The sequence below is a fragment of the Fructobacillus pseudoficulneus genome (genome assembly GCF_900108455.1).
GTDB classification, from domain to species: domain Bacteria; phylum Bacillota; class Bacilli; order Lactobacillales; family Lactobacillaceae; genus Fructobacillus; species Fructobacillus pseudoficulneus.
In genome coordinates, this window is the sequence record NZ_FNWS01000008.1 from 1 (window position 1) to 55,874 (window position 55,874).

44 protein-coding genes are annotated in these 55,874 nt (G+C 43.4%); 36 read left to right on the forward strand and 8 right to left on the reverse strand.

Annotated features, from left to right (window positions below; all coding sequences use genetic code 11):
* On the forward strand, window positions 1–266 hold a 266-nt coding region (locus BLW39_RS07030), incomplete at its 5' end, for a hypothetical protein (protein ID WP_159428265.1).
* A 170-nt stretch (window positions 267–436) separates the two neighbouring features.
* Here BLW39_RS07030 and BLW39_RS06310 read toward each other — a convergent pair.
* Window positions 437–1,396 (reverse strand): GMP reductase, encoded by a 960-nt coding sequence (locus tag BLW39_RS06310; protein WP_114666326.1) that lies wholly within the window; start codon window positions 1,394–1,396, stop codon window positions 437–439.
* A 127-nt stretch (window positions 1,397–1,523) separates the two neighbouring features.
* Entirely contained in the window at window positions 1,524–2,813 is a 1,290-nt protein-coding gene (locus BLW39_RS06315; RefSeq protein WP_059379122.1) for an adenylosuccinate synthase, read from the reverse strand.
* Between the two features lie 210 nt (window positions 2,814–3,023).
* Here BLW39_RS06315 and purB point away from each other — a divergent pair, with 210 nt between their 5' ends.
* From purB to alsS, 9 genes are all read left to right on the forward strand, one after another.
* Entirely contained in the window at window positions 3,024–4,322 is a 1,299-nt protein-coding gene (purB, locus tag BLW39_RS06320; protein WP_059379126.1) for an adenylosuccinate lyase, read from the forward strand.
* A 264-nt stretch (window positions 4,323–4,586) separates the two neighbouring features.
* Entirely contained in the window at window positions 4,587–6,341 is a 1,755-nt protein-coding gene (locus tag BLW39_RS06325; protein ID WP_059379128.1) for a KxYKxGKxW signal peptide domain-containing protein, read from the forward strand.
* 45 nt (window positions 6,342–6,386) lie between these two features.
* A complete protein-coding gene (locus BLW39_RS06330; RefSeq protein ID WP_059379129.1) occupies window positions 6,387–11,297 on the forward strand; it encodes a beta strand repeat-containing protein in 4,911 nt (1,636 codons plus the stop codon).
* Window positions 11,298–11,347: 50 nt separating this feature from the next.
* Window positions 11,348–17,752 (forward strand): beta strand repeat-containing protein, encoded by a 6,405-nt coding sequence (locus tag BLW39_RS06335; RefSeq protein WP_059379130.1) that lies wholly within the window; start codon window positions 11,348–11,350, stop codon window positions 17,750–17,752.
* Window positions 17,749–20,058 carry a DUF1542 domain-containing protein gene (locus BLW39_RS06340; RefSeq protein ID WP_059379132.1) on the forward strand — a complete coding sequence of 770 codons (2,310 nt, stop codon included), beginning with the start codon at window positions 17,749–17,751 and terminating at the stop codon, window positions 20,056–20,058. Before BLW39_RS06335 ends, BLW39_RS06340 begins: the two co-directional genes overlap by 4 nt.
* Before the next feature lie 269 nt (window positions 20,059–20,327).
* On the forward strand, window positions 20,328–21,236 hold the full coding sequence (locus tag BLW39_RS06345) for a DMT family transporter (protein WP_059379133.1): 909 nt from the start codon (window positions 20,328–20,330) through the stop codon (window positions 21,234–21,236).
* Between the two features lie 18 nt (window positions 21,237–21,254).
* The gene (locus tag BLW39_RS06350) at window positions 21,255–21,791 is read left to right on the forward strand and encodes a GNAT family N-acetyltransferase (protein WP_059379134.1); all 537 of its coding nucleotides are present in this window, start codon (window positions 21,255–21,257) and stop codon (window positions 21,789–21,791) included.
* Window positions 21,792–21,935: 144 nt separating this feature from the next.
* Complete coding sequence (lepA, locus tag BLW39_RS06355) at window positions 21,936–23,735, forward strand: translation elongation factor 4 (protein ID WP_059379135.1); 1,800 nt, start codon at window positions 21,936–21,938, stop codon at window positions 23,733–23,735.
* A gap of 148 nt (window positions 23,736–23,883) precedes the next feature.
* Window positions 23,884–25,569: an acetolactate synthase AlsS gene (gene alsS, locus BLW39_RS06360; protein ID WP_114666328.1), complete on the forward strand. Its 1,686-nt coding sequence runs from the start codon at window positions 23,884–23,886 to the stop codon at window positions 25,567–25,569.
* A gap of 89 nt (window positions 25,570–25,658) precedes the next feature.
* On the opposite strand, the gene BLW39_RS06365 is transcribed toward alsS, so the two are convergent.
* Window positions 25,659–26,270: a TetR/AcrR family transcriptional regulator gene (locus BLW39_RS06365; RefSeq protein WP_059379138.1), complete on the reverse strand. Its 612-nt coding sequence runs from the start codon at window positions 26,268–26,270 to the stop codon at window positions 25,659–25,661.
* A gap of 110 nt (window positions 26,271–26,380) precedes the next feature.
* On the opposite strand from BLW39_RS06365, the gene BLW39_RS07120 reads away from it, so the two are divergent.
* The 10 genes from BLW39_RS07120 (at window position 26,381) to BLW39_RS06410 (ending at window position 35,557) form a co-directional block, all read left to right on the forward strand.
* Complete coding sequence (locus BLW39_RS07120) at window positions 26,381–27,121, forward strand: MFS transporter (protein ID WP_242975646.1); 741 nt, start codon at window positions 26,381–26,383, stop codon at window positions 27,119–27,121.
* 27 nt (window positions 27,122–27,148) lie between these two features.
* Window positions 27,149–27,760 carry an MFS transporter gene (locus tag BLW39_RS07125; RefSeq protein ID WP_242975647.1) on the forward strand — a complete coding sequence of 204 codons (612 nt, stop codon included), beginning with the start codon at window positions 27,149–27,151 and terminating at the stop codon, window positions 27,758–27,760.
* A gap of 337 nt (window positions 27,761–28,097) precedes the next feature.
* Window positions 28,098–28,766: a thiaminase II/PqqC family protein gene (locus BLW39_RS06375; RefSeq protein ID WP_059379140.1), complete on the forward strand. Its 669-nt coding sequence runs from the start codon at window positions 28,098–28,100 to the stop codon at window positions 28,764–28,766.
* Between the two features lie 167 nt (window positions 28,767–28,933).
* Window positions 28,934–29,986: a 2,3-butanediol dehydrogenase gene (locus BLW39_RS06380; RefSeq protein ID WP_059379142.1), complete on the forward strand. Its 1,053-nt coding sequence runs from the start codon at window positions 28,934–28,936 to the stop codon at window positions 29,984–29,986.
* A gap of 184 nt (window positions 29,987–30,170) precedes the next feature.
* Window positions 30,171–30,605: a CopY/TcrY family copper transport repressor gene (locus tag BLW39_RS06385; RefSeq protein WP_059379143.1), complete on the forward strand. Its 435-nt coding sequence runs from the start codon at window positions 30,171–30,173 to the stop codon at window positions 30,603–30,605.
* A 63-nt stretch (window positions 30,606–30,668) separates the two neighbouring features.
* On the forward strand, window positions 30,669–31,040 hold the full coding sequence (locus tag BLW39_RS06390) for a cupredoxin domain-containing protein (RefSeq protein WP_059379145.1): 372 nt from the start codon (window positions 30,669–30,671) through the stop codon (window positions 31,038–31,040).
* 25 nt (window positions 31,041–31,065) lie between these two features.
* Entirely contained in the window at window positions 31,066–31,335 is a 270-nt protein-coding gene (locus BLW39_RS06395) for a cupredoxin domain-containing protein (protein ID WP_059379147.1), read from the forward strand.
* Window positions 31,336–31,345: 10 nt separating this feature from the next.
* Window positions 31,346–33,283 (forward strand): copper-translocating P-type ATPase, encoded by a 1,938-nt coding sequence (locus tag BLW39_RS06400; protein ID WP_059379150.1) that lies wholly within the window; start codon window positions 31,346–31,348, stop codon window positions 33,281–33,283.
* 169 nt (window positions 33,284–33,452) lie between these two features.
* Window positions 33,453–33,995, forward strand: a complete 543-nt coding sequence (locus tag BLW39_RS06405; protein WP_059379152.1) for a PadR family transcriptional regulator — start codon at window positions 33,453–33,455, stop codon at window positions 33,993–33,995.
* Window positions 33,995–35,557, forward strand: coding sequence for a DHA2 family efflux MFS transporter permease subunit (locus BLW39_RS06410; RefSeq protein WP_059379154.1), 1,563 nt, complete (start codon window positions 33,995–33,997; stop codon window positions 35,555–35,557). Before BLW39_RS06405 ends, BLW39_RS06410 begins: the two co-directional genes overlap by 1 nt.
* Before the next feature lie 605 nt (window positions 35,558–36,162).
* Here the strand turns inward: BLW39_RS06410 and BLW39_RS06415 are convergent.
* Window positions 36,163–36,912, reverse strand: a complete 750-nt coding sequence (locus tag BLW39_RS06415; RefSeq protein ID WP_059379155.1) for a DUF1003 domain-containing protein — start codon at window positions 36,910–36,912, stop codon at window positions 36,163–36,165.
* A gap of 239 nt (window positions 36,913–37,151) precedes the next feature.
* Here BLW39_RS06415 and BLW39_RS06420 point away from each other — a divergent pair, with 239 nt between their 5' ends.
* From BLW39_RS06420 to BLW39_RS06450, 7 genes are all read left to right on the forward strand, one after another.
* Window positions 37,152–39,173, forward strand: coding sequence for a glycosyltransferase family protein (locus tag BLW39_RS06420; RefSeq protein ID WP_059379157.1), 2,022 nt, complete (start codon window positions 37,152–37,154; stop codon window positions 39,171–39,173).
* Between the two features lie 176 nt (window positions 39,174–39,349).
* Complete coding sequence (locus BLW39_RS06425; RefSeq protein WP_059379159.1) at window positions 39,350–39,862, forward strand: GNAT family N-acetyltransferase; 513 nt, start codon at window positions 39,350–39,352, stop codon at window positions 39,860–39,862.
* A 348-nt stretch (window positions 39,863–40,210) separates the two neighbouring features.
* On the forward strand, window positions 40,211–40,954 hold the full coding sequence (locus BLW39_RS06430) for a metal ABC transporter ATP-binding protein (protein WP_059379161.1): 744 nt from the start codon (window positions 40,211–40,213) through the stop codon (window positions 40,952–40,954).
* Window positions 40,947–41,795 carry a metal ABC transporter permease gene (locus BLW39_RS06435; RefSeq protein ID WP_059379163.1) on the forward strand — a complete coding sequence of 283 codons (849 nt, stop codon included), beginning with the start codon at window positions 40,947–40,949 and terminating at the stop codon, window positions 41,793–41,795. Before BLW39_RS06430 ends, BLW39_RS06435 begins: the two co-directional genes overlap by 8 nt.
* A 74-nt stretch (window positions 41,796–41,869) precedes the next feature.
* Entirely contained in the window at window positions 41,870–42,808 is a 939-nt protein-coding gene (locus BLW39_RS06440; RefSeq protein ID WP_242975650.1) for a metal ABC transporter substrate-binding protein, read from the forward strand.
* A gap of 204 nt (window positions 42,809–43,012) precedes the next feature.
* Window positions 43,013–43,921 (forward strand): alpha/beta hydrolase fold domain-containing protein, encoded by a 909-nt coding sequence (locus BLW39_RS06445; protein WP_059379167.1) that lies wholly within the window; start codon window positions 43,013–43,015, stop codon window positions 43,919–43,921.
* A 4-nt stretch (window positions 43,922–43,925) separates the two neighbouring features.
* A complete protein-coding gene (locus BLW39_RS06450; protein ID WP_074717869.1) occupies window positions 43,926–44,747 on the forward strand; it encodes an oxidoreductase in 822 nt (273 codons plus the stop codon).
* 114 nt (window positions 44,748–44,861) lie between these two features.
* On the opposite strand, the gene BLW39_RS06455 is transcribed toward BLW39_RS06450, so the two are convergent.
* Window positions 44,862–46,415 carry a multicopper oxidase family protein gene (locus BLW39_RS06455; RefSeq protein WP_059379177.1) on the reverse strand — a complete coding sequence of 518 codons (1,554 nt, stop codon included), beginning with the start codon at window positions 46,413–46,415 and terminating at the stop codon, window positions 44,862–44,864.
* 115 nt (window positions 46,416–46,530) lie between these two features.
* Here BLW39_RS06455 and BLW39_RS07070 point away from each other — a divergent pair, with 115 nt between their 5' ends.
* The 4 genes from BLW39_RS07070 (at window position 46,531) to BLW39_RS07130 (ending at window position 51,179) form a co-directional block, all read left to right on the forward strand.
* Window positions 46,531–46,692: a hypothetical protein gene (locus BLW39_RS07070; protein WP_170124526.1), complete on the forward strand. Its 162-nt coding sequence runs from the start codon at window positions 46,531–46,533 to the stop codon at window positions 46,690–46,692.
* 410 nt (window positions 46,693–47,102) lie between these two features.
* Entirely contained in the window at window positions 47,103–48,485 is a 1,383-nt protein-coding gene (brnQ, locus tag BLW39_RS06460; RefSeq protein WP_059379191.1) for a branched-chain amino acid transport system II carrier protein, read from the forward strand.
* Between the two features lie 223 nt (window positions 48,486–48,708).
* Window positions 48,709–50,769 carry a DNA topoisomerase gene (locus BLW39_RS06465; protein WP_059379179.1) on the forward strand — a complete coding sequence of 687 codons (2,061 nt, stop codon included), beginning with the start codon at window positions 48,709–48,711 and terminating at the stop codon, window positions 50,767–50,769.
* A 302-nt stretch (window positions 50,770–51,071) separates the two neighbouring features.
* Window positions 51,072–51,179: a putative holin-like toxin gene (locus BLW39_RS07130; RefSeq protein WP_244267950.1), complete on the forward strand. Its 108-nt coding sequence runs from the start codon at window positions 51,072–51,074 to the stop codon at window positions 51,177–51,179.
* A 128-nt stretch (window positions 51,180–51,307) separates the two neighbouring features.
* On the opposite strand, the gene BLW39_RS06475 is transcribed toward BLW39_RS07130, so the two are convergent.
* Complete coding sequence (locus tag BLW39_RS06475) at window positions 51,308–51,808, reverse strand: prolyl-tRNA synthetase associated domain-containing protein (RefSeq protein ID WP_059379181.1); 501 nt, start codon at window positions 51,806–51,808, stop codon at window positions 51,308–51,310.
* Window positions 51,809–52,074: 266 nt separating this feature from the next.
* On the opposite strand from BLW39_RS06475, the gene BLW39_RS07135 reads away from it, so the two are divergent.
* Window positions 52,075–52,182 carry a putative holin-like toxin gene (locus tag BLW39_RS07135; RefSeq protein WP_242975648.1) on the forward strand — a complete coding sequence of 36 codons (108 nt, stop codon included), beginning with the start codon at window positions 52,075–52,077 and terminating at the stop codon, window positions 52,180–52,182.
* 162 nt (window positions 52,183–52,344) lie between these two features.
* Here the strand turns inward: BLW39_RS07135 and BLW39_RS06485 are convergent, their stop codons facing one another.
* Window positions 52,345–52,791: a GNAT family N-acetyltransferase gene (locus BLW39_RS06485; protein ID WP_059379183.1), complete on the reverse strand. Its 447-nt coding sequence runs from the start codon at window positions 52,789–52,791 to the stop codon at window positions 52,345–52,347.
* Window positions 52,792–53,010: 219 nt separating this feature from the next.
* On the opposite strand from BLW39_RS06485, the gene BLW39_RS06490 reads away from it, so the two are divergent.
* Window positions 53,011–53,325 carry a SemiSWEET family transporter gene (locus BLW39_RS06490; RefSeq protein WP_059379185.1) on the forward strand — a complete coding sequence of 105 codons (315 nt, stop codon included), beginning with the start codon at window positions 53,011–53,013 and terminating at the stop codon, window positions 53,323–53,325.
* A 366-nt stretch (window positions 53,326–53,691) separates the two neighbouring features.
* Here the strand turns inward: BLW39_RS06490 and BLW39_RS06495 are convergent, their stop codons facing one another.
* Window positions 53,692–54,159, reverse strand: a complete 468-nt coding sequence (locus tag BLW39_RS06495; protein ID WP_242975649.1) for a GNAT family N-acetyltransferase — start codon at window positions 54,157–54,159, stop codon at window positions 53,692–53,694.
* A gap of 179 nt (window positions 54,160–54,338) precedes the next feature.
* On the opposite strand from BLW39_RS06495, the gene BLW39_RS06500 reads away from it, so the two are divergent.
* The 3 genes from BLW39_RS06500 to BLW39_RS06510 all read left to right on the forward strand — a co-directional run.
* On the forward strand, window positions 54,339–54,668 hold the full coding sequence (locus tag BLW39_RS06500) for a PadR family transcriptional regulator (RefSeq protein WP_059379188.1): 330 nt from the start codon (window positions 54,339–54,341) through the stop codon (window positions 54,666–54,668).
* 1 nt (window position 54,669) lies between these two features.
* Window positions 54,670–55,515, forward strand: a complete 846-nt coding sequence (locus tag BLW39_RS06505; RefSeq protein ID WP_059379189.1) for a DUF1129 domain-containing protein — start codon at window positions 54,670–54,672, stop codon at window positions 55,513–55,515.
* A 108-nt stretch (window positions 55,516–55,623) separates the two neighbouring features.
* On the forward strand, window positions 55,624–55,874 hold a 251-nt coding region (locus tag BLW39_RS06510; protein WP_143404254.1), incomplete at its 3' end, for a helix-turn-helix domain-containing protein.

Below are 55,874 nucleotides of genomic sequence, written 5' to 3' on the forward strand. Positions count from 1 at the left end.
AAGCAACAGCTAGTGTAAACGCATCAACGGATGCTAATGGAATCAATCAAGCTAAGTCTGCAGGAATAGTTGATGTAGATAGTCAATATAAAGAAAATATTTTTCCAAAAACAAATGAATTTACAACGATGAATGGAGTGAATACTCAATTAGAATCAGTGAAATCATTAAACGACATTAAGAATCATAATCAGCTTCCAAAAGCAGCTCAAAGGTATAAAAAATCATCAAGCTTTTTGTGTTATTTATTTCTGTATGCATTCTAATTTTAAATTTTAAAATTAGAAGAAGTAACGATAGACATTCAAGTTGATGTGGGTGTGTAAACTGAACACTTTTTCAGATTGAATAAAAAAATGATGGCAGCCATAGGGCTACCATCATTTTTTCGTTTTCATTATTCTGTCGTCAGTAAAATGGTTGAATGATGAAGATGTTATTCGGTCAAAATGACATAATCAACCGTTTTCAGACTGTTAAGGTCGCGGCCACCCGCATAAGAAATTGCGGATTGGATGTCTTCTTGCATGGCTGTCAGAGTGCCTTGGATGCTACCCTTGTATTCAACCATCAAGCTCCGACCTTCAACGTTGTGGTCGTGACCTTTTTGAGCGGCAGAGGCTGAGGCTGAGCCATAGTACGCCTTGTAAGTTTGACCGTTTTCTTCAATGATGTCACCGGGTGTTTCATCGTGACCGGCAAACATTGAACCAATCATCACCATCGTGGCCCCAAAGCGAATTGACTTGGCGATGTCACCATTGTGGCGGATACCACCGTCGGCAATGATTGGCTTCGTGGCAACTTGGGCGCATTGAGCGATAGCGGCTAGCTGCCAGCCATTGGTACCAAAGCCAGTCTTGTCCTTAGTGATGCAGGCCTTACCAGGTCCGATTCCGACTTTAGTAGCATCGGCACCGGCAGCTTCGATATCGACAACTGCTTCCGGAGTTCCTAAGTTACCGACAATCAAAAATGTCTCTGGCAAATTGGCCTTGATGTACTTGATCATCTTGATCACGTAATCGGAATGACCGTGAGCCACATCAATCGTAATGTATTCTGGGCTCACGTCATTGGCCTTGAATTGGTCGATTAGTTGGTATTCATCATCCGTAATTCCAAGACTAATTGAAGCAATTAATCCCTTAGCTTGAATTTGCTTGACAAAGTCAAAACGAGTTTCTGGTTGGAAACGGTGCATAACATAGAAGTAGCCACGAGAAGATAGCCATTCGGCCAAGTTTTCATCAATAACGGTGGCCATATTAGCAGGCATCACGGGAATCTTAAAGGTATGGTTTCCAAGAGTCACAGAAGTGTCAGCTTCACGCCGGCTCTTTAAAACGCTTTTTTTTGGCAGTAAACGAATTGCATCATAATCAAAAGTTTTCATCTTATTCTCCATTCATTGCTGGTTACTAGCATAATTGATGCTGATTAAACCAACAAAAAAGCAACAGCAGCTTGCAGTCTGACCAATACCGGTCAGGCCGGCAGTTGACTGTCGCCATAAAACTAAATTACTTGTTTGCCCAAAGGTCGGTCAAAACGTTAGTTGCATCTCGATCTGGACCAACAGCAAAGGTTGCCAGTGGCAGGTCGACGATTTCACAGACACGCTTCAAGTAGTTTCGAGCGTTTTCTGGCAAGTCAGCCAAGGTTTTAGCTTTGGTAATATCTTCTGACCAGCCGGGTAGTTCTTCATAAACGGGTTGGCAGCGCTCGAGATCTGCTTCAGAAGCAGGGTAGTGGTCGATAATTTGACCGTCGAGCTCATAGTGGGTAGCGACCTTCAAAGTCTTGAAGCCTGACAAGACGTCCAAGCAGTTCAAAGATAGCTGTGTCAAACCGGAAACGCGCTTGGCGTGACGCAAGGCCACAGTGTCCAACCAGCCGATTCGACGGGGACGACCCGTAACGACACCATATTCATGGGCAACGTCACGGATTGTATCACCAACTTCATCAAACAACTCTGTTGGGAAAGGACCTTCACCAACTCGAGAACAATAAACTTTGGCAACACCGACCACTTGGTCGATACGGTTAGGACCAAGTCCGGCTCCAACAGCTGCACCACCGGCAATTGGGTTTGATGAGGTAACGAACGGATAAGTTCCGTGGTCGATATCCAACATGATTCCCTGGGCCCCTTCGAACAAGACACGCTTGTCGTTGTCCAAAGCTTCGTTAATTAAATAAGAAGTATCGGCGACAAAGGGACGAAGGCGTTCGCCGTATTCCTTGTATTGGTTGAAAATGGTTTCAAAGTCAAGTGGCTCACGGTCGTAAACCTTGGTTAAGAATAAGTTCTTAACCTTCAAAGCTTGCTTCAAGCGCTTTTCCAAAGTCTTTGGATCAAGCAAATCAGCAATTCGAATACCGATTCGATCCAACTTGTCTTGATAGGCTGGCCCGATTCCCTTATGGGTCGTTCCAATCTTTTCGTCCTTTAGACCTTCTTGAAGTTCATCAAAGAGGGGATGGTAAGGCATAATTACTTGGGCTCTTGATGAGACCTTCAAGTTATGAACGGTAACACCGTTTTCCTTTAAATAGTTAATTTCATTAAATAGTGTTTCTGGGTTGACCACAACACCGGTACCAATCACGTTGGTTACCTGTGGCAAAAAGATTCCAGAAGGAATTAATTGCACGTGGAGCTTCTTTCCGTCGATGACCAAAGTATGGCCAGCGTTGTCGCCACCGGCATAGCGAACGACGAAGTCGGCTTTTTGACTTAGAAAGTCGGTGATTTTTCCTTTTCCTTCGTCACCCCACTGGGCGCCGGCAATCACGATTGAAGACATGGGTTACCTCTTTTATTCTTTATTGGCCAACAATTGACCAAAGGATAGTATACGGGTTATTGTTCTTAAAATCAAGGGAAAGGGGGAGATTCGTTCGGAAATAATGTTCGGATTCTGCATAAAAACAATTTATTTAATAAATAGTTCGTATTTATCTGCCTTTTCTTGTTATAATGTTCTTGCACGTTTGATAAAAAAGGAGATTCAAAAATGTTAGACCGTTATAGCCGACCCGCCATGCGCGACATCTGGTCACTGCAAAACCAGTACCAGACTTGGTTGGATGTTGAAATTGCGATTGATGAAGCTTGGTCCAAGCTCGGGGAAATCCCAGCTGAGGACGTTGAAAAAATCCGGAAAAATGCCACATTTGATGTAGCACGGATTGAGGAAATCGAAGCGGTAACGCATCACGATATCGTGGCATTCACAAGAACAGTTTCTGAATCACTTGGTGAAGAAAAGAAGTGGGTGCACTTTGGAATTACCAGTACAGACGTGGTTGACACAGCCTATGGTGTTCGCTTGAAGCAAGCCAACGCTATTTTGGAAGAAGATCTTGAAAACTTTATCGCTGTATTAAAGAAGAAAGCGATTGAATACAAGGACACGGTTATGATTGGTCGGACTCATGGAGTTCAGGCTGAACCAACTACTTTTGGTCTTAAGATTGCACGTTTCTATTCTGAAATGGAACGGAATTTGGAACGCTTTAAGAAGGCAGCTCGTGGTGTCGAAGCCGGAAAAATTTCTGGTGCTGTCGGTACTTTTGCTAATATTCCACCTGAAATTGAAGAATATGTTTGCCAACGTCTTGGCCTACGTGCACAAGAAATTTCATCACAGGTTTTGCCTCGTGATTTGCACGCCGATTATATGAGTACTTTGGCTTTGATTGCTTCAAGTATGGAAGGCTTTGCGGTTGAAATTCGTTCTTTGCAACGTTCAGAAATTCATGAAGTTGAAGAAAAGTTTGCGAAGGGTCAAAAGGGATCTTCAGCAATGCCACACAAGCGAAACCCAATCGGTTCTGAAAACATTTGTGGTTTGGCCCGTGTGGTTCGCGGACAAATGGTGACGGCCTATGAAAACATTCCATTGTGGCATGAACGTGATATTTCTCATTCATCTGCCGAACGGATGATTTTGCCTGATAGTACGTCATTGTTGGATTACATGTTGAACCGTTTCATGAAGATTATTGATACGTTGACGGTCTTCCCTGAACGAATGAAGTCAAACATGGACTTGACGCATGGCCTTATTTATAGTCAACGTGTCTTGTTGAAGCTGATTGAAACTGGTTTGGCCCGTGAAACAGCTTATGATTTGGTTCAACCATTGACAGCTAAGTCATGGGATGAAGGCTTGTCATTTAAGCAATTAGTCGAGGATAATGAAACGATTCGTGAACATTTATCTCAGGCTGACATCGATGATGCTTTTGACTATCATTATCACTTGAAGCAAGTGGATACGATTTTTAAGCGTTTGGGATTGATTGACTAATAGCGACACATTCAATTAAATAATTTAAAAAGAACGACAATTTGTCGTTCTTTTTTTATTGTCTAAATAAAAACATTAAATTGGAACAAAAGACCCATTTTAGAGCCGATATGAAACGTATTTGTGATGAATTTGATGAATATTTTGAACAAATTTTGCGTTTAAATGCCTTTAAATAGGCGGTTTACAGTTGCTTTTCTAGTTAAAAACGGTACAATATAATTGTGACTAAACTATTTCAAATATGTAGGTAAGGTGTTGTACATGCGTCAGTCGAATGTTAACGTGACAATCAAACAACATTATAAGATGTATAAGGCAGGAAAGGTCTGGCTTTTCGCCGCAATTTCGTCCTTCGCCATCGGCGCAGGTGCTTTTTCTGCTGCCTCAATGTCTGACTTTAATACAACGAAAGTTGCTGCCGATACCAATCAGAGTAGTACTTCGGTAACGACTAGCCAGGGTAATTCATCTGCATCACAGCTGAGCGCAAGTGAAAATGCTAGCCAAAGTACTAGCACCAGCGTCAGCGAGAGTGAAAGTGCTAGCCAAAGTACAAGCACTAGTGTTAGTCAAAGCCAAAGCGCCAGCACCAGCCTTAGTCAAAGCCAGAGTATTAGTGCTAGCCTGAGCGTTAGTCAAAGTACAGCAGCTACAAGTAATCAAAGTACTGGTCTTTTGAATCGAATCAGTGCAGATGGGCAGACCCAGTCAAGCTTGTCACAAGGGCAGAGTGCGGCCAATTTAGGCGATCAGCAAGAGGATGTTAGCGCAACAGCAACGCAGACGGCACAGCCAAACCAAGTCGAAGCGAAGTCTGAAACAGCTGATCGAACGGCTTTTAACAGTCAAGTAACTAGCAATGGTACGACGAATCCATCAAAGACGAGCATCACCATCGCTAAATCCGACCAGCTGACAAATATGGATGCTTATCGTCAACAGGCTGAACAAAACGGTACTTACGCCGCTGTTAGTGATTGGAATTCTTTTAGTAATGCTTATAGCAACAACAACATTACGTTCATTGATATTCAGCAAAATATTTCAGCAGGTGTAACCGCTCTAAGCAGCTATAGCGCCTTAAAAGAACGTAATAATAGCTTGATTCTGAATGGAAATGGCTATACGTTGGCTTTGGGACGGAATGCTTTGCGGACAGGAAAATCACCCAACTTTGCCTCAAATGGGCAGGGTGGCTCTGTCTTAACAGTCACCAATTTAAACTTGCAACAATGGACAACCGACAACTCTAGTCCAACTAGTGGTAGTCAGGGTCAAGAGGGCGGTAATAATGGTCAACCGGATGCAGCGATTGATGCTTATGCAGCCGAAAATTCATATGGTGGTTGGATTTATAATATTGATAATGTTAGTTTGCAAGGGCAATCAACATCTAGTTATCGTTTACAACCTGCTCGTTTGTTGGATGCTGAGGGGTCTTACGTAGTTCTTTCCGGGAATATTAACGTTTCAGCTCGCTATTCGATGATGCGAATTAGCAAGGTGGATATTGTTAATGGTGCTAATATTAACTTTCATGTCGTTGGTACACCTAATTTGAATGATACTACCGATTTCGTGGCACCAATGTTTGATTTTTCAACCAATGCAACTACCTACTCACAACGTGCTAATGCGACAGGTAATGATCATCTGTTTCGGGTTGGAGATGGTGTATCCATCAGTGGAACAAGCATCAACTATGTCAGCCACAACGCCCTTGTTCAAGGCACTTATTACGGCATGTATGTCGGCGATAATGTTACTTGGACACAGGATTTTTATGATGACTTCATTAATCAGAAAAACTACAACTCAATCACTCATCCCGATTCGAATCGCCAATATATTTTTGTCCAAAATTTCACTTTCAAAGCTTTAAATAATGTTGATACGCACGGCCAAGCAACATATGGCATGGGCTATGGTATTGATGGTAACGCAGTCATTAGTACTAAGGACAACACGAATGCTTATATTTATTTTGCTCCTGGATTAACTTTTTCGATTAACTAAATTAATAGTCCAACAGCCATTAATTTGGGTGCCGGAACGCAGATAGTGATTGATGCGCCAAAGTACTTTAATGTGGGTGCTCGTGATGCTACCTACGGTTCAAAGTTTGCTGGGGATGGTTCTTGGAATAGTGCCATCTACAACTTTGGTGCGAACGCTTCTTTGACGATTAATAACGCCGATGTGCAGGCCTTTGAAAGTTATCAGTCAAGTACTACTACGCCGACGCAGAACCTTGTTCGGGGTGGTACTTTGGTGGTGAACCGAAACGGAGCCACCATGTTGAACCGCGCCGGCAATGCAGTGCATAACACTGGTGCGGGTACAACCCGTGAACTCCTGGCGCAAAACGATGGTCTTGGTCAGGTTTTCGTCGAATACATCGACCAAAATGGTCAAATGATTCGTAAAGTTCAAGTGCCACTGACTGCAGATAATGTAGTCGGTCAGCGAATCCTTCTAAATGGGACGGAATACGCAATTAACCAAATGCCTGATGGTTACATGTGGGCACTTGGTTCTGAAATTCCTACGACTGCTGCCAACGATGCTCAAAGCGGTGGCGATCCAACCACGGCAGATGATAATGGTGATAAGAGTGGTCAGCCCACGGTCGCCATTATTCCAGATAGTCAGTTTACAAATACTTATAAAATTTATGTTTATGGTAAGCCAGAGACTGTTCAATATCAGTATGTCGATGAGAACACTCACAAAGTCGTACCAGGACCATTAGGTCAAACGGGTACGGAAGATGCTCAAGGGCTTGCTACGGCTAATTATGGCCATACGATTGATTGGACAAATAGTTACTACACGGCAACAAATGTACCGAATGGTTATCACTACGATCAGTCAAACAAAGACCAACCGGGTCAGATGACCGTCTCGGATAATAATAACTTGGTGACGATTTATATCGCTGGTAATAGCCAGAATATCACGCCAATCTATCAGACAAAGGATGGTCAGACGATTACGCCTGACCAAAGTCAGACGATTGACGGTATTACAGGCCAAACGCTTTTGTCATTACCACAACCAAGTGCTTCGGGCTATGCCATTTATCAGACCCTAGTGAATGGTGCTGTTGTTGATCCAACACAGCCATACACATTTGGACCAGACGATACAATTACCTTTGTTTATCAAACAAATGCGGATCGAATTGCTGATTTGACGGCACAAATTGAAGACGCTGAAACGGCTGCGAACACGGTTATTAATAATGATCAGACCCTTAGCACCAAAGAAAAGGGGACTCAAACTAGCCGAACTGCAGCAATCCGGCAGTCGGCGCTTATTGATTTAAATAATACGACGGGTAACGGTTTGAATGACATTGCTAAGACGGCAATTGCCAATATTCAGGCAGTGCATATGTCCAATCTGCCTGTTGATCAACAGCAGGCTAATTTGCTGAAGAAATTAAGTGCTTTAGCACAGCAAACTAAGACCAGTATCAGCACGGATAAGACGATTTTGGACGCTAATCGTGGTGGCCAATCGGACAATGTCGATACTGATGCAGCAGCCGGTTTGAAAGCCATTTCGGCTGCAACTGATATCGATAGCATTGATGATGCTTACGATACTTATAGTCAAAAAATTGCTGCTGACCACCAGTCCGGTGACCCAATTGCAACTCAGCAAGCAAATGCACTTAAAAGTATTAATCAAAGCGCACAAAATGTTATTAATGCCATACAAAATGACCCAACACTGGATAGCTCACAACAAGCAAATCAGGTTGGCTTAGTTAATGCTGACAAAAATTCGGCTATTAATGCGGTGAATCAGGCGGTCAATGCTGACCAAATTGCTACGCAGGTCAATAATTCGACAAGCTTTGCGACACATCATACGCAGGGCGAGTCTGTGGCAAACCGTCAAGCTGATGCGAAGGCTATTGTTGATGGCTTAGTAGTAACGGCAAAGCAAAAAATTTCAAATGATACTGGTTTGAATGATGCGCAAAAGGCGCAACAAAATCAAAACCTGACTGAGGCTGCGAATGTGATGTATACGGCGATTAATCAGGCAACAACTGCTGACCAGATTAATGCAGCTCAAAATAACCAGAGCAACCAACAAGCGATTACCAAAGCCTATGTACCAGCGGCAACGTCTCTCAGTCAACAACAGCAAAACGCTCAGGCGCAAGTTGCTGATTGGGCTAAGACGATTACTGGACAAATTCAAAGCGATACCTCTTTGGAAAGTACTACCCAGAATGCCCAAGTTGGTCAAGTGAAAGGGTTAGCAGCACAGGTTGCTGGTCAGATTACGAAGACTGAAGATGCTCAGCAGTTGCTGAATCTGCTGGCAGGAACTCAAAGTGGCGTAAGTGTTCATGACCAATTGGTAGCGCTTCACGTACCGGGCACGGCGCTTTCTGACCGGATTAACCAAGCGAAGACTGCTTTGCAGGTAGAAGCACAAAAAATTTCTGCTTTGATTAGCAAAGATCAAACGTTGCTTGAGACCAACCGGTCGAGCCAACTTAATAACATCAGCACTTATTTGAATACGGCGAATACCAGCATTACTAATTCAGCAAATGCTGATGCGGTTAACCAAAACCTCGCTGATGATTTGAAAAACTTGGATGCCATTTATGTTCCGGGTGACCCAATCAGCACGCAGCAGCAAAATGCTATTAAAAAGTTGGCTGCAAAGGCTGCAGATGTTCAGCAAAACAAGATTGGCGCTGACACGAATCTGAACAATGCTCAGAAGCAGTATCAAAACGGCTTGATTAATCAAGTCGTGGCAGCAGCAACAACGGATATTAATAGTAAGACAACCGCTCAAACGATTTGGGATCGGGAAGTCCAAGCAGAACAAACCGTTGCGGCTCAATATGAAGCGGGTTCAATCATTCAATCCGCTCAACAGGCGGCGTTGACTACTTTGCAGCAAGCTAATACGAACGTAACCGCCAATATTAATGGTGAAACAACACTTTCAAACGTTGAAAAGCAGCAGCAGTTAGCTCAGTTAGCGGTTGATTATCAGGCCGCTCAGGGCAATGTCAATACAGCGATTTCTAGTGCAGCGGCAACAGCTGCTGGTACTAGTGGTCAAACAACGATGTCCGGTGATTTCCATACCGGTAAAGCCGTGGCTGATCGTCAAACTGATGCCGATGCTAATTTGCAGCAAACATATAAGCAAATTGTGGCGGCTATTAGTGGGGATGTCACACTGACCACAGCTGACAAGAATCAGCAAGGATCAGCGGCGCAGTCGGCTTATAATCGCGCTGTTAGTGCAGTAAATTCTGCCACAACAGCTCAAGCAGTGATTGACCAGCTGACAAGCGGGAATACCGCCATTACAGCTACCTATAAGACCGGTGCTAATCTGGACGACCAGCGTGGGACTGCCAAGGGACAACTTGATAGTGAAAACGCTCGGATTTTGGCAGCAATCAATACCGACCCAACGTTACTTAGTTCGGATCGGGCAAGCCAAAAGGGTACGTTGGCAACGGCTTATGGCAATGCTGTTTCGGCCTTGAATCGCGCAACGGACGCTCAAGGAATTCTGGATGCTGAACAAGCAGGGATTACCAGTATCGATGGCACACATCAATCTTTGACAAGTGTCGCAGACCGAAAGCAAGCCGCCCAAAAAGCGCTTGACCAAGAAAATGGTCGGGTGCAGCAGTTAATCAATGATGATGCATCCTTGCTAACAAGTGCGAAGAATAATCAACTCGCTCAATTATTGCAAGCTTATCAGCAGGCTCAGTCAAACATTAATCAGGCACAAGATGCCGATAGTGTTTTGTCTGCCCAAACGACTGGTGTTAATTCATTGGCGCCAAACCACACCAGTGGCACACCATTTGCGCAACAACAAACAAGTGCAGAGCAAGCCATTACGGACGCCCAGTCAACTGCTGACCAAGCAGTTGATGGCGACGCTTCTTTGTTGACCACTGAAAAAGCGGCTCAAAAGCAGATTATTGATGATGCGGCTAGCCAAGCGCAAAGCAAATTGCAGGTGGCCACAACCGCCCAAACGTTGGTTGATGTGACGACACCGGCTTTGACAACGATTAATGGTGCCCATCAAACTGGCCAAGATGTAACTGGTCGGCGCAATAATGCGCTTGCAGCTTTGCAGGCTGAAAATCAAAAGATTGCAAATGCGATTACAGCCGATCCTAATTTGCTGACCAGTGAACAAAATAGTCAGTTAGCAAACTTGGCAACGGCCTATAAGGCAGCGCAAGATGCCTTGGCTGCTACGAGTGCACCGGATGCGCAGAACATTGTTGATGCGTTGACTACCGACTTAAGTCGAATTGATGCCCAGCACACAGCTGGACAAATGACGCTGGCTGCTCGGATTGCCGATGCCCAGTCACAGTTGCAAAATCAAAATAGTTCAGTGGCCAGTGCTGTTCAAACTGACCCAACTTTAACGACGAGTGAACAAAACACGCAGACAGCGACTGTTAACCAAGCTTATACAGCGGCCAATAATCAGGTTGGTGTCGATACGACGGCCCAAGCTGTTGCTAATGATTTGGCAAGCGGCCTGACCGCAATCAGCAACAGCCACAAGTCCGGCGAATCATTATCAAAGCAACAGGAAGATCGGATTAATCAGTTAAAGACACAAGATGGTACAGCCAAGAGTACCATTACCAGTGATCCAACGCTTTTGACTCAGGAACAAAACACACAGACGGAGCAAGTGGACACTTATTACCAAAACGCAGTTAGCGAAATTCAGGCTGCTCAGAATGCGCAAAGTGTCTTGACGATTTATAATTCGGCTGTGACTCAGATTAATGGTGTTCACCAGACAGGCGTCTCACTTGAATCACAAAAGGATGGCGCATTAGCCAAGCTGAAGGCAGTTAATGACCAAACCAATACGGCAATTACCAGTGAACCAACCTTAACAACTGCTCAGCAAGCTGCTGAAGTGGCTTCTTAGCAGACCAGCTAATAACGGCTCAGAGTACTTTGTCATCGTATGGCGATATTGTGAAGGGTCAAATTAATAATGACCCAACGCTTTTGGATGCAGATAAAAGTACACAAAAAGGGAAGGTAGATGCTGCTGTTTCAAGTGGTGATACAACCTTAACGAACGCTGATACTTCGGCACAAAGTTTGGCTGATGCCTTGGCACAGTTGGAAAAGAATTTGGACCAGCTTCATCAACCTGGCTTAGATGTGTCAACCCAACAGGCTAATGCCAAAACTAAGTTGGCCGGCGTCGCTAAGTCGACAAAGCAAACGATTACGAACGATCTAACTTTGACGGAAGCAATCCGCCAAGCACAACGTGGTGCAGTTGACCAAACGGTTACGACAGCAAATAGTAATATTATGACTGCCACTACTGCCCAAGCCATTGCGAATGCAGAAGCACAGGGTGAAGCTGCTGTTGGTAATGATTATCGAACAGGTGACTCACTTGATGATCAAAAGACCAATGCGCAGGGGCAGTTAACGAGCGCTTATAACGCTGCTGCTTCAGCTATTCAAAATGATGTGACCTTGACGAATGCTGTCAAGCAGACACAAAAAGCAACGCTTGATGCTAATTATCAAAATGGTAAAAGCGCTATTCAGTCTGCTGGATCGGCTCAATTAATCAGTGATACTGAATTTTCATGGGCGCAAACGCTTAGCAACTCACACACGGTTGGTAAGGACCTAGCAACCCAACGGATTGATGCTCAGACTGCTTTGAAGACGCAGTACACTCAGACGAAGAATGCCTTATTAGCAGATAAGACTTTGTTGACGGCGGAAAACCAACAACAGGCCGCTAATATCGATCGAGCTTATAACGCCGCTGTAGCATCATTAGCTGATAATCAGACACCAAACGCGCAAGCAATTGCGGATGCGGTGACGACTGGTAAGGCCAATATTCAGGCACAATTTGTACCTGGTGATTCAATTGGTGATCAGCAAAAGGCAGCCATTGATGCTGTCAATCAAGCTACTAATGATGCGGATAACTTAATCGGTCAGGATCCAACGTTAACGACTGATAATGTTAATCAGCAGGTAAGCAATGTTTCAGCTGCAGCCAAAGCAATTATCGCTAAGATTTCAGCTGCAACCGATGCTCAAACAATTGCCAATGCGATTGTCAATGTAGAAGAACGTTTGGCTTCTTTGCATGTACCGGGACAATCAGTTGATACTCAAAAGGGTGCAGCCGGAACGGCTGTTAATGGTGCAGGTGACCAGGCAAAACAGGGCATTCAGGGTGATCCAACGCTAAATCAACAAACAAAGGATGCTCAAAAGGCCGCCGTTAATAATATCGTTAGCAAGGCGATTGCAGCTATTAATGCAGAGACGCTGGCTGCTAAAATTGATGCCGATAAGCAACAGGCGATTGCTGATATTAATGCCCAACACAAGCAAGGGCAGCAAATTAGCGATCAACAAACGAATGCCATTGCAGCTATTACCCAAGAAGCAAACACGGTAAAGACAGCCATTGATCAGGATGACACTTCAGACAGCTCAACAAAGGATAGCCAAAAGGGTAATGTCGACCAGGCTGTTCAGCAGGCAACAAAGAATATCAACGCAGCCACAACCGCTGATACCATTGCTGCTGCTCAAACGACAGGCATTAACAGTATTGATGCCGCACATTTGCCTGGAACGGGAATTTCCGCACAACGTCAAGCAGCCTTGGACAAAGTTCAAGCTGAAGCTAATAGTGTCAAAGCGGCTATTCAAGCCGATAATACTTTGGATACAGCCACTGTTACTAGCCAATTAGCTAATGTTGATACGGCCCTTAGTGCCGCTCGGGCAGCTATTCAAGCTGAAACGGTAACCAATTCTGATGAAATTGGTCATGCGCGCGATGCAGGTATTGCAAATATTGATCAGCAATACCAGCTGGGCCTAGCATTGAGCCAACAGCAGGGTAACGCACAAGCACAATTAGCTACTTATGCGGGTAGCAACACTTCGTCAAGCGGTATCTGGCATGATATTGATTCAGATGTCACGCTAACGAATGACCAAAAGAGTCAACAAGAACAAGCGCTAAGCAATGCTTTGGATAGCGCTAAGACGACAATTGGTAGTGCTACCAACGCACAAGCAATTAAAGATGCTGTTGCTAATGCCAAAACGGCCATGACACAAGCGCACGTGATTGGTGCACCGGTTGACCAACAACGGCAATTGACATACCGAGCCTTTCTTTCATACGCTCAAGATGTTCAAGCTGCCATCACATTGGATCCCAATTTGACAGCGGCTGAAAAGCAAACGCAAATGAATAATTTGAATGTGGTGATTCAAAACGCCCAAAGCTCATTTGCTGCTAGTCAAATCACCAATGCCCAACAAATCGCTGAGGCAAAAACAGCTACTTCAAGCGCACTTGCAGCGGTTAAACAGCCTTCTGCGGTCAACTTTGCTACTCGTCGTTCGCAAGCTGTTTCCAGCCTTGATGATGAATTGACGACCATCAATTCCGCTATTAATCAAGATGGAACGTTACTAGCGACCGATAAGTCCAATCAAAAGCAAGCAGCACAGCAGGCCCACGATGCAGCGGTAACAGCTGTTCAACAGGCTGGTGATGCCGAAACGATTGTGGAACAATTAGCTGCCGGGATTAAGAACATTGACGGGGCTCATAGTTCGGGAACGGCAGTTGCTACTCAACAAGCCAATGCAATCGCCATTTTGACACAAACTGCCAAGGACACTAAAAAGGCGATTACCAATGATGTCAGTTTGCTAGAAGCTACTCGAGCTAGCCAACGTAGTCAAATTGATACGGACTTGCAAACGGTAATCGCAGCCATTAACGGCATTAGCAGTGGGGATGCGACTGCGGCTGACCAGATTCAAGCTGATCAAACACAGTGGAATAAAACCATTGCTAATGATCATGTTAGTGGCACAGCATTGGCAGAACAAAAGGCTAGTCAAAAGACAGCCTTGGAGAACTACGCTGGTAGCGATAGTAACCATCAGGGCGTTTGGTCGGCCATTGATACGGATGTCACGCTGACGGATGCGGATAAGGCAACCCAAAAGGCTAATTTGGCCAGTGCATTAAGCACTTATGAAGGTGACATTGATGCTGCTCCGGATGCACAGACCTTAAGTGATTTAATTGCTAAGGCTAATAGCGCAATGGATGCCAGTCATTCGGCCGGGGTTTCTTTGGCAGACCGACTAGTAGCTGCTAATAAGCAATTAGCTAGCAAGGTAGTCCAGGTCAAGGCACAAATTGCTGGGGATCCAACGTTGACGGATGCTGATGTTATCAGTCAGAGTAACGCGGTTGATACGGCTGTCAAAGAATTACAAAATGAATTAAACAATGATCAAAATGCTCAGGCAATTGTGAATACTTTGACCAATGGTTTGACGACAATTGCTGGTAAGTACCAGCAACAGAAGTCATTAGCAGATCGGCGCACGGATGCTACAAATGCGATTAATCAAGCGGTCACACAGGCTAAGACAGCCATTGATACGGATCCAACTTTGAACAAAGCCGATCGAACGGCACAGGAAGCTGCTGTGGACCAGGCTGTGTCAACAATGACGGACTCGTTAAACCAAGCGGATACCGCTCAAAAGATTTTGAATGTTCAAAATACTTTGGTACAAGCGGCAGCGGGTGTTCATTCAGCTGGTCAACCAATCGCTGATCAGCAAAAGGCTGCCAATGCAGACTTGGAAAAGACTGCTGATCAAATTAATCAGGCCATCACTGCCGATGTCAATTTGACTAATGCTCAAAAGACGGCAGAACGCGCTAACGTTGCTTCTGCTTTGAACACGGCCGAACAGGCAATTAACGGCTTGAATGATGCCCAACAGATTTTGGATGAAAAGAGTCGGCAGACCATCACGATACAGAGCCAACACCCATTGCCACGGCAATTGAGTGATTTGATTAGTGATGCACGGAATGCCTTCCAAACAGAATACAGCGGGATTCATCAAGTAATTCAAAACGATAACACCCTTAACAACAGTAGTCGAGCTAGCCAATTTGCGGCACTTTCGAATGCTCTTCAAGCCGCTAATGATTCCTTAACGGGCGTTAATAATGCACAGCAGTTAGCTGATGTCCAAGATAAGGGAATGAAGCAAATTGATAGTAGCCATGTTGTTGGTACACCTTTGTCACAGCAAATTCAGGCTGCTAAAGATCAGTTAACGAGTTTGGCGGATAAGCTGAATACTGCCGTCATGAACGATGTGAACTTGCTTGATAGTAGTAAGACCACGCGAGAAGGATTACTGACGGCGACATTAAGTAAGTACACGAATCAATTGGATGCTGCTAATCAGCCAAATTCAACGGCCAATGGTCAAACTGTTTTAGACCTATTGCAGGCGGCCACAACAGCCTTGAATAATGATCGAACTTCTGATGATGGCAATGGTGGCAGTCAAGATCAGCCTCTGGCAGATCAGATTGCTGCCGCTGTAAAGCAGGTTAGTCAAAAGTCTGTTGCCGTTCAAAACTTGATTAACGGCGATAATTCGTTGGTTCAATCGATGATTGACGATCAGACAGCATCAAACACGTCGATTAGTAATCAAGCGATTACGGACATCAAGGCTGCTGTGAATGCACAAGGATTAGCAAACCGGCTATCAAAAGCATTGCAGGACCTCAATGGTGTTTATCAAACAAATCCGACAAGTCTTGACGACCAAAAGGCTCAGGCAATTAAGGATTTCAATGCCTTGTATGGTACTGTTCAAGGACAGATCAAGAACGATACTGGCTTAACGAGTAGCCAAAAGGCAACGCAATTGGCTAACTTGGACCAGGAAAAAACACAAGGAACAAGTCAAATCAATAACGTCAATCGCGCGATTGATTTGGCGGGAATTGCCACCACTGTCGATGCTGATTTGAAGCAGGCTCACCAGGTCGGTACTAATATCGATGTATTACGGCAAAATGAACAAAATTGGTACAACCAGCAGGTAAAGAGTCTCGCGACTACTTTGTCAGCGAGCCAATTATCTGATGCCGATAGTCAATCGGTGAATGGTGCAATTAATGCCGCTGAACAAACGATTCAGGGACAAATCAACAGTGCTCAAAACGCTGACGATTTAGTTGCCATGCATAGTTCAGCAGTGACCAATTTTGCTAACCTGACCGTGCAGGTTAAGCAGGCCCAGGCACGTTACACCATCATTGCAACAGCAGCTGATCAGGTTGCAGCGATTAATAATGATGCTTCACTAACAAAGTCGGGCACGACTGGAAAAGATGCTCAAACTAGCCAGGTTAACTGTCAACGTGACAGCCTGTTAACTAGTATTACTAGTGCTCAGACAACCGACCAAGTGGCCACTATTTTGAGCAATGGCGTGACGGCTTTGGAAGGAATCCATCAGTCCGCCGCACAGACCTTTGATCAGCAGCAGTCAGCTGCCAATACCAATGCGACGGCTGCTGAAACTGCCGTTTCGAAAGCTATCAGTGATGCCAATAGTAATCAGAAAATTTCTGCTGACCAAAACACCCAGTTGACGGGTGTGGTTTCTCAGGCAACCAACGACTTCAATGCGGCCATTAAGGCGGCCAAGAACGCTGATGATATTAATGCCGCGGTCAACCAGCTCAATACCACTTTGGCCAATGCGCAATTGACCTTGCAGAAGAATCAGTCAACGAACGCTGTCAACCAAGCAGCTCAAACCGTTGAAACTGCGATTGACCAAGACCCAACGTTGGATGCTGGTCAAAAGGCTACTCAAAAGCAAGCCGTTCAAGCCCAGCAGCAAACTGCTAATCAACAAATTGAAAATGCAAGTACTACGGCTGCTGCTCAAGCCATTGAAAGCAACTTTACGAGTACAGTGCCACAACTTCACATAGCCGGACAAGCGATTGCGGATCGTCGGGCTAATTTGAAGCAATTAGTCGCTACTGCTGTGGCTGCAGCTAATCGTGCGATTCATAATGATAACACCTTGGACTCAGCTGCTAAGCAAGCCCAGTTAAAGCAAGTTATTGATGCTCAAACCACTGCTAATAAAGCAATTGATGCAGCACAAAATGCTGCGGATGGTGTGCAAGCAGAGGTGAACGGTGTTAATACTATTAGCGCTCTTCACCAGGCCGGACCAATTAGTGTCAGCCAGATGAAGGCCAACTTCTTAGCATTGGTTGAATCATTAGCGGGCACAGCCAAGCAAAACATTGGCAAAGCAACGACCTTAACAGCTGATCAAGTCAATCAAGTGACAAGGGATGCAACCTTTGTCCATGATCTTTCGTATTTGAATGCCAATGATGCTGAGGATGCGGACGATTTTGAAACTTTGTCCAATAACGTCCAAAACTTGTATACCACCGTTGATATTGAATTACATCAATTGGTTGGCTTACAGCCAATAATGGTGTGAAAGCTATTCAGGCTATCCCAACTGATGGTCAAAGCATTCAGCAACGCGCGACCGACATGATTGCCTCGTTGAATAAAGAAGCTGATAAGGTTAAGACAGACATTAATACTGATGCGAGCCTGTCAACTGCTGACCGGCAAAGCCAAGAAAAGGCGGTTGAAAACGCTGTTGCCGCTGGTGTACAGCAGATTAATCAAGCAACAACCGTTCAAGACGGTGTGACCGCAACACAGAATGCAGTCAATGCCATTGATGCTGTCCACCAGCCTGGTAGTTTGCCAACGCAAAAGACGGCGGTGACAAATACTGGGGTTGGCTATTTGAAAGATTTGACTGCTGCCATTGTTCAGGATGCGACTTTGCAAAACACTGAAGGCAGTCATTTGACGGATATGGTCGTTCAGGCACGTGATAACTTCACGGCAAGCATTAAGAATGCCCAAGATGCTGATAGCGTCAACCAGGCATTGACTGATTTGAATCAGGCAGTGCAACAGATTGCTAATCAGCAGACCAAGTATGATGATATTCACCAGTTACAACAGACTGCATCAACCACAACGACGAAGATCCAAACGGATAACACGTTGTCTGCTGCAATGGAAGCCAATCAATTGGCTGCTGTTCAACAGCAATTGACGACTGCGACAAATGCCGTGAATGCGATTGCGATTGGTGATAGTCAGGCTAGCGCGAAATTAAGTTCAGCTTTGGCAACGGGTAATCAAAACATTGCCAATAGCTATCAACCAGGAACACCGGTTGCCGACCATCAAGCGGCTTGGCAGCAAGCAATTAATGACGAAGCACAACGGGTGACAAACGCCATTAATGCTGATCCAACTTTGACGGGGGAGCAACAGCGACAACAAGTTGCTTCGGTTCAAGCTGCCCAGAGCAATCTGTTAACGCAGATTGAAGCGGTAACGAGTGTACAAGCCGGTGATACGGCGCAAGCAAATGGCTTGCAAGCTCTTGATCAACTTCATGTAGCTGGTCAGCCAGTGGCTACTCAGCAACAAACTGGACAAACAACAGCGGCTGCAGCAATTGCTGCTGAACAAAAGAATATTGATGATAATGCGGCTAACATGCAGCCAAGTGACAAAAGTCGCTTGGACCAAGCAGTCCAGGCTGCCCAGCAAGCTGCCACCACGGCCATTAGCCAAGCACAAAAGGCCGATGATATTACCAAGGCCCAAAGTGACTTAGCGGCTAAACTGGCCGGTATCGACTTAGACTTGTCTCATTCAGTTGGTCAAGAAAAGCTCAATGTTGCCAATACACAAGCAACGAATGCTATTCAAAATGATCCAACTTTGACGGGGGATGCTAAACAGGCTCAGCTACAAAGTCTTGCCAAGGCTTATCAAAGTGCTTTGCAGGCTTTGACGGCCACAACCAGTGTAACGGATGCTAGCCAAGTGGCAACCACCGGTGTGCAAACGATTACTGCAGTTCACCAAGCTGGTGAGGACTTATCAGTACAAAAGAAGAATCTGATTGCCAACATCCAGCAAGCGGACAAGAGTCTAAAAGCCAAAATTGATGCTGACAACACCTTGTCTCAAGCCCAAAAGATTCAGCAGAAGCAGCAGATTGATACCAATGAAGGCACGGCTATCAACGGTATTAACCAAGCAGCCGACGCTGATTCCGCTAAGAAGCTTGCTGATAGTACCAACAGTGCCAATAGCCAGGTTTATGTTCCTGGTACACCACTTGATGGTCAAAACGGTCAGCGTGCCGCTTTGCAGAATCAAATTACCGCTAAGAGTCAGGCAGTGGTTCAGGCGAATGCACAAAATTCTGCTGCAAATGCGGCCCAGGCCAACCAACAGGAGGCTGCTCGCCATGATGGTGGGGATGCTCAGAAGACCAGTAGTCAAGCTACGATTAATCAGAACATTATTGATGATGGCATTCAACTGGCTAAGCAGATTAAGAGCGGACTACCATTGGTTACCGATGCACACTATCAGCTAGCAGTTGATCAAGCCCTTAGTCAATTGATTTTGGCTTTGGCCAACGCCAAGACTCAAGCAGATGTTGATCGTGCTTATGCCAATTATGAGCAAACGTTACGGGATATTTTAGCCCAGGCTAATCAAGCGACAAAGAATCAGTCCGGTTCAACGCCTGGTGTGCTGCGTTTGCCAGGACAACTGGCCGCTGGCCAAACCGACATTATTCACAATAATTTGAAGACGACGATTATTTTGTCTGCAACGGCTGCTACACTTTCAGCCGGCTTAGTAGCAACGACGCCGCACTTTAAGATCTTCAAACGAAAGGAAAGAAGGTGATGTAAAGTAAACCGATGACTATTTTTGTAATACTACCTTTTGTGGTGCGTTGATTACAGCAGCGCGCTAAAGTTTCAAGAAGAGGCAGTTACCATTCAACGCGAATGGTAACTGCCTTTTTCTTTTCTTGTAAATCTTTATTAATTATGTATACTTATAAGTTAACTTAACAAACGGATGGTCAAATCTTTCTTTTTATTTTCAGTCCGGCGGAACTACGAGTCGATTGTGTATAATCAAATTAATACTTTGAGGGAGAGGTTGTTGCTTTGCAGTTTAAAAACACAAGAAAAGGCATTCTCTTTGTGGTGATTGGTTGCATCTTTTGGGGTGGATCAGGAACCGTTGCAGAATACACTTTTAGTCATAGTGCCATTCCGGCATTGTGGTTGGTTGGGATTCGGCTCTTTTTTGCCGGCTTGCTTTTACTACTCTGGTTTGGCATAACAAAGGGTGCCAAAGAGGTCTTTAGTATTTGGGGTGACCGTCGATCGGCCACCTTAATTATTCTTTTTGCATTTTTGGGTATGTTACCCTCGCAGTTGTCTTATTTTATGGCGATTCGTTTTGGGAATGCGCCGACGGCAACAGTTTTACAGTTCTTAGGGCCGATTTTTATTATCTTGTACCTCACAGTGGCACAACATCGTTGGCCAAGTCGTACCGACAGTATTTCAGTGCTAATTGCCTTGCTGGGGACTGCCTTGTTGGTGACCGGCGGTGACTTTACCCGGCTAAGCCTGGCACCTCTGGCTTTATTCTGGGGAATTGCGGCAGGATTGGGACAAGCTTCTTATACGTTATTGCCACGGTTGTTACTTGACCGCTTTGATGGTCGTCTCGTGGTTGGTTGGGCGATGCTGCTGGGCAGTTTACCTTTTTGGCCATATTTGTTAACAAAAAAGGTAGGTCACTTGACCACCGCATCAACGTTGAGCGTGGGCTTTATCGTCATTTTTGGAACAATGCTGGCTTATTTGTTCTATATTAATAGTCTGAACTATATCGAACCTACTGTTACCGGAATGCTCAGTTCGGTGGAACCATTGACGGCAACGTTCTTATCGGTTGTCTTTTTGAAAACAGATTTTTCAGCTGTGCAATTCATTGGCGGATTATTAGTAATTTCGACCGTGTTCCTGCAGGCTTTGCCACAGAAAGCAGAAAAGGCTTTGTAAAAATCAAAGGAGAGGAAAATGACAGTTATTCAACTTGATGAGCGCCATCAATTGGAACTTGTTCCAGTTCAACCTGAAATGGCAGATGAAATCTTTGCAGTCATTGATGGAGATCGGGCACATATCGGCGAATTTTTAACTTTTGTGGCCCTCTCAAAAACGGTCGATTTTACCAGGGAATATTTAGTTCGACAAAAAGAGTTGGCTGAACCAGGAAAAGCCTTGGCGTTTGTCATTCGAAAAGAACGAAAAATCATTGGGACGATTGAGTTTCACCGGCTAAATACCATAGACCATCGTGCCGAAATGGGCTATTGGTTGGCTAGCGATTATACCCGGCAAGGAATCATGACGGCCGCCGTTAAAGCAATGTGTGCATACGGATTTGCAACGCTTGACTTGCATCAGATTAATATTTTGGCTGATGTTGATAACGCTGGTAGCAATGCCGTGATTCAGAAAACGGGCTTTCAGTTTTTGGTGACTCGCCCTGAATATTCCTATCGGAATGGTCGTTATCACGATATGAATGAGTATTATTTACTGGCCAAATAAGTTAAAATTAAGGAAGCTTTTAAGAAGGAGGTCTGCCAAAATGACCATACAATTAGTTGGAATCGCATTCTAAGAACAGAATGGGATTGAAAAAGTCAGTGCCATTCGCTATTTCGGATTTGAATTAGGATGGAGTAACTGAACATGAAACAAGAATTTATTCGAAATTTCGCGATTATTTCGCACATTGACCATGGTAAGTCGACCTTATCAGACCGCTTAATGGAAGCGACTAAAACGGTTTCTGATCGTGAAAAAGCGCCGCAATTGCTTGACAGCATGGGGGTCGAGCAGGCTCATGGCGTGACGGTCAAGTCGCGTACCGTCCAAAACCATTATTTAGGTAACGATGGTCATGAGTATCAATTAAATTTGATTGATACACCGGGACACGTTGACTTTAATTATGAAGTCACTAAGAGCCTCTCCGCAACGGATGGGGTGATTTTGCTGGTCGATGCTACGCAGGGCGTCCAAGCCCAAACGGTGGCTAATTGGCGGTTGGCTCACGACTTAGGTTTGCCAATTTTGCCAGTACTAAATAAAATTGATTCGGCTAGTGCCCAAATTGAGGAGACCGAACAACAGATTATTGATCTCGACCCTTCATTAGCCGCACAGGAAATCTATCATGTTTCTGCTAAGACTGGTTTAGGAATTTCTGAGCTTTTAGAGGCGATTGTTCATGAATTGCCGGCGCCGACTGGAGACGAAAAAGCGCCACTGAAAGCATTAGTCTTTGACTCTGAATATGATGCTTTTAAGGGTGTGATTGCCCAAGTCCGGGTAATCGATGGCAGCCTGACAAAGGGCAACTCATTAGTGCTCATGGCCAATGGGCAAAAGCTACTGGCCAAAGAAGTCGGTGTTTATCGTCCCGACCGTGTTCCAGCAGATGGACTTGGGGCTGGGGAAGTCGGTTACGTTGTTACCGGAATTAAAGACCCAAAACAAGTGACAGTTGGCGACACCTTAACAAGTCAACAAGCGCCAACCAAAGCGCCGTTACCGGGTTACCAAAAAAGCCAACCAGTTGTTTATGCTGGTATCTATCCAGTTGGCGATTACAAAGTGCTTCAGGAGGCACTACAAAAGCTAGCCCTAAATGATACCTCCTTAGTTTTGACCGATGATCAATCGGAGGCAATGGGGCCCGGTTTTCGCGCTGGCTTCTTGGGAATTTTCCACTTGCAGATTATCAAAGAACGGCTAGAAACGGAATTTGGTGTCGAGGTCGTGGTAACGGCGCCAAATGTGTCTTACAAAGTTCAGGTTGCGCAAAAAGGCAAAGAAATCGAGACGGTCATCGTTAATAATCCAACTCGCTTTCCTGAATTTAGCCAGGTGCTAGCGGTCGAAGAACCCATGGTCCAAGCAACTATCACGACGCCAAATGAGTCTGTCAATGCGTTGATGAAATTGGCGGATGACTATCGGGGCGAATTTGCCGATATGGGAAACCAAGGGGATTATGTGCGCTTGGTATATAAGATGCCACTTTCTGAGATTGCTTATGATTTTTTTAATCAGTTAAAGTCGATTTCGCATGGCTATGCTTCCTTTAGCACAGCAGCAATCGGCTATCAGGAGGCGGATTTGGTGAAAGTTGATGTCCAAATTAACTATGCAACCGTTGATGCGTTGTCCTTTGTTATCCATCGTTCTCGGGTGGAAGAGCAGACTCAAAAGCTCGTTCATGAGCTGAAAATGACCGTACCGCGGCGACTCTATCCTATGCCTGTTCAGGCAGTGGTTGAAGGGCGAGTGGTGGCCCGAGTTGATGTGCCACCATTGCGTAAGAATGTGGCAGTAAATGGTAGTTCTTATAGTATTTCCAAAAAGCAGGCGTTATTACGCCGGCAAAGTGCAAATAAGCGGCAAGCTGCCCAGTCGGACATTGAGTTACCCCAAGCGGTATTTAATACATTGTTATCATTGAATTAAAATATTTCTAATTTGTAAAAAGGAGTCCCTTGGATAGGGGCTCTTTTTTAATATTTAAACAAAATTTTGATAAGTTTTGAACTTATTTGACTTTTAAATATTGTAGGACTACACTGTTTTTATACTTTTAATAAAAAAAGAGGGATATTTGAAAATGAAAAAATACGGTGCAGACATTGTTACCGATTCATTAGTCAACCATGGTGTCGACTTGATCTTTGGAATTCCAGGGGCCAAGATTGACCGATTGTTTGAGACTTTGGAACATCCACAAGCTGGACAAAAGGTTCCAAAGCTAATCGTGACACGTCACGAACAAAACGCTGCCTTTATGGCACAGGCATTCTCACGAATCACAGGTAAGACTGGGGTCGTGGTTGCGACTTCTGGTCCTGGTGTTGGAAACCTTGTATCAGGAATGATGACGATTAACGCTGAAAATGATTCAGTTGTTGCCATCGGTGGTCAAGTGCCACGTAAGGACCTTTACCGTTTGACTCACCAGTCAACGAACTCGGTCGCTTTGTTTAACTCAATTACACGCTTTAGTTCTGAAATCCAAGATCCAAATAACATCTCTGAAATCATTGCCAATGCTTTCTCTGCTGCTAATGGAACGCAACGTGGTGGTGCCTTTGTTTCATTGCCACAAGATATCGATGATACACCAGTATCAATTGAAGCATTGCCAGTTGTTAACAAGCCACAACAAGGGGCTGCAGCGATTGCAGACCTGGACTGGTTGGCTGAACAAATTAAGGCCGCTAAGTTGCCAGTTTTGCTTGTTGGAGCCCGTGGTTCTGATGATGCAACGGTTGAAGCATTGCACGCTTTGTTGAAGGAAACACCATTGCCAGTTGTTGAAACATTCCAGGGTGCTGGTGTGATTTCACGTGAATTGGAAGAATCATCATACTTTGGTCGGATTGGTTTGTTCCGGAACCAAACTGGTGACAAGTTGTTGAAGCAAGCTGATTTGGTTGTAACGGTTGGTTATGATGCCATCGAATACGAACCACGTAACTGGAACAAGGAAAACGACTTGAATATTGTTGCCTTGGATGTTGCTCCTGTACAAATCGACAACAACTTCGTACCACAGCGTCAATTGATTGGTGACTTGAGCCAATCATTGACACTCTTGAAGGACCGGGTTGCTGGTTATCAAGTACCAGCTGCTAGCCAAGGTATCTTACAAGAAATGAAGGATGATTTGAAGGCCGCTGACGAACCTTCTTACACGCCAGCCGTGCCAACCCTTAACCATCCTTTGAACGTGGTGAAGGCCTTGCAAAACCATGTAACTGATGACATGACCGTGTCAACGGATATCGGTTCACACTACATTTGGATGGCGCGTCACTTTAAGTCATATGTACCTCGTCACTTCTTGATGTCAAATGGTATGCAAACACTTGGTGTTGGTTTGCCATGGGCAATGGTTGCTGCCATGGTTCGTCCAAATGCTAAATCTGTTTCAGTTTCTGGTGATGGAGGATTCTTCTTCTCAGCCATGGAATTGGAAACGGCCGTTCGTTTGCACTTGAACACTGTTCACATCGTCTGGAACGATAACAACCACTATGACATGGTTAAGTTCCAAGAAGAAATGAAGTACGATGGCGTTGCTGCCGGTGTTGACTTTGGTAACATCGACATCGTCAAGTATGCCGAAGCCTTTGGCGCTAAGGGCCTGCGTGTTGATACACCAGCTGATTTGGATGCTGTCTTGACGGAAGCCTTTGCTACAGAAGGTCCAGTAGTTGTTGATGTCCCAGTTGACTACTCACATAACTACGAACTTGGATCACAATTGATTGAATCGGAAGGGTAATTCGCATTCAATTAAAAAACCACCTCGCTTTTGATATCGGCGGGGTGGTTTTTATTTTGCACTGGCAAATATGGTCGGTGCTGTACGGCTTAATTAGCTTGATGAGCGAGCCAAGCTGGCAAGATGATGTTATCAACCAGTCGTTCCGGGGTTGGTGCTTGCTGAGGGTCTAGGAAGGTGTAGTAGCGGCGAATATTGCCTAGTAACATCAGGACTTCTTTGGCGGGAACGACCTGAATTTCATCACGTTGAATGGCTCGGTTAGCAATTACCGTACCCAATCGCACAGCGCCAATTTCAGCTTTTTCGAGCAAATCGTCGCCAACTGTTTCACCGTTTACCACTTGATACATCGAGAACTTAATAAAGTATTGGCTGAGCTTGTCGTGAAGGTTCGCAATTTGGTGTGCATTTTCAATTAAATCACCCCGCAAGCTGCCAGTATCTGGAAAGGAGTGCTCATCGATGTTTTCGGGATAACCTGAATTTTCGTGGGCCCAATGGTGCACAGCATCCACTAGCAAGCTGCTAGGGGAGTCCCAGCGACGGTAGAGAACACTGCGAGAAGTTTCTGCTCGTTGGGCAATATTATTGAAGGTAACGGCTTCGATACCTTTTTCATCAAAAAGTTGTAGTGCCACGGCATAGATTGTTTTTTCTAACTCCAAGCCGCGTTTTCTTGTCTGTGTTTTCTTTTCCATAGCGCTATTTTAACATAAGAATTTTAGAAACAAAATGTTTCTTATTGACTTTATAAGAAACAAATAGTACCCTATTTCAAGAAGCAAAATAAGTAAATGGAAGTAGAAAGATGAATTTCAAACAAACACGGAATGTGTCCTTGATTTTGGTCTTTGGATTGTTAGCGCCAATGCTGGATACAACAATGACCAATATCGCCATTAGCGATATCGGTCGCGATTTACACACAACGCTTTCAAGCGTTCAATGGATTATTACTGCCTATGTCTTAGCAACCAGTATCGCGGTCCCATTTTCGGGCTGGCTCACGCAGCACTTTAATGGCAAGTATGTCTTCTTGGTGGCCCAGCTGTTCTTTGGTCTATCGTCAATTGGGGCTGCCTTAAGTCATGATATTAATGCCCTGATTATTTACCGAGTGGTGCAGGGATTTGCCGCTGGCTTGATTATTCCATTGGTAACGACAATGTTAGTGAGCGTTGCACCGCGGGAATACTTGCAAAAATTGATGATGGTCGTCATGTTACCAATTATTGTGGGGCCAATTTTTGGTCCGGTGATCGGCGCATTTGTTGTGGAATATGGCAATTGGCAGTGGATTTTTTGGATTAACGTGCCAATTATGTTGTTGGCAGCTGCTCTGAACTATTGGAAAGTGCCGGATATTCCAGCTACTAACCGTGCGGCAAAGATTGATGCAATTGGCATTGCTTTGCTTGGCCTTGGTTCAGCTGCCATTATTTATGGCCTGTCACAAGCTGGTGAGAAGGCAACATTCAATAACGCAGATACGTGGACTTATGTTGGCCTTGGCTTACTAGCAGTGGTTATTTATCTCTTTTGGGGTTAGTATAAGAAGGAAAATGCCGTTTTACCTTTGGCCCTGTTCAAAGCACCAGTATATTCCGCAACAACGATTAACTTGGTGTTGGCCGGCATGGTCACAAACGGTCCAATGTTAATCTTGCCACTGTATTTTCAGCAGGGACGGGGTCTGAGCGTGTTAGCAACCGGTCTGTGGCTATTACCCCAAGGCTTCGGAATGCTCGTAATTCGGCCAGTTTTGCTGAAACTATTGGACCGAACCGGCGTACGTTATGTCGTTTGGTTTGCGCTTTCACTGGCATTGCTGGGAACGATTCCGTTTGCCTGGATTAATGCCCAAACTAATATTGGCGTTGTTAGTGTTGTGCTCTTTATCCGCGGCTTGGGCGTTGGTGGAGTAATTATGCCATTGATGACTACCATTTTATTAGGGATGGAAAAAGACTTAATTCCACATGCTAATATTGGTGCTCGAATTTTCCAAAATGTTGGAGGGGCCTTTGGTTCAGCTTTGGTAGCGACTGTTGTAGCTGCTTACATTTCAACCCACCGGGTTTTGGGTGCGAATATTGCAGCTTATCAGCACGCCTTTTGGTGGTCAATTGGGATTACGGTACTAATGTTTGTGCCCGCGTTCTTCTTGCCAAAGAAAGTACAAAAGTAAATCAAATTGCTTAAAGATAATCAAAAAAGGATAGCGACGAAAGCGGTAAGCTGGACATTGTTATCCTTTTTGATTGCCATTATTTTCTTGTTAGCCTGTTGCCGGTAACTCAGCGTAATAGAAATTTTTTAAAAGTCAGAAATTGATGGGCAGGGTACTTTTTGCTACAATACTAGTAACAATGAAACAAATGTTTAGGGGTGCTCTCTTTGAGCTGAGACGTCGGTTGGCGACCCTTTGAACCTGTGCTGGTAAACCTCGCGAAGGGAAAACAATGTTCAATGGTTTTTTGCCATGAACATTGTTTTTTTGTGCAATTTCTAAGGAGATCTAGAGGATGACACAGGAACGACAAGGGCTTTTAGCGATGGTAGAACGGGCAAAGCCCATTTGGCAGGAAAGCTATCAAAGTAATTTTATTCAGGAAATACAGGCGGGAAGCCTTGACCAAGGCAGGTTAGTGAATTATTTGATTCAAGATCAGCTATTTTTAGCGGCCTATGCGCGTTTCGCCGGTCAGGCCATGGCGTTAGCGCCGACAATGGAGGATTTGCGTTTTTATTATAGTACGCTGTCCTATTTAGCAGATACAGGTAACGATTCGGCAGACTCTTGGCAACAACAATTTTTAAGAGAACAGGGTGTTAATTTAGACGATTATGATCAAGAAAATCTAAAACCAGCCACCAAAGAACTCATTGCAGCCATGCAATCAATTGTTGCTGGGGGTAGAGCGGAAGAGATGATGGTGTCTCTTTTTCCGTGCCTAGTTAGCTATTCTTACATTTTTCAGTTGGTGGCAGACCATGCTGACCTTTCGGCAGAAAATATTTATGCAGACTTCTTTAAAGATTATGCAACAAAAGAATATCAACTTGCTTGTCAGCGCTGGTTGACGTACGGCCAGCAGTATTTAGAAAAGCGACAGGCTGTTGATGATTATAAATTAGAAAATATTTTCCTGCGGGTAAGTAGGCTAGAAACGTTATTCTGGCAGTCTTTTTGAGAGTTTTTATTAATTTCTAAGAAAGAGCATTCTAATTTGTGAGGAAGATAATTAGCTGTTAGTAATGACAAATGAATTATTTAAGTTTATACTGTAATCAGATAGATACATTGACGTATCAGAAACAATAATCTTGTTAAAAAGTAAAACTTTTTGGGAGCTAATTAATGAAGGCAGCAGTCTGGCATGGCGCAAAGGACGTCAGAATTGAAAAAATTGAATTAAAGCCACTCGAAGCTGACGAAGTCCGTGTCAAGGTTGCTTACGCTGGTATTTGTGGCAGTGATTTGCATGAGTACCAGGAAGGTCCAGTGATGATTCCAGCTGCCTTTCCCGACCCACTAACGAATCGACAAGCTCCTTTGGTTCTAGGACATGAATTTTCAGGAATTGTCGACGAGGTTGGGGCCGATGTCACTGGCTTTAAACCGGGCGATCACATAGCTGTGAATCCGGTGATTACTAAAAACGAGTCAGCTGATGATGTCGATGTTTACGACGGTTACAGTTTCATTGGCCTAAATACTGATGGTGGCTTTGCTGCCTATGCCAAGGTACCCGAATTAAATCTTTATCATCTACCAGAGGGCTTTCCGTTGAAGGAAGCAGCAGTGATTGAGCCGGCAGCCGTGGCTGTCCAAGCGACTAAAGAGGGTGGACTAAAGGTTGGTCAAAGTGTCGTTATCTTTGGTGCTGGCCCAATTGGTGCAATGCTAGCTGCTGTTGCTCGAGCAGTTGGGGCTGCCAAAATTGTGGTGGTTGATCTCGCTGAAGAACGGTTAGCAATCGCCAGAAAAATGGGCGCAACGGACACGGTTAATGCGAGTCATGTTCTGAATATTCGTGATGCGGTTCGTGATATTCTACCTGAGGGAGCGGATGTATCCTTTGAAGTTGCCGGCGTCCAACAGACCTTTGATGAAGGCGTTCAGTCAACTAAGCCGCGCGGTAGTTTTGTGATTGTTTCGATTGTCGCTCATCCGCTCAGTTTGGATGTCCGTCAGTTGATGAATTCAGGTGTGCGCATTGCTACCTCAATCGCTTATTCCCGAGAAACATTCCAGCAAACAATTGACCTGGTTGTGAGTGGCCAAATTGATGTCAATGACATTTTTACCAGTGAAATTCGGTTAAATGACTTGGTTCATAAGGGTATTGTTGCTTTGATGGATGATAAGCACCAGGAAAAAATCATCGTTAACCTAACCAAAGAAAAATAATTTTTAAAAGTAAGCAGGATAGCTGATGGCTATCCTGTTTTTTATGTGCAATTTTAGCTGCTACTAGGTAAATTTCCAATTTTTTAATCAATAGGGTTTACAAATGTAAACTCAGAAGTTATACTTTGTTTGTGGTTTACAAATGTAAACACGTTATTTTCATGCTTGGAGGATGATAACAGCGATGAACATCACAGACACAGAACAAGCGATTATGCGCATTATTTGGACGAAGAAACAGGCAACCGGTCGGGAAATCATCACCGAAGCCCAGTTGTCTCATGACTGGTCCAGTTCAACGATTAAGACATTAATTCGCCGGTTGACTGATAAAGGAATGATTACGGTGGATAAGTCTAAGAGCGTTTTTACCTATTTGCCGGCAGTTTCCGAAAATGATGCAACAGATGATCAAGCAAAACGCTTATTTGAATCAGTTTGTGATGCCTACAAGGGGACGCTCTTGACTGAACTCATTCAAAGCGAACCATTAAGTCAGTCTGATATTGTCAAAATGCAGGAAATCTTAGCTAATCGTGCAAAAACAGCGCCAAAGCAGGTTGATTGTCATTGCCTTCATGAAGATATGGATGAAGCATGCGCGATGCATGCACACTAAAACTGTCGACGAGGTGATCACCGCTTTCAGTTTTTAAGTTAGCAGTTAATAAAAGGAGAAAGTATGGATAAAATGTTGGTCTTAGTGGCCGGTTTAGCGGCAATCGCCTTTATTGTTTGGTGGTTCTTTGGCAAGCATCAGGTTCAGGTTGCCAGCGCCCAGCAAGGGCAGTCATCACAAGATATTGATATCGAGGTCGCTGGTGGGTATTCACCCGAGCAAATTGTCTTGAAAAAGGGTGTGCCTGCGACTTTGAATTTTACCCGGACGGACCCGTCTGGTTGTCTTGACCATGTGGTATTCTCAGATTTTGGAATTAACCAAGAATTACCACAGGGCGAACAAGTGAAGGTACAGATTAACACTGACCAAGCTGGTGAATATACCTGGGCTTGTGGCATGAACATGTTCCAAGGAAAAGTCATTATCAAATAAGTTAACGTAGCAAAGGAGAAAGATTATGTCAGAAAAGAACGAACAAGTAGTAACAGTTGATGGTAAGTACGAACCAAACGTTTTGACCTTTAACCAAGGCGATGAAGCAGTTTTGACCTTTAATCGTACTAGTGAAAGTGGCTGTTTGGATGCCGTTCAATCACACGATTTTGGTTTTCAAGCTAAGCTGCCATTAAATGAAAAGGTTAGCTTTGACATTCCAACGGACAAGGCCGGCGAATTTGAATTTGCTTGTGGGATGAACATGGTTAAGGGAAAGATTATTATCAAGTAATGAGGAAATTATGCAATTAACAACAAACAAACGATTTACAATTGCCCTGATTTTTTCCTTGCCAATGCTCGCCCAAATGATTTTGACGCCTTTTGGCTTTCACTTACCCGGTGGCACTTGGACGGAATTTGTTCTCACAACTGTTGTCATGGCGGTGTCAGCATCACCTTTCGTCCGTAGTACGTGGTCCTCATTTAAAAAGCACCATTCCAATATGGATACGCTCGTAGCCATTGGGACTGTCACAGCTTATCTATACAGTATTTATGCTATGTTGGCCGGCCAGGACGTTTTCTTTGAAGGGGCAGCCCTAGTAATTACATTTATTTTGCTGGGTCAGGTCTTTGAAGAACGGATGCGCAAGAACGCCTCTAGTGCGATTGAAAAGCTGCTCGATTTGCAGGCCAAGGATGCGGAAGTTATCCGTGACGGCCAGGCACTGGTGATTCCACTTGATCAGGTCCAAATTGGCGACATCGTTCGCGTTAAGCCCGGTCAAAAAATCGCGGTCGACGGGACAATCGTTGAGGGTCAGTCAACCATTGATGAATCAATGGTTACTGGTGAAAGTATGCCGGTTGAAAAGGCAGTCGACGATGCCGTCATTGGGGCGACAATTAACAAAAACGGGACGCTTTTGTTCCGGGCTGACAAAGTCGGTGACGAAACAATGTTGGCTCAGATTGTTGATTTGGTTAAGAAGGCCCAAACGAGTCATGCGCCAATTCAAAATTTGACCGATAAGGTTTCCAGTATCTTCGTGCCGATTGTCTTGATTTTATCAATACTAATTTTTATGATTTGGTACGTTTTTTTGGGAGCGACGGTTTCAACAGCAATTATCTTTGCCGTTTCCGTGCTTGTGATCGCTTGTCCTTGTGCTCTTGGTTTGGCAACCCCAACCGCTTTAATGGTGGGGACTGGAGTATCCGCCAAGGCTGGAATCTTGATCAAAAACGGGGAAGTTTTGGAAGCCGTTAATCATGTTAAAACGGTGATTTTTGACAAAACGGGGACGATTACCCAGGGTCAACCCGTTGTAACTGATATAATTGGTGGCCAAGACCAGGTGATGACGATTGCTGGCCAATTGGAAGCTGCTTCAGAACATCCTTTGGCGGTGGCCGTCATGGACAAAGCCAAGGAATTAGGCTTGGCAGAAAACAATAGCGTTGAAAACTTTCAGGCCATTGAGGGAAAGGGCGTCACCGGACGAATTGACGGGCAGACCGCCTTTATTGGTAACGCTAAATTATTAGCTGACCGGCAAATGAGTGCTGATTTGCAGGAGACAATGACACAGTTGCAAGAAGCAGCCAAAACGGTTGTCTTGGTTGGTGTGGGTGATGAAGTGATTGGTTTGATTGCCATTCAAGATGCGCCAAAGCCAAGCTCAAAGCAGGCGGTTGCTAGTTTAAAGAAGCGTGGTTTGAAAACGGTGATGTTGACCGGTGATAACCAATTGGTAGCGGACGCCGTGGCCAAGCAGGTCGGAATTGATCAAGTGATTGCGGATGTTTTGCCAAATGATAAGGCAGAATACGTGCAAAAGTTTCAACAGGAGGCAGAAGTTGCCTTTGTTGGCGATGGTATCAATGATGCGCCGGCATTGACGACGGCAGACGTTGGAATTGCCATGGGGTCCGGAACGGACGTAGCAATTGAATCCGGTGATATCGTTTTGGTTAAGAATGATTTGCAGGACGTAGCAACAGCTATTCAGTTGAGTGCTAAAATTTTCAATCGGATTAAACTGAACTTATTTTGGGCATTTATCTATAATGTCTTAGGGATTCCGGTGGCAGCGGGGGCATTTGCAGCGATTGGCTTGACCCTTAGTCCTGAATTGGCTGGACTAGCGATGGCCTTTAGTTCGCTCTCGGTTGTTATCAGCTCGCTCTTATTGAATCGAGTCAAGCTTAATCGGCCAAGCGCTTTTGCTAATTAATCAAATAAAAAAGATGGTCATTTGACCATCTTTTTTATTTGTCAAAAATAGACTTGATTTTTAAAAATACAGGTGTATAGTAGTTTTAGTCGATAAGTCGTTTCGACATGTCATTTCGACTTATCATCGAGTCCATCAACCAGCAAATTATGAGACAAGGAGGGTGAGGATGTACGATCTATTGATTATGTCACTACTAAGTACCCGTGACATGTCCGGCTACAAGCTGGCGCTCGTCTTAGGGTCAACCGTTGTACCGAGACGTAAAATTTCAAATGGGGTTCTCTATCCCGTTTTGAGTCGGTTGGAAAAACATGGCTACATCGAAAGTATCGATGCTGATACTCGAAATGCCAAAATTTTTCATATCACGCCAGCTGGCCATGATTATCTGATTGAGCTATTAAATGAACCTGTGGCCCAAGATGCTAACCGTGATAATGCCTACCATTTCAAATTTCGGTCGTTTTCGTATTTGGAAAACGAACAACGAATGGAAATTCTCTCGAATTACCGCAATGAAATCTTAACAGACCGCAACGTCTATGCTGAATTAACGAAGCACTATCACGATGAAACCAAAGATCATCCGGACCGGGCGGACTTTTATTATTGGGGTATCAAAACAATCCAATTGAAAGACAACATCGCTCAAACAAAATTGGCTTGGATTGAGGACTGCTTAACTGAGTTAAAGGAGAACGATAAATAATGAATATTAGTGAAGAAAAGCGCTCAGTCAAGCGCTGGTGGGCATTGCTGGCCTTATCATTAGGGGTCTTTATGGGCCTTTTGGATGTGAATATCGTCAACGTCGCTTTGCCAACCATGGTCAAGAGTTTTCACACTACTTTTAGTAACGTGCAGTGGGTGATTAGTTCTTATACAATTTCCTACGCTGTTGTGATCTTGGTCTTATCAAAGTTGGCCGATATGTACGGCCGCAAAAAGATGTTTTTGACCTGCATGATTATCTTCGTGGCTGCATCGGCCATGAACGGTTTGGCTTCAAACCTCTTGGTGTTGAATATTGGTCGGGCCATCCAAGCCTTTGGTGGTGGTGGTTTGATGACCATTTCCATGGCCTTGGTTGCTTCCATCTTTGAAGGGAAGGAACGTGGCTTTGCCATGGGAATCCTTGGTTCTGTGATGGGACTGTCAACTGTTGCTGGTCCTTTGATTGGTGGGATTTTGTCTGAAGCGTTCGGCTGGCCAGCCATCTTCTATGTGAACGTGCCAATTGGTGTTTTTGCCGCTATCTTGGTCTGGTTCACGGTAGCTGAAACGCCTAGCTACGGTCAAGGACAGAAAATCGACTTTGTCGGTATGCTTTTGTCAGCTGCAGCAATCTTTTCAGCGGTTTACGGTTTGATTCAAAAAGAAGATAATCCACATTTGTCATGGTCAGACCCTAAAATTGCGCTGTGGTTAGTTGCCGGGGCAGTCTTGTTGGCCATTTTCATCACTGTCGAATTGAAGATTGATAAGCCAATGATGAATTTGACACTGTTCAAGAATAAGAACTTTGTTGGGGCCGTGATTGTGGCCTTCGCCCTTGGTTCAGCAATCTATGCCAATAACGTTTTCTTGACGTCATTGATGCAAAATTACATGGGCTATTCAGCCTTTGATACCGGTATTCGCCAAATCCCATTGACGATGTGGGCATTGATTCTTGGACCATTGACGGGTTACTTGAGCAGTAAGTTTTCAACGAGAAAGTTGATTTCGGGTTCATTGTTTGTGGCTGCCATTAGCTTCTTGGTCTTCTGGAACGCCATGACAACTAAGTTGACTTATACAGATTTGCTCTTGCCACTAGTTTTGCTTGGGATTTCAAATGCGTTGATCAATCCTTTGTTGAATAACGCTGGTTTGGCTGGCGCCAAGCCTGAAGAAATCGGCATGACTTCTGGTTTGATTAATGTCTTTCGTCAGTTAGGGGTTTCCTTTGGGGTAGTTATCCTTGGTTTGGCTCAAACGAACCAGTACGATGGTCACCTCAACAACCATTTGTCAGTACAGGGACCAGCTGGTGACATTGTGGCAGGAATCAAGCACGTCTTTGTTGAAGCAGGGCCATTTGCTGGTCATAGCCTTGTTTATGGAAGCTCGTTTGCACATTGGCCATTGCTTGGTAAACTTCAAAGCGTGGTATCAAACGCCTTCTTTGCCGGCATGCGGGGACTTACGGCAGTGTCATTCTTCATTGTTGTGATTGCTTCACTCTTTGCCTATGTCTTGTTAATGGATAAGGACAGCGATAAAGCCTAAGCTTCTACTATTAATTTGACGACTATCAGGGCAAACTTTCACTAGTTTGCCCATAGTCAAGAAAATAAAAAATAAAAAAGATCATTTCTTTATCAAATTGGGATAGGGAAATGGTCTTTTCTGTTCTTGTTACCAAAGTTGTTGCTTAAAATTGGTCTGTTTTTCTTTGGACAGAATAAATTTTAAAAAAATAAAAAAACCTTGCTATTTGAAAGAATGCTTGTATAATCTTCGATAAGGACATGGGTGCCATGTTCTAAAAAGAGTCTTGGAGGTACTGTCTATGAAGAACAAGTTTTCTCAGAACGTCTCGTTGAGCAACCGCTCAACTAATCCAAGTATTTCATTGGTTCAGGCCAATCGTAAATTTAAATCAAAATTTTCTCAATCTTATGCATTGATGAAACGTGACGACAACATGGTTAGTCCAGGTTAGAATTAATTTGCCGTCACAAAAAAAATCCTACAACAAGTAAGTCTGCAATTTCTCGTTGCATTCCCCCCGGAGTACCTTCTTAGCTCTGGGGGTTTTTTAGTGCAAAAAAACAGTAAAAAACCCGATAACAGCGAAGTTATCGGATTTTAAGGAAGTCGGTGTTGATTGGCTATTTGGGTGTATTATCTTGCTTCTTTAAATCATTAAGCTGATTGTTGATTGAGGCAAGCATCTCCATCTGCATCTTTTGAATTTGCATATTATTTGGTTGATCTTGTTGAATCAGGTGATCAATCTTAGAATGAAGGATACGAATTTCTTCTTCAGATTTCAAGTTAACGTGGTAATCATTCTTTGATTCCATTCGGTCATAAGTACCAGACCGGTTTTGGCTCATCATGATGAGGGGCGCCTGAATGGCGGCGATAATACTCAAGAAGAGGTTGAGCAAGATGAATGGAAATGGATCAAAGTGTAGGCCAAAGAGATGAACGGAGTTAATGATAATCCAAACAATGATGATGACAATAAAGGAAATCACGAAGGGCCATGAACCTCCAAAGCGCGCTACGCCATCGGCGACTTTCTGTCCAAATGTCAGTGTTGTTTCCAATTGCTTTTCAACATCCACAATTTCATAGCTGTTTTTAGACATCAATTTTGTCATGCGTTGGTTAATCTGCTTGTTTTTATGGGCATCTTCGTTAATCATTTTGTCCATTTTTTGCAGACGGTAACGCACTAGGTGTTCACTACAAATAAAGCTGTTGCTGGCAGCCCTTGGAAAATCTTTTTGAATCAAAGAAACGATATACGGATCTAGTTCATGGATAAAGTTTCCATCAATTAAATCGTACTCTTGCTGATCTACTATGCACCAAAGAGCATCATTTGCTTGAACTTTTTCACTCTTTTTCATGATAAACCTCACTAATTCAAACTGAATGTTTTTCTTTTGTTGACAATGTTGCGCTTTTTCAGTGAAATAACTATGTTAATACTAACATAGTAAGATTTTTCGATGTAAGTAAAAGCAAAACTTTTTCGACTTTTAAAGAGTTCTTGGTTGCCGACGCTTCTCAAAGCAAATAAAGGGGAGCTAATGTTATAATGAGGGCAAGAAAACTGCTATTTGCGGTGGAAAATTGAGGAAGCATGATGGTCATTAAACGTAGCTTTCGGTGGATTTTATCTGCTTTACTGGTTTTGATTATCCTTGATCAAATTGTTGGTCAAAAATTGGAAAATCTGATTGTGATTGCTTTGCTAATTCCAAGCATTTTAATCATTTCAATCGCGCTGTCTCAAACAAAAGTGCTCCAGTCGCCAAGGTTTTTAAAAAGAGTGGTGGCAGTTAGTACGGTCTTGAATTTAGCCTTGCTCTTATATGTAGCCTTGCGCTTCCAAATTAATGACGTTTCAGATCCATTAAATGTGCAAATTAAGGCAACGGAGCTGTTGCACGGAAATTATAACTGGCATACGAATCTGAATGGCAGTAAAGAATATTTTTATTTGTACCCCAATGTCGTTTTTTTTACGATTTTGTTGAGCAAATTTATGGAGCTGGGGTTGTCATTGGGTTGGTCAATTGGCCTCAGTTTGCGCTTGCTTAATTTTTGCCTCTTAGCCGGGGTTACGCTTTTTTCATTAGCAACTAGTTGGCGGATTCGCTCATATTATCGCAGCTTGGCAATTACGGCGATTGTGTTGTTGTTTTATCCGGTCATGTATCTTTATCCTAATTTGGTGACTTATACGGATACATGGACGATGTTCTTATCATCGTTAATTTTTTTCTTAGTCGCTGTCATGTTGACGACCCATCATCGGCCGGTCGTCTTGATTAATGGCTTAATTTTAATGCTGGCCTTTGCCTTGCTTTACATTATCAAGGCCAATATGGTGATTTTAATTCCGGCGGCCTTGTTACTATTTTTGTTGATTTTTATCTTTAAAATTAGAGGGCTGTGGCAGTCTGCTATTTTGCTAGCAGCTCTGATTTTTGGATTGGGGTTTGCCACCGTCGCGGTCAAACCAGTTTATCAGCATTATGGCTATAGCCAGGCTGATCAGGCCAAGATTGCTTTGCCAGTAACTCATTGGATTAATATGGGCCTGAACCCGCTGGGTTCAAGCGGGCAGGGGGCCTACGATAAAAAAGATGAGCACCTGGACCAGCAACGAAAAGCGCAAAAGCGAACAGATCTAATTACCGAATCGATACAAAAGCGGCTGAAAATGCTGGGTGTCGGTGGAGTGGTGAAGTTGGGCATCACGAAATCGCAGATGCTGTTAGGGCGGCCACTCTTTGGCTTTGGCCGTTATATGAGTGGCTATGCTCATGCGCCGGCTTGGTATCTCAAACACCAATCGTTGTTTAATACCTTGTTCTCAATTCTGGCGACAACGATTTTATTGATGGTGATGGGAAACTTCCTCTATAGCCTTTGGCGTCCAACTTACGAGGAGGAATTTACGGATGCTCAGCAAGGTTTCCTTTACTTTGTTGGTCTAGCCAGTCTGGGCTTGGCTTTCTTCCATAGTTTTATTTGGGAAGTGGAGCCACGGTACTTCTTGCCATTATTGTATCCCTTAATCATTCTCGGCCTGCTCTTTTTGCCCAGTGGCAGGGGACATGGAAACCACCATCCGTGGCGCATTAGCTATAATCGCACGACGCTCTTTGTTTTACCAATTTGTAGTCTATTAATGCTGACTTTGACTCTTGATGCTGCCAAAGATGTACCTGGCGTGGCCTATGGTAATATGGAATATCCAATTCGGATTGCCTTGCGCGAACGAGTGACGGTTACTGATGACTTGCATTTTTCTTTGCCAGTACCACAGGCAGTGGATGTTTTGAAGGTCGGTATCGAACCTCAAAAACATTTAGAAGTCCAACTGGCTGATGGTCAGCAGTTAGAGGCTAAAGATGGTGAGTACAGGTTGGAAAAGCATTTTGCAGCTGGTGAGAAAATTGATTTAGTTTTGCATAATACTAGCCAGCAACCGCTTAAGGTCTTGTTGTACCGCCAAACTAGCCTATATAAGAAGCTCTTCCATGGTTCTAGAATTGAACGAGATGGTAATTACTACTACTTACCGTATGAAATGGATATTTATGATCGCAAGCCTTTTGAAGTGCTTGATGTGAATAATCAACCGATGTTGCGTTAATCGGCTGGTGATGAGCGAATTTTAATTTAGTCACTCCCCAAATTTGAAGGGGGTGGCTTTTTTGTTGCGTTTGACGAGGGCAATCATCCATGCTATTCTAATCCTAGATAACGCTTTTAAATAAGTTTTATTATAATAAGTTAACTTATTATAATGTCGCAATCCAAGGAGAAAATATGCAATTCATCTCGTTAAATCAGAATAATCATGATTATTGGGAGACAATTTACCGTGAGGCATTTCCAGCAAGCGAGCGAATTGCTTTTCAAGAGTTGAAGCAAAAAGCAGCCAATCATGATCAAATCAAAATGGTGGTGCTTGTTGATGGCGAACAAAACGTTGGCATTGCTTATTTCGTTGATATAAAGGAGAAAGCCTTTGTTCTTTATTTAGCTGTTGATCAATCAATTCGTGGTCGGGGGATTGGTGGTCAAACACTGTCAGCCTTGAAAGACCACTACCCAAAGGGAATTATTCTTGAATCTGAAAGTACGCTTGAGGGTGCTGATAACCAGCAACAACGTAAAGCTCGCTATCATTTTTATTTGAAAAATGGCTTTATTGACACTAAAAAAATTACTCACAATATGGGAAGAGACTTCCACCTGTTGACGACCAATTTGGCTTGCTCGGTTGCCGATTATTTGAGTTCGATGAAAATATTAGGGCAGCGAACTTCAGTCACTTAATTTTAATATTCATTTGATAAACAACGCTTTTATGCTAATTTTCAGCATAAAAGCGTTTTAAATTTATAAATAAATTTAAATATATGAATTATTTCTGTTTGATTGTTCTAAACAACCATGCTATTCTGGAAAAGTAGTTGAGGATTATCAACTAGCTGTGTCAGCCAAGAAGCAGCCAGTTGATAGTCCATCAATTTCAAAAAAATAAAACGTAAATGTTACGACGCACTACTTCGACTGTAGATTTTAAACGCGCCTTTTTTGCGTGCGAAAAGTTTAGGCTGAAAACAGAATATTTTAAAATCAATACTCGATTATTGCTAACTAGCATTAGGAGAGCAAAAGATTATGATCAAAGTCCGCGATATGACGGTCGCCTATGATAGTGCCCCCGTCTTCACGAACCTGTCAATCCAATTTGAACCTGGAAAAATCACCGGGATTATTGGCCCCAATGGAGCTGGTAAGTCGACGATGATTAAAGGGCTTTTAGGGTTGACCAGCAAGCAGTCCGGAACGGCCACTTTGGCAGACCAACCGATTGCAAAGCAACTCAAGCGCATCGCTTACGTTGAACAACGGGCAGCGCTTGATCTGACGTTTCCAATTAACGTCTCGGATACGGTTTTAACTGGTACCTATCCAAATCTCGGTCTGTTTAAAGTCCCGGGTAAACAAGAGGAAGAGGCCGCTTTAGCAGCCTTAACCGATGTCAAGTTAGCTGAATTTAGTCAGCGACAAATCAGCGAACTATCTGGTGGGCAACTGCAACGAGTTTTTGTCGCCAGAGCAATTGTTCAGGACGCCGATGTCATCATTTTGGATGAACCCTTTGTTGGTATCGATATGAAATCAGAAGCCGACATCATGGCCATTTTGAAAAAATGGCGGGCTGCCGGTAAAACAATTATTGTTGTGAACCATGATTTGAACAAGGTCACGACTTACTTTGATGATCTCGTCATTATTAACCACGGTGTCGTGGCACAAGGTCAGACACAGGAAGTGTTTACTAAAAAGAATATTACTACTGCCTTTAGTGGCGACCTATCAAACATTCTTTTTGATGAAGGGGAGGCCGCGCATGAATAGTATTACGCTTTTTCTTGAAGGATTAACAAAGTATAACTTCTTGCAGACAGCCTTGGTTACCGCCATTTTAGTCGGTATCATGTCGGGGATTGTTGGTTCCTTTATTATTTTGCGTGGGATGTCTCTAATGGGTGATGCCATTTCACACGCAGTGTTACCAGGGGTGGCGGTTGCCTACATGCTTGGAATTAATCTGTTGATTGGGGCCTCGATTTTCGGTTTGTTGGCTGCCATGCTGATTGGTTTTGTGACGATGAAGTCGAAGCTAAAAAATGATACCGCAATTGGCATTGTTTTCTCTTCTTTTTTCGCCCTTGGTTTTATCTTGATTTCAATGGCGGAATCAACCACTAATTTGCACCATATCCTCTTTGGAAATGTTTTGGCCGTTTCTGACCAAGATCTGATTACCACAGCGATTGTATTGGTGGTAGTTGTCTTGTTCGTCGTGCTCTTTTACAAGGAACTGTTGATTACGTCCTTTGATAATACTTTTGCCCGTGCCTATGGCTTGAAAACACAAGTCTTGCACTACGGCTTGATGTTGATTTTAACTTTGGTCACAGTGACTGCGCTGCAAACGGTTGGAATTATTTTAATTGTGGCAATGCTGATTACACCAGCCGCAACAGCTTATCTATTAACAAATAAGATGTCATCCATGATTATGATTGCGGCTACCTTTTCGGTTTTTGCATCGGTCATTGGATTATATTTTAGCTTTACTTTTAACTGGGCTTCCGGTCCGGCGATTGTGTTGACTGCCGCAGTGTTCTTCTTATTGGCCTTTCTCTTTTCGCCAAAGCAGGGCATTTTAATTAAAAAACGAGCAGCAAACTAAAATTTGTAGCGAAAGAAGATGATAAAAGGCGTATTAAACGCACTTAGATTTAGAATTGAGGAAAATTGAATATGATTAAGCGATTAACAATGATTGGGCTGGCAGCACTGGCGCTGTTAGCGGGTGTCTTTTACTTTGTCAATGAAAGTCAGGCAGGTAAAACCAGTCGAAGCGATAAACTCCAAGTTGTCGCAACGAACTCGATTATCGGGAATATGGTTGAAGAAGTTGCCGGTAACAAGGTCAAGTTGCATACGATTGTTCCCCGTGGAACCGATCCCCATGAGTACGAGCCGCGACCACAGGACGTGAAGGCTACACAAGAAGCAGACGTTTTGTTCCATAATGGTTTGAACTTGGAAACCGGTGGGTCTGGCTGGTTTAAGAAGATGTACCAAAATGCTGGTAAGAAGGCCAACAAACAAGTTTTTGCTGTTTCGGATGGGGTTGCTGCTAAGCATTTGACGGATGCCGGTAAAGAAAATGAAATGGACCCCCATGCTTGGTTAGATATACAAAACGGCATTAAGTATGTTCAAAACATTGAAAAGGTTTTGATTGAAAAGAATCCAAAGAATAAGAACACTTACGAAAAAAACGCCGCTGCATACATTGAAAAGCTGACGAAATTAGACGAAAACGCCAAGACGAAGTTTAACAATATTCCAGCTGATAAGAAGCTTTTGGTAACTTCCGAAGGTGCCTTTAAGTACTTCTCGGCGGCCTATGGCATCACACCAGCCTTTATTTGGGAAATTAATACCGAGTCACAAGGTACACCAGAACAGATGAAGACTGTCTTGGAAAAGATTCGCGCAACGAAGGTACCGGTTCTCTTTGTTGAAAGTTCTGTCTCACCAAAGTCAATGGACAAGGTTTCCAAAGAAACTGGTTTGCCAATTTACGCCAAGATTTATACAGATTCACTGGCTAAGGAAGGTAAGCCCGGCGATACTTACTATGGCATGATGAAGTGGAATTTGGACAAGATTTCGGAAGGTTTGTCAAAGTAAAATTATTTGCTTGATGTTTGAATTGAATTAAAGAAGCTATTGCTATTAGCTTACTAAACAATCAATTAAATTTGATCCTCGACGCTTTGTCGGGGATTTTTATTTGGGTTCGCGTTCGTTTAACCGTTATAATAGGACTATGTTCTGTATGGTTTCTATTTGCCCAGGTAAATGGCAATGTATTTTGCGACTGGAGAAATTTAAATGGCTCAACAAAGACAAGTAAGCACAACCGGACGTCTGATGAAGTACATTTTGCAAGCTCTCCATGTTCTGCCCGATTTGCAAAAGGAGAGGGCCTATCAACGAGCGGTTATCGCTAGTCAAAAGCCATATCGATTGGCCTTTTTGCACCGGTTATTGTTTGGTGCGACAGAATATAATGGTCGTAATGATGTTTTGGAAATCAGTCCGAAGAACGTTGATAATCGACAGCTGATTTTTTACCTTCATGGTGGCGGTTATTGGGATCAACCCTCAATCATGCACTATCGTTTACTAAAAAAATTGGCTGACAAAACACAGCACCGGCTAATCATGCCGATTTATCCAAAGGCGCCCCAGCATCAGGCGCAAGAAACCATTCAATGGACCAAGGAAGCCTTTCTTGAAACGCTGGAAAAGGAACATATTAGCGCGGAACAGATTGTGTTAATGGGCGATTCGGCTGGGGCAGGCTTGGCGCTGTCGCTCTTGCAGCAATTGCGCGATGCGCAACTTCCCTTGCCAAAACAGCTGATTTTGATTTCTCCTTGGTTTGATATCAGTGATACTAACCACGAAATGAAGGCAGTGCAGCGTTTTGATCCCATGTTGGAAATAGCTGTTTTAGACATCATGGCTGCCGGTTATCAGGGCGAGCTTGATTTGGATGATCCCTTGATTAGCCCGCTGTATGCCGATTTTTCAAACATGCCGGCTATTAACGTGATTACGGGTAGCTATGATGTCCTGCATCCTGATGCCGTGAAGTTTCAGGGGATTGCTGATGATGAGGGTTGGGATGTGCAAACAACCATCTACCCAGAAATGTACCATGATTTTCCTGAAATTCCGATTCCAGAAGGAAAGGCTGCCATTCAGCAAATGGTCCAACTAATTAAAGAAAGATAAATGAATGTCTAAAGTAATTCTTGTTACCGGTGCCACGAGCGGTATCGGTTACCAAACTACCCAATTATTAGCAGAACAGGGACACATCGTTTATGGTGCGGGCCGACGTGTTGATAAACTTGCTGACTTAGAAAAGGTTGGGGTTCATCCCCTCAAACTAGATTTAACCAATGAAGAATCCTGCCGACAAGCGGTTAGCACAATCTTGGCCGAACAGGGCCACATTGACGTGCTGATTAACAATGTCGGCTACGGTTCCTATGGTGCGGTTGAAGATGTGGCCCTTGACGAGGCTAAGCGGCAATTTGATGTTAACTTATTTGGCTTGGCCCAATTAATCAAATTAGTTTTACCAACGATGCGCCAGCAACAGTCCGGACGAATTATTAATGTCTCGTCAATGGCCGGACGCATGGCCAGTTACTTTGGCGCTTGGTACCATGCCACCAAGTTTGCTCTAGAGGGTTTTAGTGATTCATTACGAATGGAACTACAACCATTTGGAATTGACGTGATTTTGGTTGAACCCGGCCTGATTAAAACGGATTGGGGGCTGATTGCCGCTGACCATCTCGCGTCTTCATCCACCGGTGGTCCATACAAAGAGGCCGCCCGGCAAACTGCTAATGGCATGAAAAGGCAGTACCAAGGAAAGCTACTGTCTCAGCCAATTTTGATTGCAAAAACGTTGGTGAAGATTGTTAACCAAAAAAAGCCGCGGGCTCGCTACTGGCTTGGCTTCGCAGCCAAGCCATTGGTCTTCTTGCGTACCATTCTGCCAACCCGGTGGTTTGATGCGTTGATGCGCGGGATTGTGAAAGGCTAAATCAGAACTAATTTAATCAAAAAAATTGCCATCAATATACTAAAAAGGACCCAGCGTACATACACGCTGAGGTCCTTTTCAATTTGTTAATGATGAATTGCGATGAAGCAGCTTTTAGCACATATCCATGCCCATCTTTTTGTAGGAATCAAGACTCTTGATTACCAGTTCATCAACCGCACAACCGCGTTCTTTTGCTAAGGCGTTCATTAAAGTATCCATAGACATTAAGTCGTACTTTTTTTCGGGTTCTTCTGGGGTGTAAACCTGCATTTGGGCCATCATTCCGCCATCTTCGTGCTCAATAATGTGACAGTGGTACATAAAGACGCCAGCAAAATTAAATTTCATCTTGATGCGCACGGTTTCACCTGGATTAACAGAAACTGTGTCCTTATAACCAAGCTCATTTGGATAAGGAGCCTGGCCATTACGTGAAATAATTTGGAAGGAACCGCCATGCATGTGATAAGGGTGAAGCATCCCCCCGCAGCAATCATTGGTATTTGTAATGTCCCAGTACTCAGCCTTACCAATTTCTTGCCGGTCATCGATTCGCATCATTCCAAATTTGCGACCATTGATGGCGATTTCTTCGTCAGTTCCGGACAAAACCACCTGATGGATGGGGGCATTTGGGTCAACATCGCCTTGGTCAACGATGGTTGCTAATTCGTCTGGCACCGCTGTTTCATCGGTTGCGAAGCCTTTGATGTTGAAAGTCAAAATCGGTGTTTCATCCGAGTACAGGGTCACGGTGTCGCCGTCGTGATAGCCCGCAAAGTCTAAAATAAACTCAGCCCGTTCAGCACAGGTAATCATGAACTTGGTCATTTGGACGGGCTCGGGTAGGAGACCACCATCCGAGGCAATCTGAGTCATGACTAAGTCATCGGACAAATGCAGCCGCCACTCTCGGCGATTTGAACCATCCAAAAAGCGAAGGCGCAGCTTTTGGGTTGTCACATCAAAGCTTGGGTTGACGGTTCCATTGATGAGGGCCGTTGGGCCAGCCGTACCATCCGGATCATAATCGGCGTCGTAATCCCATTGGTTATCTTTATGGAAGCGGCGGTCTTGTAAAACGACCGGGATATCATCAACACCGTAGGTGTGAGGCAAGGGCAGGCTTTCTTCGTGCTGATCTTTAACGTAAACCATTGTGGCCAATCCGTGCCAAACGTCCCAACCAGTAAGAGGGCATGGGTGGGCATGCAACCAGGTTGTTGCCGCTGGCTGGTTGACCGTAAAGGTGATTTCTTTTGTTTCACCAGGGTAGACTGGCGCATGGCAGCCACCATCGATAAAGGGGCCGGGTACATCTAAGCCATGCCAATGAAAGGTCGTTAATTCAGGCAAACTATTCTTTAGCGTAACGTGATAGGTTTTTCCGCTATGGAAAACAATAGTTTGTCCCAATAAACTCTGATTATAGCCCCAGGTCTTCGTTTTTGCTCCAGGTAAAATTTGCGTCTCGCCCGGCTGTGCATGAACAGTCAGCCAGACATCGGTGTCAGTTTCCTTATCTGGCTTTAGTAGACTGGGAATGTTTAGTGGGCTAGTTGGACTATCGTAGACTTCCAGCGGTACATAACCACCATCATGGTAATCAAAGGCTGTTTCGTTAAAGAAATAGTCTTGGTAAACTTGTTTTTCTTTTGTCGACATATTTTTTCTCCTCCTAATCGATTCCAGTATACAAGAACCGTTCTATTTTTTCTATATTTTGTGCTATTCTTGAAATAAGTAGAAATACTAAAAACGATAAGAGGGGAGAAATTTTATGAGTTTGAATCGAGTTTTTCATATTGTGATGGCCCTTGTGTGGCTGTATACCATCTATGTGCTCGCCAATATGCAGGATATGCTTGCCATGTATGTGATGGCTGGTGGAATGTTTGCTCAAGCAGTTTTTAGTGCCATTTTTAACGATAAAAGCTGCTGAGGCGATACAATAAAAGAGCTCAAAGTATTATTGATCATGCGACACGCTAACTAGTGGCCATGGTGGAGGATTCTGTGGGCTTTTTTATTTTGCCTTGTAGTGAGTTTTTCCTGCAAATTGGCTTGGAATGAACTTAATTCTTGACAAAGTTTTTTCATGGTGTTTTAATAATGAGTATCAATTAAGTGAGAAAATACTATGACAAAAAACATGACTTACAACCAACGAATTATTATCAGCATTATTATCCAGTAGGATAGGGTGCTGATACTTTGTGGTGCGCCTATCCTCTTTCGAAGGTAGGCGGCTGATAGTCAGGTTTTAAGACCAGCTGCGATTTTGCGGCTGGTCTTTTTCTTTGTTTTAGTTTTTCTTTTGCTTGATTGGAGGAGAAAAGAGGGGTAGATATGATGAGTGAGAAAAAATTATCGAAAAAACAGTTGTTATTGCTGTCATCGTTGATTTTTGGAATGTTTTTTGGAGCGGGAAACCTAATTTTTCCGGTTCAATTGGGGCAAACGGCTGGCCATAACTGGCTACCGGCAACGTTAGGCTTCCTAGTGACTGGCTGTTTGGTACCGTTTTTAGCCATGTTAGCAGTGAGCTTAACGAACAGTAAAAGTATTTCGGATGTTGCGGCACCCGTGGCGCCTTGGTTTGGAACGCTGGTCCTGGTTGTTGTCCACTTTACGATTGGTCCTTTATTTGGAACACCACGTACGGCAGCAACAGCCTTTTCAATGGGGGTGGCACCCTTTGTACCGGCTGCCTACCAACAATTGGCAATGCTAGTATTCTCAGCGGTATTCTTTAGTTTGGCATACTTTTTGACGGTTAAGCAGTCAAATTTGATGAAGTGGATCGGTAAGTATTTGAATCCATTATTCCTAGTATTGTTAGTTTTGTTGCTGGTTTTGGCGCTTGTTCTGCCAATGGGTGATTTAAACCAACACACAGCCGCAGCCTATCAATCGCACGCTGGTTTCCAGGGTATCTTGGATGGCTACAACACAATGGACGGCTTGGCCTTGTTGGCGTTCTCAGTTACCGCAGTTTACGCAGTGCGCAACATGGGCTTTGAAGGCCATTCAGTTTCTAAGGTTTTGGCTAAGGCCGGCTTGCTCAGTATCTTCTGGGAAGCATTGCTTTATCTAGCTTTGGTACTATTGGGTGTTTCTAGTTTGGGAAAGTTTAGTACTGCAGCCAATGGTGGTACTGCCTTTAGCCAAATTGTGACTCACTATACCGGTAATTTGGGCGTTTTGGTGACAGGGGTCATTGTTACTTTGGCGGTCTTCACAACGGCCATGGGGCTCTTTGGTTCGTTCGCTCAGGATTTGCACCGGGCCTTTCCAAAGGTTGCCTACGTTTGGTGGCTTCGGGTAATCGCTGTTGGATCGTTTGTGACGGCTAACGCTGGTTTGACGAACATTGTGAAGTGGTCTGTCCCAGTATTGATGTTGCTTTACCCTTATGCTTTGGCGCTGATTTCATTGGGTGTCTTGAACAAATGGGTTAATCAATCGCCATACTTGTACCGCTCAGTTGTCGCATTTGTGACAGTACCGGCCTTCCTGGATGCTTTGGCCTCATCACCATTGGTTAGCGTATCATTTGTTAATAACTTGGTCACTGGTTACCACCAGTACTTCCCAATGGCTGCTGATGGCTTCGGTTGGGTTGTGCCAGCCCTTGTCGGAGCTGCATTTGGTCTAGCATGGCAGCTAGTGGCAAAGCGGAAGACGGCTGATTCAGTTGAAGAAGAAACAGTCCTTCAAGAAGAAATGGTTTAAAATATTCTAATTCATCATAAAAAGCACTGATAGCTAAGCGATTAGTTCCCGCAATGGGAGCAGATAATTGAGCTAGTCATTCAGTGCTTTTTATTTGCTCATTATTTTCATTGCTATTCATCAAATGTTAATGAAACGTTGCTTGGAAAATTCCAAATTATGACTATGATAAAATGATGTAATCACTTCACTTTTTAAAAATGACCTCAAAGGAATATTATCCATGACTAAGTACTTGATCATCACGGAAAAGCCAAGCGCCAAGCGAAACTTTCAAAAAGCATTGGGTGGTGAACAGGGGCATGTTGCCGATTACGATTATGAACTGACAAATTTGCGTGGTCATGTCATGACATTACGGGAACCAGAAGATCAGGTTTCAGCTGATTTGAAAAGCAAATACAAGTCTTGGAAACTAGCCGATTTGCCATGGAATTTAGACGATTTGTCCTGGAAACGTACTTATATTCGGGCTTGGAACCCGCACAGTAAAAAATCGGAAAGTACCAAGTCCTTGATTGACGACTTAAAGGCTCAGACGAAGGAGGTCGACGGCCTGGTGATTGCGACCGATACTGATCCTTCAGGGGAGGGGGACCTGTTAGCTTGGGAAGCCATTGAAGCCATCAAATGGCGAGGCCCTGTTTATCGGGCAAACTTTGCGGATGAAAGCCCCAAGAGCTTATTAAAAGCGCTCAACTCTTTGACGCCGATTGAAAGTAAGGAAAAGCACGGCGCCTATCAAAAAGGTTTAACGCGTAACAAATGGGACTTTGCCTCGATGCAGTTAACCAGAGCAGCCACAACGCTGACGAAAAAGCAGGGATACGCTTTGGTTTCAAGGCAGGGTCGGTTGAAGTCGGCAATGTTGTTAAAGATTTATCAGCAACTAGAAGCCATACAAAATTACCAAAAGATTCCTTTTTACGAACACCGCTTTAAGGATGAAAACGGCAACGTTTATGCTCGAGTCCCTCAGGCAAAGGAAGAAACGATTGCCTTTCGTTATCCAACGCCAGAGGCGATGGAAGCAGCTGAAACCTTACCTGATTCAGGCCACGTTCAGCAAGATTCGATTACGGCAAAGTCAACCACGCCACCAAAATTGTTGGATTTGTCCTCTTTGTCGGCCATTCTTGCCAAAGAAGGTTTCAAGGCCAAAGAAGTTTTAGCAACTTATCAAAAATTATATGAAGCACAGATTGTTTCCTATCCACGAACGGAAGATAAGACAATTACGCCCGAACAATTCCGTGATTTAGCTGCAAATGTGGATCAAATCGCGAGTGTAGTTGGCAGTGATGTAAGTTTGCTTACACACCGAGAACCGAGAAAAACGCATGTTCAAGAGCAAAGCGCTCACGGAGCCAACCGGCCGGGCTCAAAGGTACCCAAGGACTTAATGAGTCTTTCATCTTATGGACCATCGGCTGCCAGGATTTATGAAACCTTAGCCAAAAACTCATTGGCCATGTTTGCTGAAAATTATCGTTACCAGCAAATCAAGGGATCGCTGGTTGAGTTGCCAGAATTTAAAACAACCATTAATCGGCCAGTTTCTTTGGGTTGGAAGGCAGTTTATCAGGACCAAGACCAGGTCGAAGAAAAGCAAACGGCTAAGGATTTAGGTAAAATTGCTAACCTATATACCCATGAGGGTCAAAATCCCAAGCCAACGACACCAACTTGGCAGTGGCTCAAAACCTTTTTGGAAAAAAACAATATTGGCACGGGTGCCACTCGAACCAGTACTTATGGTGAACTTTCAAGTGGTAAAAACGCTTATATTATCGATAAGAAAGGAAAGATTGACCTGACTAATGATGGCAAGGCGGTGGCGATTTTGGCCCAGGGGACCTGGTTGGCTAATCCGAAAACAACCAAACGTGTTTTTGATATCTTCGATCAGGTTGGGCAATTTAAAATGACTTCTGACGAGGCGCTTGATTCAATTGTCAAAACGGTAAACCACGATATTCCAGTGATGTCAGTTAATGCACAGCAGCTGGAAAAAGTCTTAGGTCAGCCAAAACCAAAAACCAAAAAATCGGTTCCTAAAAAAGATAAGGCGACCGGTATTTGGCAGGGAAGTGAGATATCCTTTACCAATGAGTTTTCGGGTCATCATTTTACTGAGCAAGAAATTGCGGATTTGCTGGCGGGAAAGTCGGTTAGTTTTTCGGCTAAAACAAGACGAGGCCGACAGTATCAGGTTTCTGGTAAATTAGCTAAGCAGGTCTATCGAAAGCGCCAGTACATTGGTTTTAAGCCGGATTTTAAATAGTTTTCTTGATGCTGTTTGTGGCAGTCAATCGATTATTACAAAGTGGAATAATTGAATTTCGTTACCCCTGGAACTTTGAAAGCTAACACTTGACCAGTGGGATGTTTTAAAAGAAGCGAATTTTTAATCGAAATTTGCTCTATTAAGTGCGAGTTATGTAAGGCTGACAAAGCCCAGCAACTCAGCTGCTCATGCTATAATTTTGGTAGCAAACAAGTGAAGATGGTGGCTATCCTGGAAAGGTGGTGGTGCCGATGGTTTTAAAATCATAACACCAATAACCCTAGGAAAGGAGATGCCTGGTGCCTGTTATTGAGGTCATTACACTGCTGATAGCGTTTGGTATTTTTTTACTAACGCTCATTCGCCTTGTAATTGAGCTAATCGAAAAAATTAGCAATAAAAAATAACCATCTCCGCTCGCCAGCTGAATATGGTTATTAATTAACAAATATGGCTAGCCACCGTTTAACGGGTTTGCTAGGGAAGCGGTGTTGTTAGCGCAGCACTGCTTTTCTTATGCCTTTATTATAGCATATTAAATTCGGACAGGGATGGCTGTCGTCGTGACTTCATTGCCGTGTTCTTTGATTAAGTTAATCAAGTCATTCGCCTTTAGCCAAACTGTTGCAGTATTTTCATTTGGATGAATACCGATAATTTCAGGTGAATTTAAAAAGTCCTCATCCAAGAAAAAATGAACTTTGCGTTCGTCATCATTTAAGAGGCCAAATGGGGAAACAGACCCAGGAATTAGGTCTAACAACTGTAGTAAGTCTTCTTCAGAGGCAAAGGAAAGTGATCGGGTTTCGTTTGCTTTGCGAAATGCCTTTAAATCAACTCGTTTATCGCCTCGGACGGTAATCAGGTAGTAGTTTCTTTTTTTGTCGTCTCGGACAAAAAGGTTTTTAGCGTCGGCTTCAGGATATGGCAATTCAACATCGGAAATGCTGTCCATACTAAATAAAGCTTTGTGTTCAGTAACTTCATGCCAAATGTTTTTCTGATCCAAATATGCCAAAACGTCATCTTTACCCATGGAGGTCACCTCAACTTTTTTGATATACATCACATTATAGCATTAGCGGTATTGTCTCCATAATGATGTTTTAATTGTTGACCAAATTTGATACACGGGCCTCTAAATCTGTACTGAAATTGCTGATTTAGCGGCAAATTGCAGATAATTTTATTTGGCATAATATGATTAAGCAAACAAGTGAAGATGGTGGCTATCCTGGAAAGGTGGTGGTGCCAATGGTTTTAAAATCATAACACCAATAACCCTAGGAAAGGAGATGCCTGGTGCCTGTTATTGAGGTCATTACACTGCTAATAGCGTTTGGTATTTTTTTACTAACGTTTATTCGCCTTGTAATTGAGCTAATCGAAAAAATTAGCAATAAAAAATAACCATCGTAACGCTTTGACCAGCTGATGGTTATTTAATAACTATTAGGTTAGCCACCGTTTAACGGGTTTGCTAGGAAAGCGGTGTTGTTCGCGCAACACTGCTTTTCTTATGCCTTCATTATAGCATGTTCATCAAAAGAATTGTGGCAGGGAAACTACTGACTATTTCGGGTTCCAAGTTTTTTGAAATTTCTTTTGTGTTTTGATTTCTTCATAGCCAGCTGCTCGATAGAAATCATGAGCATTAACGCGTTTTAACCCTGAATTTAAACGAATTCCATGCATTCCTCTGGCACGAGCTTCTGTTTCCAACCATTGCAGTAGTTGTTTGCCAATTCCGTGCCTTTGATATTCTTCTTTAACCGCCAGGGCCAGTACATTTAAAAGTGGGTCACAGTAAAGTTCTTCATAAACCTCAGCGTGAATGTAGCCAATAATTTTATTCGTTTGATCATCACGGTAGCCAACTAGAACGTGATGTTTTGGCTGATTTATTAAGCTATTAAATCGTAATTTTGTTTTTTCAAGAGAATAGGCATAGCCTAATTCACTTTGGTTTAATTGGTTGATTTCTGTTAAATCGAATTCGTTTAAATTTGCAATTCCCATTAGACTCTCCCGTTGTTGATTGATGCACTTAGTATAACTTATTCGGAAGACCGTTGTACGATGCTTATCCATTACAATTATTTGCTAGTCAAGACCAGTAGTGGTATCATTCACCCAATGCAAATAAGTCTAAAAATGATATGCCCTTATTTAAACGTTTTTACTCGCTATGCCCGTTAAAAAGATCTATAATTTGAATTAGAGAGAAAGGAAACACTTATGAGAATTGATAATTCAGAATATCCAACTGGAGATGATGCTGTCCCTGAACAGCGCGTTAAGCGGCTAAAGCTCCTTAGTAAGCTGGCTACTTTTACATGTATTGCGATGTACGTTTCTTATATTCCAGAAATCATCAGCAATTTTTCAGGACATCCAGTCGGAGTCTTACAGCCTTTAGTGGCTATGATTAACGCCATGCTCTGGACAGGGTATGGCTGGACGAAGACCTTCAAAGATTGGCCAATCATTATTTCAAATGTGCCAGGTATCTTTTTCGGTTTGTTCACAGTTATCACTGTCTTTATCCATTAATTTGAGAATACTACGCTAAATTAAAAAGCCGGATTTCATTTTGATATGAATACTGGCTTTTTGTTTTCCATGAAGAGAGTATAACAATGCTATTGACTTAAAGTTAACTCTAAGGAATATCATGAAAGCAAATATTGGAGGCAAAGATGACAGAAAAAAGTAGCAGTGGGTCGTGATAACTTATGTTAAATTGGGATCAAATTTTGCAATCAATCACTTATTAGTACAAAATGTCGGTGTCGGTCCTTTTAGTTTGTTCAATAACATATCCTAATTTTGGAGTTCATATCACATCAATTCAGTTAGTGCTACCTTGTCATCGTATGAAGAGGTGAGAAAGCAAAGAGTTTACACTCCTGTATCTGTTCAAAAGGAGCAATGCATCTCAGGATGGACAATACCTAAATCATTATTGACAACAAGTTTGCCGGTATCTTTGAAACCCTGTTTTAAGTAAAATTCATGAGCAGAGGTACGAGCAGATAAGGACATGCAGTGATATCCCTGGTTTTTGAAGTCATCAATCGCAAAGTTTAACAATGAGGAACCAATTCCGTGATGCTGATATTGTTCATCAACAGCAAACGAAACTAACCGAACAGTGGTTGCATCAATTTGGTAACACGAAAAGGTCGCAATTAAGAGATAGTCAATCGTTATTCCGTAAAATTGATTATTTTGTTCAATGAATATCTCATCAGTAGTAATTGGCTTATTATACGGTTGCCGTAAAATAGCATTCCTTAATTTGATACTTTGATCATATAGCTCTTTATCTGTTGCTTTAAATTTTGTAATGATAGCTTTATGACCGTTAAAATCCATTGTTTTCATATCAATAATAGTCCTTATCAAAAAGAGTTAATGCATTTTATCATAATTGCTGTATCGTATCTACTTAATGAATGATTTACAAATTATAATCTTTTATATTGAAATTCCGACTAGTATGCTTTACAAACTAGTTTGGTTCATGTAGACTATTTGTATTAAGTGATTGAGAGGTGAGAGATATGGCACAATTTGTTTCCAGTCAATTACTCAAAGGCTTCTTGCAGGGCATTATGCTTTCCATCTTAAGTAAAAAAGCCAACTATGGCTACGGAATTGCCGTTGCGCTCAACGAAGTGGGGTTAGGTCAGGTCCCAAAGGGAACGATTTATCCCTTGTTAGCCACGATGGAAAAGCGCGGCTTACTGCAATCTGAGAGCCGTCCTTCAGAAGATGGACCGGATCGTAAGTACTATTTTCCGACAGAAGAAGGTATGCATGCCAAAGAGGAATTTTACAGCCAATGGGCCATGCTTGAGAAAACAATGAATCAAATGATTGAAGGAGACTAAGATGACAGTTGAAAAACTAATTAAGAGAAACAACGAACTCCGTTCAGAATTAAATCGAGAAAACGAAGCTTTCTATTCGGACTTCCTAATTTATGCCAGAACAACGAATTGGCTAAAAGACGAACAGGCAGTTGAGGAGCAATTGCTTGCCATCCTCCAAGACATTTTGGAGGCGCAAAAAGACGGTCAGTCAGCTGCTGATTACTTTGGTACTGATCCGAAGCACGTTGCTGATTCCTTGCTGAAGAGCTTGCCTATCAAAGTGTCGTCCTTTTTTTCTTTGATCTTTTACGCCTTCTTCGGTTACCTTGCCATTACTTTTATTCCATCCATATCCGTTCCGGGAAAAGTCATCGATTTGGGGGACTACATGCTTTCCGGAGCTTATCTGACCGTAGGTGCCTGTTTCGTGACTTGGCTAATGGGTGAAGCCATCTATGCTTTCAAGAGAAATCCACTTCAAAAGTGGCTGAAATACATTTTTTCGTTCATCATTGCGGTTGCCTTTCTTTTCCCAGCCTTTGCTATTAACGTTTGGGTGAAGACACCAATCCGGTCCACCTTTGATGGCTGGATTGGGATTGCTACGATTGTGGTTATGCTAATTGTATTGGGCATTTATCAAAAAATTTCTCGTTTTGATAAAATTATTAATCGACCAATTTTCTACTACATCGTCTTCCAAGCAATTGTCGGTATTACTAGTCGCCTGCCATTTTTCGAAAATCAGATAGCAACAAAGAACGGTAAGTTGTTATTGGCTGGGATACTCGTAATCGGTTTGCTTGTTTTCTGGTTGTTTTCTTGGCGGACACTTCAGAAAATGAAGAATGATAACGAAAAGTAATATATTATATATGGCAGATTGTAAAATTAAACCGAACACCTTGCATAAAAAAACTGCAGAGACTTTAATGGTAATTGACTAAAATCAACCATAAAGGATCTGCAGCTTATGTCTTCTAGTTTATCAGCTCACGAACGTTCTGTCATTGAAACAATGATCAAACTTAATCATTCAACTCGAGAAATAGCCCGTTTCTTAAAGCGTTCTCCTGCAACTATTACCTACGAGTTAAATCGAATTAAACCATACAATGCACAACAGGCTCATCATTTAGCCCAGTGTAATCGGCACAAACACGGTCGCCATCCGACCCTGACACCTGAAATATCAGCTTTTTTGAACCATCACATTGGTATCTT

Coding starts and splice junctions, on each gene's coding strand:
- BLW39_RS06490 (WP_059379185.1), top strand. CDS start 53,011: ATGAGAATTGATAATTCAGAATATCCAACTGGAGATGATGCTGTCCCT.
- BLW39_RS06315 (WP_059379122.1), bottom strand. CDS start 2,813: ATGTCTTCAATCGTGATTGCCGGCGCCCAGTGGGGTGACGAAGGAAAA.
- BLW39_RS06435 (WP_059379163.1), top strand. CDS start 40,947: ATGAATAGTATTACGCTTTTTCTTGAAGGATTAACAAAGTATAACTTC.
- BLW39_RS06350 (WP_059379134.1), top strand. CDS start 21,255: ATGACAGTTATTCAACTTGATGAGCGCCATCAATTGGAACTTGTTCCA.
- lepA (WP_059379135.1), top strand. CDS start 21,936: ATGAAACAAGAATTTATTCGAAATTTCGCGATTATTTCGCACATTGAC.
- BLW39_RS06310 (WP_114666326.1), bottom strand. CDS start 1,396: ATGAAAACTTTTGATTATGATGCAATTCGTTTACTGCCAAAAAAAAGC.
- BLW39_RS06395 (WP_059379147.1), top strand. CDS start 31,066: ATGTCAGAAAAGAACGAACAAGTAGTAACAGTTGATGGTAAGTACGAA.
- BLW39_RS06365 (WP_059379138.1), bottom strand. CDS start 26,270: ATGGAAAAGAAAACACAGACAAGAAAACGCGGCTTGGAGTTAGAAAAA.
- BLW39_RS06400 (WP_059379150.1), top strand. CDS start 31,346: ATGCAATTAACAACAAACAAACGATTTACAATTGCCCTGATTTTTTCC.
- BLW39_RS06500 (WP_059379188.1), top strand. CDS start 54,339: ATGGCACAATTTGTTTCCAGTCAATTACTCAAAGGCTTCTTGCAGGGC.
- BLW39_RS06425 (WP_059379159.1), top strand. CDS start 39,350: ATGCAATTCATCTCGTTAAATCAGAATAATCATGATTATTGGGAGACA.
- BLW39_RS06465 (WP_059379179.1), top strand. CDS start 48,709: ATGACTAAGTACTTGATCATCACGGAAAAGCCAAGCGCCAAGCGAAAC.
- BLW39_RS06415 (WP_059379155.1), bottom strand. CDS start 36,912: ATGAAAAAGAGTGAAAAAGTTCAAGCAAATGATGCTCTTTGGTGCATA.
- BLW39_RS06505 (WP_059379189.1), top strand. CDS start 54,670: ATGACAGTTGAAAAACTAATTAAGAGAAACAACGAACTCCGTTCAGAA.
- BLW39_RS07070 (WP_170124526.1), top strand. CDS start 46,531: ATGAGTTTGAATCGAGTTTTTCATATTGTGATGGCCCTTGTGTGGCTG.
- BLW39_RS06385 (WP_059379143.1), top strand. CDS start 30,171: ATGAACATCACAGACACAGAACAAGCGATTATGCGCATTATTTGGACG.
- brnQ (WP_059379191.1), top strand. CDS start 47,103: ATGAGTGAGAAAAAATTATCGAAAAAACAGTTGTTATTGCTGTCATCG.
- BLW39_RS06485 (WP_059379183.1), bottom strand. CDS start 52,791: ATGGGAATTGCAAATTTAAACGAATTCGATTTAACAGAAATCAACCAA.
- purB (WP_059379126.1), top strand. CDS start 3,024: ATGTTAGACCGTTATAGCCGACCCGCCATGCGCGACATCTGGTCACTG.
- BLW39_RS06405 (WP_059379152.1), top strand. CDS start 33,453: ATGTACGATCTATTGATTATGTCACTACTAAGTACCCGTGACATGTCC.
- BLW39_RS06390 (WP_059379145.1), top strand. CDS start 30,669: ATGGATAAAATGTTGGTCTTAGTGGCCGGTTTAGCGGCAATCGCCTTT.
- BLW39_RS06410 (WP_059379154.1), top strand. CDS start 33,995: ATGAATATTAGTGAAGAAAAGCGCTCAGTCAAGCGCTGGTGGGCATTG.
- BLW39_RS06455 (WP_059379177.1), bottom strand. CDS start 46,415: ATGTCGACAAAAGAAAAACAAGTTTACCAAGACTATTTCTTTAACGAA.
- BLW39_RS06430 (WP_059379161.1), top strand. CDS start 40,211: ATGATCAAAGTCCGCGATATGACGGTCGCCTATGATAGTGCCCCCGTC.
- BLW39_RS07120 (WP_242975646.1), top strand. CDS start 26,381: ATGAATTTCAAACAAACACGGAATGTGTCCTTGATTTTGGTCTTTGGA.
- BLW39_RS06420 (WP_059379157.1), top strand. CDS start 37,152: ATGGTCATTAAACGTAGCTTTCGGTGGATTTTATCTGCTTTACTGGTT.
- BLW39_RS06325 (WP_059379128.1), top strand. CDS start 4,587: ATGCGTCAGTCGAATGTTAACGTGACAATCAAACAACATTATAAGATG.
- BLW39_RS06445 (WP_059379167.1), top strand. CDS start 43,013: ATGGCTCAACAAAGACAAGTAAGCACAACCGGACGTCTGATGAAGTAC.
- BLW39_RS06450 (WP_074717869.1), top strand. CDS start 43,926: ATGTCTAAAGTAATTCTTGTTACCGGTGCCACGAGCGGTATCGGTTAC.
- BLW39_RS06375 (WP_059379140.1), top strand. CDS start 28,098: ATGACACAGGAACGACAAGGGCTTTTAGCGATGGTAGAACGGGCAAAG.
- BLW39_RS06475 (WP_059379181.1), bottom strand. CDS start 51,808: ATGGGTAAAGATGACGTTTTGGCATATTTGGATCAGAAAAACATTTGG.
- BLW39_RS06495 (WP_242975649.1), bottom strand. CDS start 54,159: ATGAAAACAATGGATTTTAACGGTCATAAAGCTATCATTACAAAATTT.
- BLW39_RS06380 (WP_059379142.1), top strand. CDS start 28,934: ATGAAGGCAGCAGTCTGGCATGGCGCAAAGGACGTCAGAATTGAAAAA.